Origin of the sequence: Pseudomonas sp. R4-35-07 (assembly GCF_003852235.1) — a bacterium.
GTDB lineage: Bacteria > Pseudomonadota > Gammaproteobacteria > Pseudomonadales > Pseudomonadaceae > Aquipseudomonas.
In genome coordinates, this window is record NZ_CP027732.1 from 5774577 (window position 1) to 5830293 (window position 55717).

At 60.6% G+C, this 55717-nt stretch carries 55 protein-coding genes and 1 pseudogene (2 of these 56 only partly in view); 22 read left to right on the forward strand and 34 right to left on the reverse strand.

Features of this window, described 5'->3' with window-relative positions:
* Nucleotides 1–507, reverse strand: the start of a protein-coding gene (locus C4J89_RS26545; protein WP_124415952.1) for an EAL domain-containing protein. Its footprint begins 2367 nt before the window's first position; 507 of the gene's 2874 nt are visible here — the first part of the coding sequence; the start codon lies at nt 505–507; its stop codon lies beyond the left edge, outside the window.
* Between the two features lie 267 nt (nt 508–774).
* On the opposite strand from C4J89_RS26545, the gene uvrD reads away from it, so the two are divergent.
* The 3 genes from uvrD to C4J89_RS26565 all read left to right on the forward strand — a co-directional run bounded on the left by uvrD (nt 775) and on the right by C4J89_RS26565 (nt 4670).
* On the forward strand, nt 775–2958 hold the full coding sequence (gene uvrD, locus C4J89_RS26550; protein ID WP_124415953.1) for a DNA helicase II: 2184 nt from the start codon (nt 775–777) through the stop codon (nt 2956–2958).
* 299 nt (nt 2959–3257) lie between these two features.
* Nucleotides 3258–4127 carry a Tim44 domain-containing protein gene (locus C4J89_RS26560; RefSeq protein WP_124365039.1) on the forward strand — a complete coding sequence of 290 codons (870 nt, stop codon included), beginning with the start codon at nt 3258–3260 and terminating at the stop codon, nt 4125–4127.
* A 135-nt stretch (nt 4128–4262) separates the two neighbouring features.
* Nucleotides 4263–4670, forward strand: coding sequence for an SMI1/KNR4 family protein (locus C4J89_RS26565; RefSeq protein ID WP_078735291.1), 408 nt, complete (start codon nt 4263–4265; stop codon nt 4668–4670).
* A 13-nt stretch (nt 4671–4683) separates the two neighbouring features.
* Here the strand turns inward: C4J89_RS26565 and C4J89_RS26570 are convergent, their stop codons facing one another.
* Nucleotides 4684–6447, reverse strand: coding sequence for a cation:proton antiporter (locus C4J89_RS26570; RefSeq protein ID WP_124415955.1), 1764 nt, complete (start codon nt 6445–6447; stop codon nt 4684–4686).
* Nucleotides 6448–6725: 278 nt separating this feature from the next.
* On the opposite strand from C4J89_RS26570, the gene C4J89_RS26575 reads away from it, so the two are divergent.
* Complete coding sequence (locus C4J89_RS26575) at nt 6726–7211, forward strand: acyl-CoA thioesterase (RefSeq protein WP_034110411.1); 486 nt, start codon at nt 6726–6728, stop codon at nt 7209–7211.
* A 128-nt stretch (nt 7212–7339) separates the two neighbouring features.
* Here the strand turns inward: C4J89_RS26575 and pdxY are convergent, their stop codons facing one another.
* Nucleotides 7340–8212 (reverse strand): pyridoxal kinase PdxY, encoded by an 873-nt coding sequence (gene pdxY / locus C4J89_RS26580; protein ID WP_124415956.1) that lies wholly within the window; start codon nt 8210–8212, stop codon nt 7340–7342.
* Between the two features lie 117 nt (nt 8213–8329).
* On the opposite strand from pdxY, the gene C4J89_RS26585 reads away from it, so the two are divergent.
* Nucleotides 8330–8725 carry a DUF3301 domain-containing protein gene (locus C4J89_RS26585; protein WP_124415957.1) on the forward strand — a complete coding sequence of 132 codons (396 nt, stop codon included), beginning with the start codon at nt 8330–8332 and terminating at the stop codon, nt 8723–8725.
* Here the strand turns inward: C4J89_RS26585 and C4J89_RS26590 are convergent.
* From C4J89_RS26590 to zigA, 3 genes are read right to left on the reverse strand one after another with little or no spacing between them, the layout of a single operon-like run.
* Nucleotides 8719–9681, reverse strand: a complete 963-nt coding sequence (locus tag C4J89_RS26590; protein ID WP_124415958.1) for a GTP-binding protein — start codon at nt 9679–9681, stop codon at nt 8719–8721. The two genes, C4J89_RS26585 and C4J89_RS26590, sit on opposite strands and share 7 nt — an antisense overlap.
* 45 nt (nt 9682–9726) lie before the next feature.
* Nucleotides 9727–10371: a DUF1826 domain-containing protein gene (locus C4J89_RS26595; RefSeq protein ID WP_124415959.1), complete on the reverse strand. Its 645-nt coding sequence runs from the start codon at nt 10369–10371 to the stop codon at nt 9727–9729.
* The gene (gene zigA / locus C4J89_RS26600; RefSeq protein ID WP_124415960.1) at nt 10371–11579 is read right to left on the reverse strand and encodes a zinc metallochaperone GTPase ZigA; all 1209 of its coding nucleotides are present in this window, start codon (nt 11577–11579) and stop codon (nt 10371–10373) included. The genes C4J89_RS26595 and zigA overlap by 1 nt, the downstream gene beginning before the upstream one ends.
* A 62-nt stretch (nt 11580–11641) precedes the next feature.
* Between zigA and C4J89_RS26605 the strand changes: the two genes are divergently transcribed.
* Nucleotides 11642–12031, forward strand: coding sequence for a glutamine synthetase (locus C4J89_RS26605; RefSeq protein ID WP_372237998.1), 390 nt, complete (start codon nt 11642–11644; stop codon nt 12029–12031).
* On the opposite strand, the gene C4J89_RS26610 is transcribed toward C4J89_RS26605, so the two are convergent.
* On the reverse strand, nt 12028–13239 hold the full coding sequence (locus C4J89_RS26610; RefSeq protein WP_124415961.1) for an N-acetylmuramoyl-L-alanine amidase: 1212 nt from the start codon (nt 13237–13239) through the stop codon (nt 12028–12030). The two genes, C4J89_RS26605 and C4J89_RS26610, sit on opposite strands and share 4 nt — an antisense overlap.
* A 128-nt stretch (nt 13240–13367) precedes the next feature.
* Here C4J89_RS26610 and folE2 point away from each other — a divergent pair, with 128 nt between their 5' ends.
* Genes folE2 through C4J89_RS26630 form a run of 4 tightly spaced genes read left to right on the forward strand, consistent with a single transcriptional unit; the run spans nt 13368 to nt 16679 of the window.
* The gene (gene folE2, locus C4J89_RS26615; protein ID WP_124415962.1) at nt 13368–14258 is read left to right on the forward strand and encodes a GTP cyclohydrolase FolE2; all 891 of its coding nucleotides are present in this window, start codon (nt 13368–13370) and stop codon (nt 14256–14258) included.
* The gene (locus tag C4J89_RS26620; RefSeq protein WP_124415963.1) at nt 14255–14923 is read left to right on the forward strand and encodes a metal ABC transporter ATP-binding protein; all 669 of its coding nucleotides are present in this window, start codon (nt 14255–14257) and stop codon (nt 14921–14923) included. The genes folE2 and C4J89_RS26620 overlap by 4 nt, the downstream gene beginning before the upstream one ends.
* Nucleotides 14923–15789: a metal ABC transporter permease gene (locus C4J89_RS26625; RefSeq protein WP_124365049.1), complete on the forward strand. Its 867-nt coding sequence runs from the start codon at nt 14923–14925 to the stop codon at nt 15787–15789. The genes C4J89_RS26620 and C4J89_RS26625 overlap by 1 nt, the downstream gene beginning before the upstream one ends.
* An 11-nt stretch (nt 15790–15800) precedes the next feature.
* Nucleotides 15801–16679 carry a metal ABC transporter substrate-binding protein gene (locus C4J89_RS26630; protein ID WP_124415964.1) on the forward strand — a complete coding sequence of 293 codons (879 nt, stop codon included), beginning with the start codon at nt 15801–15803 and terminating at the stop codon, nt 16677–16679.
* A 24-nt stretch (nt 16680–16703) separates the two neighbouring features.
* Here the strand turns inward: C4J89_RS26630 and C4J89_RS26635 are convergent, their stop codons facing one another.
* On the reverse strand, nt 16704–17225 hold the full coding sequence (locus tag C4J89_RS26635; protein ID WP_065933659.1) for a DUF3617 domain-containing protein: 522 nt from the start codon (nt 17223–17225) through the stop codon (nt 16704–16706).
* Between the two features lie 130 nt (nt 17226–17355).
* Between C4J89_RS26635 and cls the strand changes: the two genes are divergently transcribed.
* The gene (cls, locus tag C4J89_RS26640; RefSeq protein ID WP_124415965.1) at nt 17356–18795 is read left to right on the forward strand and encodes a cardiolipin synthase; all 1440 of its coding nucleotides are present in this window, start codon (nt 17356–17358) and stop codon (nt 18793–18795) included.
* Between the two features lie 62 nt (nt 18796–18857).
* Here cls and cfaB read toward each other — a convergent pair whose 3' ends face one another.
* The 8 genes from cfaB to hflK (C4J89_RS26680) form a co-directional block, all read right to left on the reverse strand.
* Nucleotides 18858–20042: a C17 cyclopropane fatty acid synthase CfaB gene (gene cfaB, locus C4J89_RS26645; RefSeq protein WP_124365052.1), complete on the reverse strand. Its 1185-nt coding sequence runs from the start codon at nt 20040–20042 to the stop codon at nt 18858–18860.
* Nucleotides 20043–20131: 89 nt separating this feature from the next.
* The gene (locus C4J89_RS26650) at nt 20132–20917 is read right to left on the reverse strand and encodes a DNA-binding domain-containing protein (RefSeq protein ID WP_124415966.1); all 786 of its coding nucleotides are present in this window, start codon (nt 20915–20917) and stop codon (nt 20132–20134) included.
* Nucleotides 20908–21753: a DUF692 domain-containing protein gene (locus tag C4J89_RS26655; protein WP_124415967.1), complete on the reverse strand. Its 846-nt coding sequence runs from the start codon at nt 21751–21753 to the stop codon at nt 20908–20910. The genes C4J89_RS26650 and C4J89_RS26655 overlap by 10 nt, the downstream gene beginning before the upstream one ends.
* Before the next feature lie 63 nt (nt 21754–21816).
* Complete coding sequence (locus C4J89_RS26660) at nt 21817–22068, reverse strand: hypothetical protein (protein ID WP_124365055.1); 252 nt, start codon at nt 22066–22068, stop codon at nt 21817–21819.
* A gap of 116 nt (nt 22069–22184) precedes the next feature.
* The gene (locus C4J89_RS26665; RefSeq protein ID WP_124415968.1) at nt 22185–24071 is read right to left on the reverse strand and encodes a cation-translocating P-type ATPase; all 1887 of its coding nucleotides are present in this window, start codon (nt 24069–24071) and stop codon (nt 22185–22187) included.
* A complete protein-coding gene (gene hflK / locus C4J89_RS26670) occupies nt 24068–25102 on the reverse strand; it encodes a protease modulator HflK (RefSeq protein ID WP_124372345.1) in 1035 nt (344 codons plus the stop codon). Before hflK (C4J89_RS26670) ends, C4J89_RS26665 begins: the two co-directional genes overlap by 4 nt.
* A complete protein-coding gene (gene hflC / locus C4J89_RS26675; protein ID WP_164487628.1) occupies nt 25099–26091 on the reverse strand; it encodes a protease modulator HflC in 993 nt (330 codons plus the stop codon). The genes hflK (C4J89_RS26670) and hflC overlap by 4 nt, the downstream gene beginning before the upstream one ends.
* A gap of 9 nt (nt 26092–26100) precedes the next feature.
* Nucleotides 26101–28005, reverse strand: coding sequence for a protease modulator HflK (hflK, locus tag C4J89_RS26680; protein ID WP_124415970.1), 1905 nt, complete (start codon nt 28003–28005; stop codon nt 26101–26103).
* 311 nt (nt 28006–28316) lie between these two features.
* Here hflK (C4J89_RS26680) and C4J89_RS26685 point away from each other — a divergent pair, with 311 nt between their 5' ends.
* From C4J89_RS26685 to C4J89_RS27295, 7 genes and pseudogenes are all read left to right on the forward strand, one after another.
* Nucleotides 28317–28940: a CDP-alcohol phosphatidyltransferase family protein gene (locus tag C4J89_RS26685; protein WP_124365060.1), complete on the forward strand. Its 624-nt coding sequence runs from the start codon at nt 28317–28319 to the stop codon at nt 28938–28940.
* A gap of 11 nt (nt 28941–28951) precedes the next feature.
* Nucleotides 28952–30700, forward strand: coding sequence for a bifunctional alpha/beta hydrolase/class I SAM-dependent methyltransferase (locus tag C4J89_RS26690; protein WP_124415971.1), 1749 nt, complete (start codon nt 28952–28954; stop codon nt 30698–30700).
* Nucleotides 30701–30702: 2 nt separating this feature from the next.
* Nucleotides 30703–32001, forward strand: a complete 1299-nt coding sequence (locus C4J89_RS26695; RefSeq protein WP_124415972.1) for a phosphatase PAP2/dual specificity phosphatase family protein — start codon at nt 30703–30705, stop codon at nt 31999–32001.
* Nucleotides 31991–32434, forward strand: coding sequence for a hypothetical protein (locus C4J89_RS26700; protein WP_124365063.1), 444 nt, complete (start codon nt 31991–31993; stop codon nt 32432–32434). Before C4J89_RS26695 ends, C4J89_RS26700 begins: the two co-directional genes overlap by 11 nt.
* 9 nt (nt 32435–32443) lie before the next feature.
* Complete coding sequence (locus C4J89_RS26705) at nt 32444–33064, forward strand: 1-acyl-sn-glycerol-3-phosphate acyltransferase (protein ID WP_124365064.1); 621 nt, start codon at nt 32444–32446, stop codon at nt 33062–33064.
* Between the two features lies 1 nt (nt 33065).
* On the forward strand, nt 33066–33998 hold the full coding sequence (locus C4J89_RS26710) for a phosphatidate cytidylyltransferase (RefSeq protein ID WP_124365065.1): 933 nt from the start codon (nt 33066–33068) through the stop codon (nt 33996–33998).
* Nucleotides 33999–34268: 270 nt separating this feature from the next.
* A pseudogene (locus tag C4J89_RS27295) lies at nt 34269–34409 on the forward strand (alpha/beta fold hydrolase); the annotation flags it as partial.
* Between the two features lie 14 nt (nt 34410–34423).
* Here the strand turns inward: C4J89_RS27295 and C4J89_RS26720 are convergent.
* Nucleotides 34424–34996: a TetR/AcrR family transcriptional regulator gene (locus C4J89_RS26720; protein WP_124415973.1), complete on the reverse strand. Its 573-nt coding sequence runs from the start codon at nt 34994–34996 to the stop codon at nt 34424–34426.
* 101 nt (nt 34997–35097) lie between these two features.
* Between C4J89_RS26720 and C4J89_RS26725 the strand changes: the two genes are divergently transcribed.
* Entirely contained in the window at nt 35098–36534 is a 1437-nt protein-coding gene (locus C4J89_RS26725) for an amidase (protein WP_124415974.1), read from the forward strand.
* A 106-nt stretch (nt 36535–36640) separates the two neighbouring features.
* Here the strand turns inward: C4J89_RS26725 and C4J89_RS26730 are convergent, their stop codons facing one another.
* From C4J89_RS26730 to mnmG, 17 genes are all read right to left on the reverse strand, one after another.
* A complete protein-coding gene (locus C4J89_RS26730) occupies nt 36641–37000 on the reverse strand; it encodes a hypothetical protein (RefSeq protein ID WP_124365068.1) in 360 nt (119 codons plus the stop codon).
* A gap of 85 nt (nt 37001–37085) precedes the next feature.
* A complete protein-coding gene (glmS, locus tag C4J89_RS26735; RefSeq protein WP_124415975.1) occupies nt 37086–38918 on the reverse strand; it encodes a glutamine--fructose-6-phosphate transaminase (isomerizing) in 1833 nt (610 codons plus the stop codon).
* A 10-nt stretch (nt 38919–38928) separates the two neighbouring features.
* On the reverse strand, nt 38929–39696 hold the full coding sequence (locus tag C4J89_RS26740; RefSeq protein ID WP_124365070.1) for a DeoR/GlpR family DNA-binding transcription regulator: 768 nt from the start codon (nt 39694–39696) through the stop codon (nt 38929–38931).
* A 227-nt stretch (nt 39697–39923) separates the two neighbouring features.
* The gene (gene glmU, locus C4J89_RS26750) at nt 39924–41291 is read right to left on the reverse strand and encodes a bifunctional UDP-N-acetylglucosamine diphosphorylase/glucosamine-1-phosphate N-acetyltransferase GlmU (protein ID WP_124415976.1); all 1368 of its coding nucleotides are present in this window, start codon (nt 41289–41291) and stop codon (nt 39924–39926) included.
* A gap of 122 nt (nt 41292–41413) precedes the next feature.
* Nucleotides 41414–41830 (reverse strand): F0F1 ATP synthase subunit epsilon, encoded by a 417-nt coding sequence (locus tag C4J89_RS26755; protein ID WP_015886644.1) that lies wholly within the window; start codon nt 41828–41830, stop codon nt 41414–41416.
* Nucleotides 41831–41874: 44 nt separating this feature from the next.
* A complete protein-coding gene (gene atpD / locus C4J89_RS26760; protein WP_017135118.1) occupies nt 41875–43251 on the reverse strand; it encodes a F0F1 ATP synthase subunit beta in 1377 nt (458 codons plus the stop codon).
* A 27-nt stretch (nt 43252–43278) separates the two neighbouring features.
* Nucleotides 43279–44139 carry a F0F1 ATP synthase subunit gamma gene (gene atpG / locus C4J89_RS26765; protein ID WP_034139931.1) on the reverse strand — a complete coding sequence of 287 codons (861 nt, stop codon included), beginning with the start codon at nt 44137–44139 and terminating at the stop codon, nt 43279–43281.
* A 50-nt stretch (nt 44140–44189) separates the two neighbouring features.
* Nucleotides 44190–45734 carry a F0F1 ATP synthase subunit alpha gene (gene atpA, locus C4J89_RS26770; RefSeq protein WP_124415977.1) on the reverse strand — a complete coding sequence of 515 codons (1545 nt, stop codon included), beginning with the start codon at nt 45732–45734 and terminating at the stop codon, nt 44190–44192.
* Nucleotides 45735–45755: 21 nt separating this feature from the next.
* Complete coding sequence (locus C4J89_RS26775; RefSeq protein ID WP_015886646.1) at nt 45756–46292, reverse strand: F0F1 ATP synthase subunit delta; 537 nt, start codon at nt 46290–46292, stop codon at nt 45756–45758.
* Between the two features lie 12 nt (nt 46293–46304).
* On the reverse strand, nt 46305–46775 hold the full coding sequence (locus C4J89_RS26780) for a F0F1 ATP synthase subunit B (protein ID WP_003177066.1): 471 nt from the start codon (nt 46773–46775) through the stop codon (nt 46305–46307).
* A gap of 56 nt (nt 46776–46831) precedes the next feature.
* Nucleotides 46832–47089, reverse strand: a complete 258-nt coding sequence (gene atpE / locus C4J89_RS26785) for a F0F1 ATP synthase subunit C (RefSeq protein WP_002555987.1) — start codon at nt 47087–47089, stop codon at nt 46832–46834.
* A gap of 133 nt (nt 47090–47222) precedes the next feature.
* Nucleotides 47223–48092, reverse strand: a complete 870-nt coding sequence (gene atpB / locus C4J89_RS26790) for a F0F1 ATP synthase subunit A (RefSeq protein WP_057725770.1) — start codon at nt 48090–48092, stop codon at nt 47223–47225.
* Nucleotides 48093–48108: 16 nt separating this feature from the next.
* Nucleotides 48109–48516, reverse strand: coding sequence for a F0F1 ATP synthase subunit I (locus tag C4J89_RS26795; protein WP_043048220.1), 408 nt, complete (start codon nt 48514–48516; stop codon nt 48109–48111).
* 160 nt (nt 48517–48676) lie between these two features.
* Nucleotides 48677–49549 (reverse strand): ParB/RepB/Spo0J family partition protein, encoded by an 873-nt coding sequence (locus tag C4J89_RS26800; protein ID WP_124365074.1) that lies wholly within the window; start codon nt 49547–49549, stop codon nt 48677–48679.
* Between the two features lie 9 nt (nt 49550–49558).
* Nucleotides 49559–50356, reverse strand: a complete 798-nt coding sequence (locus tag C4J89_RS26805) for a ParA family protein (RefSeq protein ID WP_124415978.1) — start codon at nt 50354–50356, stop codon at nt 49559–49561.
* 18 nt (nt 50357–50374) lie between these two features.
* Nucleotides 50375–51019, reverse strand: a complete 645-nt coding sequence (rsmG, locus tag C4J89_RS26810) for a 16S rRNA (guanine(527)-N(7))-methyltransferase RsmG (protein WP_124415979.1) — start codon at nt 51017–51019, stop codon at nt 50375–50377.
* Nucleotides 51016–52908: a tRNA uridine-5-carboxymethylaminomethyl(34) synthesis enzyme MnmG gene (gene mnmG / locus C4J89_RS26815; protein ID WP_124415980.1), complete on the reverse strand. Its 1893-nt coding sequence runs from the start codon at nt 52906–52908 to the stop codon at nt 51016–51018. Before mnmG ends, rsmG begins: the two co-directional genes overlap by 4 nt.
* Before the next feature lie 519 nt (nt 52909–53427).
* Here mnmG and C4J89_RS26820 point away from each other — a divergent pair.
* The 3 genes from C4J89_RS26820 to C4J89_RS26830 all read left to right on the forward strand — a co-directional run.
* Entirely contained in the window at nt 53428–53934 is a 507-nt protein-coding gene (locus C4J89_RS26820) for a sigma-70 family RNA polymerase sigma factor (RefSeq protein ID WP_124415981.1), read from the forward strand.
* A complete protein-coding gene (locus tag C4J89_RS26825; protein ID WP_124415982.1) occupies nt 53934–54878 on the forward strand; it encodes a FecR domain-containing protein in 945 nt (314 codons plus the stop codon). Before C4J89_RS26820 ends, C4J89_RS26825 begins: the two co-directional genes overlap by 1 nt.
* Before the next feature lie 192 nt (nt 54879–55070).
* Nucleotides 55071–55717, forward strand: partial view of a TonB-dependent siderophore receptor gene (locus C4J89_RS26830; protein ID WP_372238992.1) — the 5' end (the start) only. The gene runs 1684 nt beyond the window's last position; 647 of the gene's 2331 nt are visible here — the first part of the coding sequence; its start codon is at nt 55071–55073; the stop codon falls past the right edge of the window.

Sequence of the window (55717 nt, forward strand, 5' to 3'; positions counted from 1 at the left end):
ATAGGCGATGACCGGCAACAGGCAGGGCAAGGCGAAGGACAGAAAGGCCCAAAGGCTGACGGCATAGGCCACGCTGGCCGACAACGTCGCCGCGCCGATCAGGCCGAACACCCAGGCCTGTTGCATGAAGCTGTCGGTCGGTACCAGGGCGATGGCGGCGATCGACAGGGTCAGGCCGCTGACCGCTGAACCGAGCATGAACATGCGGCGCCAGACGGGCTGGGCCTGCCGGCTGGGCATCGCCGAATCAAAGGCCGCCACCTGGATGACGCGCATCGCCACCAGGGCCAGCAACCAGACCAGCCAGACGCTGTCGAGCAGGTATTGCTTGGGGTCCCACAAAAGCCAGGCGCAGACCAAACCGTTGACCAGCATCAACAGGGTCGGCAGCAGCGAGCCCTGATACAGCAGGCGTGTACGCTCGACCGCGATCTCGGTGGCGTAGTGTTTGCGGATAACCTGCGCAGGCGCCGCCGAGGGGCCGAACAGGTCAGTGTCAAAGGTCATAGGCAGTGTTCTTATAATGGTGAGCCCGAAACGTCGTCGGAGCATACACAAGCAAGCGCTCGGACCAAACCGCTCCAGGTCATAAAAACCTCTCGCCGGTTGAGCGCAAAACGTTGTCCCAGACAGCTTGAACGAGACGGCACGCGGGTTGTGGCGCATGACTAACCGGTCATCCGCGTCCGCAGAATGTTTGCGCGCAGGTGGTTTTGTGTCGACCACCCGGCATTGGGATTTGCCCCTCTCCCCCCGGCACCCTAGAATGCGCCGATGCGCGATGATCTCTCCCTTTTGCTGAACTCCCTCAACGATGCCCAACGCCAGGCCGTAGCGGCCCCCGTTGGCCGTCAGTTGGTCCTGGCCGGTGCTGGCTCCGGTAAAACCCGAGTGCTGGTGCACCGTATCGCTTGGTTGATCCAGGTCGAGAACGCTTCTCCCCATTCCATCCTGTCGGTGACGTTCACCAACAAGGCGGCTGCCGAGATGCGCCATCGCATCGAGCAGTTGATGGGCATCAGCCCGGCCGGCATGTGGGTGGGCACCTTCCACGGCCTGGCGCACCGCCTGTTGCGGGCGCATTGGCAGGAAGCGGGGCTGAGCCAGACGTTCCAGATCCTCGACAGCGACGACCAGCAACGCCTGGTCAAGCGGGTGATCCGCGAGCTGGGCCTCGATGAACAGCGTTGGCCGGCCCGCCAGGCCCAGTGGTTTATCAACGGCCAGAAAGACGAAGGCCTGCGCCCACAACATATCCAGGCCAGCGGTGACCTGTTCCTGGCGACCATGCGCAGCATCTATGAAGCCTACGAGGCGGCCTGCGTACGCGCCGGCGTGATCGACTTCTCCGAACTGCTGTTGCGTGCCCTCGACCTGTGGCGCGACAACCCCGGCTTGCTGGCCCATTACCAGAAGCGCTTCCGGCATGTTCTGGTGGACGAGTTCCAAGACACCAACGCCGTGCAATACGCCTGGTTGCGCCTGCTGGCCAAGGGCGGCGACAGCCTGATGGTGGTGGGCGATGACGACCAGTCGATCTACGGCTGGCGCGGCGCGAAAATCGAGAACATCTACCAGTATTCCGAAGACTTCCCGGACGCGGTGACCATCCGCCTCGAGCAGAACTACCGTTCCACCGCCGGGATCCTGAAGGCCGCCAACGCCTTGATCGCCAACAACACCGGGCGCCTGGGCAAAGAGCTGTGGACCGACGGCGGCGAAGGCGAAGCGATCAACCTGTACGCCGCGTTCAATGAGCACGATGAAGCGCGCTATGTGGTGGAAACCATCGAAAGCGCGTTGAAAACCGGCCTGGCGCGCAGCGACATCGCCATTCTCTACCGCTCCAACGCCCAATCGCGGGTGTTGGAAGAAGCCTTGTTGCGCGAGCGCATCCCCTATCGCATCTATGGCGGCCAGCGCTTCTTCGAGCGGGCGGAAATCAAGAACGCCATGGCCTACCTGCGCTTGCTGGAAGGTCGCGGCAACGATGCGGCGCTGGAGCGGGTGATCAATATCCCGGCCCGTGGTATCGGTGAAAAAACCGTCGAGGCCATTCGCGAACACGCCCGCCATGCCGATGTGTCGATGTGGGAGGCCATGCGCCTGCTCATCGCCAATAAAGGCCTGACAGGCCGCGCAGCCGGCGCATTGGGCGTGTTTGTCGAGCTGATCGAGAACCTCGCGGCCAAATGCGCGGAAATGCCCCTGCATTTGATGACCCAGACCGTGATCGAACAGTCCGGGCTGATCGCCTACCACGAGGCGGAGAAAGGCGAGAAAGGCCAGGCCCGGGTAGAAAACCTCGAGGAACTGGTCAGCGCAGCCCGCGCCTTCGAAAACACCGAGGACGATGAAGAGCTGACCCCGCTCGCCGCTTTCCTTGGTCACGCATCGCTGGAAGCTGGCGATACCCAGGCCGACGAGCATGAAGACAGCATTCAACTGATGACCTTGCACAGTGCCAAGGGCCTGGAATTCCCGTATGTGTTCCTGGTGGGCATGGAAGAAGGCCTGTTCCCCCACAAGATGAGCCTGGAAGAGCCCGGCCGCCTTGAGGAAGAACGCCGCCTGGCTTACGTGGGCATTACCAGGGCCATGCAGAACCTGGTGATGACCTATGCCGAGACCCGACGCCTGTACGGTAGCGAGACCTACAACAAGGTGTCGCGCTTCGTACGTGAAGTGCCGAAGGGGCTGATCCAGGAAGTGCGTCTGTCCAACAGCGTCAGTCGCCCGTTCGGCGGCGGCCAGCAGCAGAACTCCAGCACTATGTTTGCCGGCTCCGAGATCCCGGAAACCCCGTTCAGCCTGGGCCAGCAGGTCCGGCATGCGATCTTCGGCGAGGGCGTGATCCTCAATTTCGAAGGCGCTGGCGCCCAGGCGCGGGTGCAGGTCAACTTCGCCGAGGGCAGCAAGTGGCTGATGATGGGCTACGCGAAGCTTGAGGCGGTCTGAAGTCTTACCTCCTGTATTGATCGTTCCCACGCTCTGCGTGGGAATGCCGCCCGGGACGCCCCGCGTCCGCTCTTAAAGCACTGACGCAGAGCGTCACAGGATGCGTTACCACGCGGAGCGTGGGAACGATCTGGGGTACTGCCCTTGTATTTAACGAGGGCGGGCCAATATCTGTAATAAGTCCTACAGACCATTCTGAATCGGTCCTACGTAAAAGCCCGAAACATTATGTCGCTAGCCACTGTCACGACATCTGTGCAACATGGCGCGCGTGCAATCCACAAATGGGAATTCCCTTTATGAAACGTTTTCTTAGCATCGCCATGGCGTTGTGCATCGGCTTGACGATGAGCCTCGACGCCAACGCCAAACGCTTCGGTGGCGGCAAAAGCATGGGCTCGGCACCGACCCACCAGACCAGCCAGATGGCTCCATCCGCCGGTGCCGGCGGTGCTGCGGCTACCGCAGGCGCGGCTGGTGCTGCGGGCGCTGCGGCCAAGGCCGGCGGTGCTTCGCGCTGGTTGGGTCCATTGGCCGGCATCGCCGCCGGTGGCCTGCTCGCTTCCATGTTCATGGGCGGCGGCTTCCAGGGCATGCAGATCTTCGACATCCTGATCCTGGCCGTTATCGCCTTTGTGATCTTCCGCTTTATCGCCGCCCGTCGCCGCAAGCAGCAGGAGCACCTGGCTCCGGCCGGCGCGCCGATGCAGCGTGAAGTGTTCGAGCAAAAACCGGCCATGGGTTCGATCTTCGGTGGTTCGGCAGCGCCTGCCGCCGCCCGTCCGGTGATCAACGCACCGGCCTGGTTCAACGAAGAGCGTTTCGTCGAAGCGGCCCGCAGCCACTTCCAGTCCCTGCAGCAGCACTGGGACGCCAACGAAATGGACAAGATCTCCGAGTTCGTGACCCCGCAACTGCTCGAGTTCCTCAAGCGCGAACGCGCCGACCTGGGTGACGCCTTCCAGTCGACTTATATCGACGACCTGCGCGTACAACTGGAAGGCGTGGATGATCGCGCCGACAAGACCATCGCCACCCTGACCTTCAGCGGTGTGTCGAAGACCTCGCGTTTCGACCAGGGCGAAGTGTTCAGCGAAAGCTGGAACATGGAACGCGCCCAGGGCGACAACCAGCCATGGCTGGTCGCCGGTATCCGCCAGAACGGCTGATACCTGCTCGTTTGAGCACGCGGTAACAAAAACCCCGGACATGTCCGGGGTTTTCTATTTCACGGTTGCACTTATAGCGAGCTACTGTATAAAACGCCCCTATAAACCGCGCCTACTAGCAAGAGGATCCCGGCCGTGGAAGAAATCATCGAACAACTGCGTGAAGCCAACGAACCGGTCCCGGTTCCTTTGGAGCTGCCTGACGAAGACCAACTGGTGGAAATCGAGGAACAACTGTTCATCGACATCCCGTTTGTGTTCCGCGAATTCCTGCTGACCGTCAGCGACGTGGTCTACGGCAGCCTTGAGCCGGTGACCGTCACCGACCCGCAATCCCACACTTATCTGCCGGATGTTGCCGCCAACGCCTGGGATGCCGGGGTTGATCGCAGCATGATCCCGATCTGCCAGGATGGCGACGATTACTACTGCGTCGAGGAAGACGGCACCGTGGTGCTGTGGTCCGCCGAGGAAGAACTGGTCCAGGAAGAGACCTGGGAGTCGGTGTGGCACTGGGCACGGGACGTCTGGCTGGAGAGCTGATTCCCAAACCCCGCTAGTGCTCCGGCGTATCCTTGTGGTTATCCAGCGTCTCCAGCAAGGCCACCTGCATCCGCGTATGCACGCGGATGAACCAGCGCCAGAGCACCGCCGCCACCGCCGCCGTGACTACCGCGATCAGCACCAGCAACTTGTTGGTCGGCAGAATACTGGCCGACAAGGCTGCCAACAGCAGGAAGATCACCAGCAGTGACAGGATGGGGATCAACTCTGCAATCACCCGCCGCACCCGCTGGGTATGCCGGCCCGCCATTTCCGGCTTCACGCTCATCTCGGCCAGCAACATCGACAACGCCTTGAGCTTGCGATACGCCGCAATCAGGAACGGCAGCGACAAGAGCAACGCCCCGCCCCAGATCAATGCCTTCTGCCAGCTTTGATCGCTGATCCAGCCTTCCAGATACCCACCGATGCGCGCCGCAAAAAAGCTTCCTGCGAAGAAGATCGCGATCACCAGCGCCAGGTTCACTCCTACTTGCAGCACGATCTTACGGATCATCGACGCCAGCATGGCGCCTTCGCCTTGAGGCTGAATACTGCGCAGCCATTCGCCATACATCCCGAATACCCGGCTCATGCGCTGGGGCATCACGGCGGCAATTTTCAACGACAGCGGGTCGGCACCGCGGATCAGGTAAGGCGTGAGCAAGGTGGTGATCGCCGAAACCGCCACCGCCACCGGGTAGAGAAAGTCGCTGGTCACTTGCAGGGTCATCCCCAGCGCCGCGATGATGAAAGAGAACTCGCCGATCTGTGACAGCCCCATGCCCACCCGCAGCGAGGTGCGACCATCGTTGCCAGCGATAAACGCGCCCAGCCCGCACGACAGCATCTTGCCCAACACCACCGCCACAGTGATCACCGCAATCGGCCAGGCGTACTGCAGCAAGATCTGCGGGTCGATCATCAACCCAATGGCCACGAAGAAAATCGCACTGAACATGTCGCGCACCGGCTCGATCAGGCGCTCGATTTTAATCAGTTGGCGTGACTCGGCCATAATCGCACCGATCAGGAAGGCCCCCAGCACCATGCTGTATTCGAGCTTGACCACCAGCAGGCAGAAGCCGAAACACAGGCCCAACACGGTGATCAGCAGCATCTCGTTGCTTTCGAACCTGGCGACGTAAGCCAGCAGGCGGGGCACCAGCAGAATGCCAATCACCAGCGCAACAATCATGAACAACGACAGCTTGCCCACGGTGGAAAACACCTCGCCGGAGCTGACCGTGCCACTGACGGCGATGCTCGACAGCAAAGCAATGATGCCGATGCCCAGGATGTCCTCGACGATCAGCACGCCGAATATCAGCTGGGCGAACCGCTGATTCTTCATCTTCAGGTCATTGAGCGCCTTGACGATGATGGTGGTCGAGGAAATCGCCAGGATCGCGCCGAGAAACAACGAGTCCATGGTGTTCCAGTCAAACCATTGGCCGATTTCGTAGCCGATCCAGATCATCAGGATGATTTCCAGGAACGCCGCGATAAACGCCGTGGCGCCTACCTTGAACAGCTTGCGCAGGCTGAACTCCAGGCCCAGGCAGAACATCAGGAAGATCACCCCCAGTTCTGCCAGGGTCTTGATCGTATCCTCATCGTGAATCAGGCCGAACGGCGGCGTGTGCGGGCCAATAATGAAGCCGGCGACGATGTAGCCCAGCACCACCGGCTGCTTGAGGCGATGAAACAGAATGGTGACAACCCCTGCCACCAACATGATCACGGCCAGATCCTGGATAAAACTGATGGCGTGCATGGCGAAGGGCTCCTTGAAATGGCTGGCGCTTTCTCACTTTCCGCGTGTGCTACCGCTGAAAGAAAAGTCTGCCGTGATCGTAAGAAATGCCCGGAGATGGGCTTTTGAAGGTTAACACCGCGACTTCCGCCGGAAAGCCGGTGCAATATATGGAAACAGATCGACCCGCGCGTGACGGCAAGCCGTCCACTGGCGTCCCGTTAGGGATGGCGCTGCAAAGACCCCAGCACCCGCAGAGGTGCCCTACCCAACCAATGCCTACAACCCGTGAGTGTGCTATGGAACCCGGAAACGCCCAGCTGTCGATGACGGTATTGATGACCCCTGACATGGCCAATTTCTCAGGCAATGTCCACGGTGGCACCCTGCTCAAGTACCTCGACGAAGTGGCGTACGCGTGCGCCAGCCGTTATGCCGGCCGCTATGTGGTCACGCTGTCGGTGGACCAGGTGATTTTCCGCGAGCCGATCCATGTCGGCGAGCTGGTGACCTTTCTCGCGTCGGTCAACTACACCGGCAACACCTCGATGGAAGTGGGCATCAAGGTGGTGACCGAGAACATCCGTGAACGCTCAGTGCGTCATACCAACAGTTGCTTTTTCACCATGGTGGCGGTGGACGACCAGCGCAAACCGGCCGCCGTGCCACCCTTGCAGCCGCACAACAGCGAAGACAAACGCCGCTTCGTACAGGCCCAGCAGCGTCGGCAGATTCGCCAGGAATTGGAAAAGCGCTATCAGGAAATCAAGGCCGACGCGCCCTGATTCAGATCTGCGAACCCAGTCAAAATGTGGGAGGGGGCTTGCCCCCGATAGCGGTGTTTCAGCCAAAGAGGTGGCGGCTGTTATATCGCAATCGGGGGCAAGCCCCCTCCCACATTGGTTCTGTGTGCTTACAGGCTGATCGGTGTCGCCTCGAACCGTACGCGGGGATGGGCAATGCGATCCTGCGCCCGCACCAGTTCCAGTTCATAACTGGCGCAGGCCTGGGTCTCCAGCAGCACCTCGTGCACCGCTGCGGCGGTGAATTCGAAGGCCGCCACCAGGCTATCCCCCAGCAGCACCCGCGCCAGGAACAGCCCTGACGTCAGGTCGCCCACACCCACCGGCTGGCGCGGGAATGCCAGCAGCGGCCGACGCAAGTGCCAACTGCCATCAGCCGTCACCAGCAGCATCTCAAAGCCGTCCGGCAGCTTGCCGGGGTACTCCAGATGCTTGACCAGCACCGCCTTCGGCCCGCGCGCCAACAGGGCTTTGGCCATCGCCAGGCAATCGAACAGCGATTGCGGTTTGCGCCCGGCAAAGCTGTCCAGCTCCAGTTGATTGGGGCACAGGAAATCCGCCATGGCCGCCGCCTCGTTCAGCAGGAAATCACTGACTTCCTGCGGCACGATGCAGCCTTTTTCAGGATGGCCCATCACCGGGTCGCACAGGTACATCGCCTTGGGATTGAGCGCCTTGATGCGCGCCACGCCGGTAAGAATCGCACGCCCCTGATCCGCACTGCCGAGGTAGCCGGACAGCACTGCATCGCAGTTACCCAACTCGCCGATGGCTGCGATACCTTCCACCAATGCCGGAATCTGCTGCGGCGCCAGCACTTCACCTGCCCAGTGGCCATACTGTGTGTGGTTGGAGAACTGCACTGTGTTGAGCGGCCATACATTCACCCCGACCCGCTGCATGGGGAACACGGCGGCGCTGTTTCCGGCGTGGCCGAAAACCACATGAGACTGGATCGCAAGCAGATGGGGTGTGCGTTTCATGCAGGAGATGTCCATAAAGCCGTTGAAATTCTGGCCGCGCAGTATGCGACTAAACGCAGCCTGTACGACAGACCGGCGACACAGTTAAGCTGCGCTCACTTTGTTGGAGTTCATGCAATGCTGACCCTGGGAAACATGTTCGTGTTGATGCTGCTGGCGACCGGCGCCACTTGGGTCTGGCACAACCATGGCCTGCGCGAGCGCGCGTTGGAGCGGGTCAAGCAGCACTGCGCCAAGCTCGATATCGAACTGCTCGATGGCGCGGTGGCACTCAAACGCATCGGTTTCGTGAAGGATGCCAAGGGTCGGCGCCGGTTGGCACGGGTCTACAATTTCGAGTTCACCGTGACGGGCGAGGCTCGCCACAGCGGCACCATTACCCAATTTGGCGCCCACAGCGCGCAGATTGAATTGGCGCCCTACCCGTTCGAAGCCAAGGAGCCGCTGCCCAGCGCCAACGTCATCGAGCTGAGCCAGTGGCGCCAAGACCACGCAACCAAGAACCGTCAGTAACGGCAGGCAGCCAGAGCGGCCTGCAATGCCGCCACGTTCTGTGGTGCACTGAAGATCAATTCGATACGTGAATCGCGGCGCCATTCGCTGGGCTGCCAGACGAGTGGACTGTTATCCACAGCGTTGGCGGACACCCACGCGTCACGGCTGTGGATAACAAGTTTGGCGCGACGCCATTGCAGACTCGTCAGCCATTGGCTCACTGGTTCCAGGTCAAATCGCTGGCTCGGATGCCAGCGCCAGCCAATGCTCCAGCCTCCTTCCTCGGCCTGGCTCAAGCAGATCGGCAACGTGGGGTCGCTCCAGATCGCCGGCATTTGCGCCAAGCCTTGGGGCACCGCGAAGTTATCCACAACCCCGCCAGCCTGGGCTTTCAAGCCAGGCAAGTGTTCCAGAGGCAACTGAGCCTGGCGCGTCCAATAGAGCGCGCTGCCAGATAACCGCTGCTCAATAGCCTGGCGTTGCGCAGCGTCCAGCGCCTCATCCTTGTTCAACACCAGCAAGCCGGCACCGGCCAGCGCCTCCTGCTGCGCTTGCGGCAAGGGTTTGCCCGCTGCCAGGGCCTGGGCGTCCAGCACCAGCACCCAGGGCTGAACCGCCAGCACGCCTTGCCATGGCGCTTCGCCTAACTGTTTGAGCAACTGCGCCGGATGGCCCAGGCCCGACGGCTCGATAAACAGCCGATCCGGCTTGGCCTTACGCAATAACCGACCCAGGCCTACCTGGAACGGCGCGCCATTCACACAACACAGGCAGCCACCCGCCACTTCGCCCAAGGCAATGCCATCGTCAGCTTGAGTGAGCAAGGCCGCGTCCAGGCCGATCTGCCCGAACTCGTTGATCAGCACCGCCCAGCGCTCGTTGGCCGGGCGTTGGGCAAGCAGGTGTTTGATCAGGCTCGTCTTGCCGGCGCCCAAGGGCCCGGCAATCACATGGGTGGGAATGTTCTGCAGCATGGGTTGGCATCATTCAGACCGTGTAGAGCGCTTGATCCTACGCGTTTATGCAAGCCAATCCAGTGTGAGGATCAAGCGACGCTCATTGGCTTTCAGTGCAGGTGAGCGGTGAATGAGGCCATGGTCTTCGTTGCCATGCCATTTGGTGCCCTTGAGCAGGGCCACCTCTCCACAGAGAATTTGCTCGATGCGCTCGGTGGGCTCTGCGTCGGGCTGGCTTAATCGTCGGCGGTCCATGACGCCTTCGCGCAGCCATTGGCTGCCGACGCCAGCGTAGGTGGTGATCAGCCGCACAGGCACATGGTCGACGTGAAAACGTGGGCACATGGCCCTGTCCAGCAGGCGCAGACGCACGCCGATGCGCCTGGCGCCCAGCAGGCAGGCGAATGCACTGACCAGCCAGGACACATCGGCGATAAAACCATCATAGCCTTCAAGATCGCGGCAACGGGGCGCCAGCCCCTGCAGGTTCGGCGCGCTGTCTTCGCGGTCCAACTCGATAACTAGTGCTTCGGCCAGCGGCTCATCGAGCGCCACGACCAAGGCGGCGAATTCGGCGATGTGCAACGGTAATTGGCGCTGCCACAGCGCCAGGTTCACGCCGTCTTCCAGGATGTCAGCCAGCGCCAGCGGGGTTTGCCCGCGGGTTTGGCGAACCACCGGGCGCAGGGGAGTAAGCGGGGCCAACATCAGGCGGCTGCCTCTTCATACCAAGGGCCAAAGGGATCGGCCAACTGGCGCCAAGCTTCGATGCCCAGGGCCATTTCTTCATCCGTGAGCAAGCATTGGTCCAGCTCGGCGCGCATCTGCGCAAAGTCGATGTTCTGGCCGATAAACACCAGTTCCTGACGGCAATCACCGGTGCTCGGTTGCCAGTTGTCCATGATCGCCGCGACACTTTCTGCGTCTTGCGGCCACTGGCTTTTCGGCACGAAACGCCACCAGCGCCCGGCAAAGCCATGGCGCATCAAACCACCGGCCTGGGACCAACTGCCGGCGTCCTGGTGTTTGCTGGCCAGCCAGAAGAAGCCTTTGGAACGCAGCAGTTTGCCATTCACCCACGGGCGGTCGATAAAGTCGAAAAACCGCTGTGGGTGAAACGGACGGCGCGCACGGTAAGCGGTGGACGCAATGCCGTACTCGTCGGTTTCCGGCACGTGTTCACCGCGTAACTCCTGCAACCAGCCCGGTGCCTGGGCAGCCCGTTCGAAATCAAAGCGGCCGGTGTTGAGGATTTTGTTCAGCGGCACTTGCCCCATGACCATCGCAATGATCTGCGCCTGGGCGTTGAGGCGTTCAAGAATGGCCATCAATTCTTCGCGCTCGTGACTGCTGATCAGGTCGATCTTGCTGACCAGTATCACGTCGGCGAATTCGATCTGTTCGATCAACAGGTCGGTGATCGAGCGCTCGTCCTCCTCGCCCAAGGTTTCCCCACGTGAGGCCAGGCTTTCTGCGGCTTGGTAGTCGAGCAGGAAATTCACCCCGTCGACCACTGTGACCATGGTGTCCAGGCGTGCGACATCCGCCAGGCTCTGCTGGTTTTCATCGCGAAACGTGAAGGTTTCGGCCACAGGCATGGGTTCGGAGATGCCGGTGGATTCGATCAGCAAGTAATCGAACCGGCCTTCCCTGGCGAGCTTGCCGACTTCTTCGAGCAAGTCCTCGCGCAGGGTGCAGCAGATGCAGCCGTTGCTCATCTCCACCAGCTTTTCTTCAGCGCGATTAAGTGTGACGTCGCGCTGCACCTCACTGCCGTCGATGTTGATTTCGCTCATGTCGTTAACGATTACCGCCACCCGCAGGTTTTCGCGGTTGCGCAGTACATAGTTGAGCAGGGTGCTTTTGCCGGCGCCGAGAAAGCCGGACAACACGGTGACGGGTAGACGGTTGGGCATCGGTTCGCTCTCATCAGGCTGCCCGGTCGAGCCAGGCTTTGTTTTTATGTTATAGTATAACAATGCAAATAAGCCAACCCTCCTTGCTCTTCGCGATTTGCGCCCTGTTATCAGCAGTGGCAGGACCTGCCTGTGCCCAACCCCCAAGCCTGCTAGCCAACTGCACCCGCAGCGCCAACCTGCTGGCCTGTGTCGACCCGCTGGGCAACGCCTATAGCGTGGCGACCGTTGGCAGCACCACGTATCTGCGCGGGTTCGAAGTGATCGGCAAACGCTACTGGGCACAAACTAACAGCCGCTATGGGCAGCTGACGTTTTTTACCGGGTTGGCATCGGACGGTGAGGCATGGGTTGGCTACACGCGGCGCGTGGGCTGGACCACCCTTAACCGGTTCTCCAGTTCGGGTGGCGCCAGCGCCAGGTTCACCTGCAGCCGAATGACCGGCTGTTAGACCTGGTTGTTCTTCTGCTCCTGCACCCAGGCCATGTAGCTGTTCATTGGAGGGTTCTTCTCGAAGTATGTTTTCAGCCCGTTGAACAAGCCGTCCGCCACTGCCTGTTGATGGCGCGCCGTCACCAGCCGCTGGGCGTCCTGGGTGTTGGAGATAAACCCGGTCTCGACCAGGATCGACGGCACGTCGGGCGATTTGAGCACCGCGAAGCCAGCCTGCTCCACACGCTTCTGATGCAAGCTGGTGATGTTTTGCAGGCTGCCCAACACCGCGCTGCCCAGTTGCAGGCTGGAGGCGATGGTGGCGTTCATCGACATGTCGAGAATCACGCCCGCGAGCATCGGGTCCTTGTCCTTCAGGTTGAGTAACGTCGTGGCGCCCAGCAGATCCGCGCCGTTTTCGCGCTGTGCCATGAAACGCGCGGTTGCCGAGGTGGCACCGCCCTCGGACAACGCATACACCGAGGCCCCCGATGCGGTGAGCCTGGGTGCCGCGTCGGCATGCACCGAGATGAACATATCGGCTTTGTGCTGGCGGGCGATGTCCACGCGCTTGCGTAAAGGCACGAAAAAGTCATCGTTGCGCACCAGCTTTACATCGAAACCCTTTTCGCGTTTCAAGCGTTTAGCCAGCAACTGGGCAATCGACAACACCACGTCTTTTTCCCGCTGGCCTTTGGAGCCGATGGCGCCGGGGTCTTTGCCGCCATGGCCAGGGTCGACCACCACGATGATGTCGCGCCTGGGATGAGCTTTATCCACCGGCGCGATCAATGGCGCAGGCTCAGCGGCGATTTGACGAGGCGCCGAGGTGGCGCGAGTCAGGTCGAGTACCAGGCGATGACCCTGACCTTCCTGGGGCGGCAATAAAAAACTGTTGAGCTGCATCGGTGCGGCCAGGTCCAGTACGATGCGGGTGTCGGCCTTGCCAAAATGCCCGGAGCGAATCGAGGTAATTCCGCTGTTCTTCAGCATCAACTGGGAGAAGTCTCCACTGAGCCCGGCGCCGCTCAGGTCAATGATCACGCGATCCGGGGCGGCCAGGGAAAACGTCTTGTATTGCACCGGCCCGCTGAGGTCGAACACCAGCCGCAGCTTATCCTCCGAACGCCACAGGCGCGCATTGCGGATTTGCGTGGCGCAGGCCCCCGGCGGCAAGGCGAACAAGGGGCTGACCAGCAGCAGGTTGAGGAGCTGACGTCTGTGCATGACCAATACCGCAAATAAAGGAGCGTCCCTGCTCAACGTGGCTGAAGAAAGGCTGGAGCAGAAATTTCATCGTCGAGGTAATTGTTATACTATAACATGTCGAATCATTTCCAACGATGGACCTGCTTATGAATGCGCTGACTCTGCCGGATATCGCCACGCAGGCTTCACGCCAAGCCTTGCCACTCGACTGGGTGGGCATGTGCGGCATCGCCTTGCCGGTTCTGCTCGAGGGCCAACGTCTGCCTGCCACCGCCGATGCAGGGGTGAGCCTGGACGATGGCTTGGCCCGTGGTATTCATATGTCACGCCTGTACCTGGCGCTGCAGGTGTTCGACCAGCAACCGCTTACGCCTGCACTTCTGCGTAATGTACTGCAGCGCTTTCTCGACACACATGAAGATTTATCTAACAACGCCTACCTGCGGATCCACACCCATTTACTGTTGAAACGCCCCGCCCTGGTCAGCCCATTGGACGGTTGGAAGCGCTACCCGGTAAGCATCGAGGCACGTCTGGAAAACCAGATGTTCCACGTGGAACTAAAAATTGACGTTGCTTATTCCTCGACCTGCCCGTGTTCCGCTGCCCTTGCCAGGCAATTGATTCAGCAGCAATTTCTCGAAGATTTCGCCAACACGCCATTGCGGCATGCAGACGTGTTGACCTGGCTCGGCAGCACCAATGGCATCGTTGCCACGCCCCACAGTCAGCGCAGCAGCGCACAGTTGCATGTGCAACTGCAAGGCGACCAATTGTCCGTCATCGATTTGATCAACGCTGCCGAAGCCGCGCTCGGCACCGCTGTGCAAACCGCAGTGAAGCGTGCCGACGAACAAGCCTTCGCGCTGGCCAACGGGCAGAACCTGATGTTCTGCGAAGACGCCGCCCGCCGCCTGAACCTCGCCTTGAAACGCTCGGATGCGGTCAAAGCCTTCCACCTCAAAGTGATCCACGCTGAAAGCCTGCACGCGCACGATGCCGTGGCTGAAAGCCGTTGGACGAGACCCTCCCCATGATCATCTGCAACGCTTTGCGCTGGGGCGCCCCGAGCCAACCGCTGACCCCCGCCGTGGATTTCACCCTGGCAAAGGGCAGTCTCACTGGCGTCATCGGCCCCAATGGCTTTGGCAAAAGCAGCCTGCTCAAAGTCATCGCCGGCCTGCAAAAGCCGCTGGCGGGGACCGTCAGCGTCGCTGTTCCACGCCGTGGCGGCTTGGCGTTCCTGCCTCAGCAGCAACACCTGGACCGCCAGTTCCCCATCAGCCTGCAAGAACTGGTTGCCGCCGGATTCTGGGGCACCCGGCTCACACCACCGCAACGCAGCGAGCGCCTGCAAACCGTGCTGGAAGACTGGTGCCTCAGCGGCCTGGAGCAACGCCCATTGATGGCGCTGTCTGGCGGCCAGCTGCAACGCGCCCTGCTCGCCCGCATGAGCCTGACCGACGCACCGGTCCTGCTGCTCGACGAACCTCACGCGGCCCTCGACGAAGAAGGCCAGGCGCTGTGCTGGAAACACATCCACGCCTGGCACGAAGCGGGCCGCACGCTGATGGTGGTCTGCCATGACCTGGCGTCGGTGCGCCACCACACTCCGCATGTGCTGCACATCAAAAGCACCGGCTGCGCATTGGGCCCGAGCAAAGAGCTGATCCGCCCACAACCGCAATTGCAGGTGGCCTGATGCACTTTGCTGCTCACTTGTGGATGCCCTTTGTCGACTTCGTCTTCATGCGCCGCGCGCTGATCGGCGGCCTGGTACTCGCCTGCAGCACGGCGCCGCTGGGCGTGTTTCTGATCCTGCGGCGCATGAGCCTGATCGGTGACGCCGTGGCCCACGGCATTCTGCCCGGTGCCGCCCTGGGCTTCTGGTTCGCCGGGTTGAGCCTGCCGGCACTGACTATCGGCGGCCTCGGTGCGGGCCTGAGCATGGCCGGGCTATCCGCCTGGATCACCCGCCGCACCGGCCTGCGTGAAGACGCCAGCCTTGCCGCCATCTACCCTATCTCCCTCGCTGCCGGCGTGCTGATCCTGGGCATCGCCGGCAAGCGCCTGGACCTTTTGCACCTGCTGTTCGGCTCGGCCCTGGCCGTGGATGAGACCACCCTCACCGGCATGCTCTGGGTCTGCGGCTTGAGCCTGATCGCCATGGCGCTGATCTACAAACCGCTGCTGCTCGATACGCTCGACCCGCTGTTTCTGCAAACCGTCAGCCGCCTCGGCCCGCTCGCCCACGGGCTGTTCCTGACCCTGGTGGTGCTGAACCTGGTCATCGGTTTCCAGGCCATCGGCGCCTTGATGGTGGTGGGTTTGATGATGTTGCCGGCCATCGCTTCGCGCTTCTGGAGCCGGCGCCTGCCGGTGCTGATCGCAGTATCGGCCGTGCTGGGATGCCTGTCGGTGTGGCTGGGATTATTGCTGTCGTTCTACTACTCACTGCCCAGCGGCCCGGCCATCGTGCTGGTGGCGGGCGCCGGGTATGCGTTGTCCGTGGTTTTCGGTCCGGTGCACGGCTTGCTGCGCCGCCCGCCCTTGCTTACATCCCAATGAGGTGTTTTCCGATGCGCGCTCTACTTGTGCTGTTCAGTCTGCTGTTGCCCCTCTCGATGGCCCAGGCCGCCGATAAACTCCAAGTGGTCACCAGCTTCAGTATTCTCGATGACATCACCCACCAGATCGGTGGCGATCATATCCAGATCAGCAACATGGTCGGCCCGGACGCCGACGCCCACACCTACGAACCCACGCCGGACGACGCCAAGGCGTTGCTCAAGGCCAGACTCATCATCAAGAACGGCCTAGGCTTCGAGCCTTGGCTGGACCGCCTGGTGAGCAGCACCGAGACCAAGGCCACGGTGGTCACCGCCAGCAAAGGCGTGATCTCCCACACCATGGACGAGGACGGCGAGACCATCCCGGACCCACACGCCTGGCACAATCTGGCCAACGCCGAGATTTACGTCAACAACATCACCAAGGCCCTGGTGATCGCCGACCCGGCCAACCAGGCGGACTACCTGCGCAACAGCCAGGCCTACCTGAAAGAAATCCACCGCGTGTTGGCCGAAGCCAAGGCCAAGTTCGGCGCACTGCCGGCGGGTAACCGCCGTATCGTGACCTCCCATGACGCCTTCGGTTACCTGGGCCAGGCCTATGGCATCCAGTTCCTCGCGCCACAAGGTTTGTCCACCGAGCGCGAACCATCAGCCGCCGAAGTGGCCGCGCTGATCACCCAGATTCGCCAGGACAAGGTCAAGGCCGTGTTCATGGAGAACATCAAGGACTCACGCCTGCTCAAGCAAATTGCCGACGAAAGCGGCGCGCAGATCGGCGGCACGCTGTACTCCGACGCCCTCGCCACCGAAGGCCCGGCCAGCACGTTTATCGGGCTGTTCGAATACAACCTCAATACCTTGTGCGCGGCTCTGGGCACACCATGATTCGCAATGCCTGATGGTTCTGCGTCAAGCGCGAGGTTTGACGGTACCGCAATCGTTGCCCAGCCATTGCGCGTGAGTGTCCAGGCTGCCCTTTTGCTGGATGCCGGTGGCATTGAAGGTGCCGTTGACGGTGGTGGTGAATTCTTTCTGGCTCTGGAAAGTCGCCACGCCTACGCCTTGGGCTTTCGGGCAACTGAAGCGGAATTTCCATTGGTTGCCGGTCTTGTCGGTCACTTGCTGTTTGCAACCCGATTGCGGGTCCGTCAGGGGGATGGAGTCGGACGCGACCTGAGCCGGCGTCAGGCACACCTGCACGCCTTTACCGGCCATGGTGATGCCCTGTTTTTCCAGCATGGCGCGCTGTTCGGGGGTCATCTGTTGCTTGAGTTGACCGAGAATCAGGGACAGGTCCGGCAGGTCCTGGTTGTCGACTTTCATATTGCTGGTCGTCAATTCCCACAAGCCCGGCGCCAACATCTGTGCCTGTGCTGCCACCGGCAGCGACAAACCAACAACCATGGATAAACAGAGCAGACGAGCATTCATCGGGTAACTCCTGGGCAATTGTGGGCGTTAGACGCCGCAAAGGTGCCAGTGTTGCACGGCAAATAAAATAGCGACATTCACTGTGGAACATGGTCTGTTACGCATTGGACTGCCCGGAGTAATGTCGTTCATGGATTTTTTTGGCCCGCACCTGCTCGCCTACTTCATTGCCACGCTGCATTTTTTCGGGAGCCTCGCCGCGATCCATGCGGTACTGACCGTCAGGACCGCCCAAGGCTCGATTGCCTGGGCGTTGTCGCTGATGTTCATGCCTTACCTCACACTGATTCCCTACCTGATTTTCGGCCGCAGCACCTTCGACGCCTACATCCAGGCGCGTCGCCAGGCCAACCAGGAAATGCACACGGCCATCGCCGAATTGAACTGGCGCCCCTGGGTCGAGGAGGCGCTGGCCGCGCGCAATTCCAATGCCTACGCCTCTTTGCGCGCCATGCCCAAATTGGGCCGCATGCCCTGTCTGGCCAATAACCAGGTGCAGTTGCTGATTAACGGCGACGCCACCTTCAGCGCAATCTTCGAGGCCATCGGCAGCGCAAAAACCGCTGTGCTGTTCCAGTTCTTCATCATTCATGACGATGAACTCGGTCGCCAACTGCACAGGTTGCTCACGGCAAAAGCGGCCGAAGGCGTGGATATTTACGTGCTCTACGACCGCATCGGCAGCCACGCCCTGCCCCATCGTTATGTGCAGTCGCTGCGCGACGCGGGTGTCAACGTCAAAGCCTTCGCCACCCGCAGCGGCTGGCTGAATCGCTTTCAGGTCAACTTTCGCAACCACCGCAAGATCGTGGTGGTGGACGGCATCACCGGGTTTGTCGGCGGGCACAATGTGGGCGATGAATACCTCGGTAAAAAGCCGCCCCTGTCGCCATGGCGCGATACCCATGTGCAGGTCACCGGCCCGGTGGTGGCGTGCTTGCAAGAGTCGTTTGCCGAAGACTGGTTCTGGGCCGCACGCGAACTGCCACCCCTGATTCTGCCGGACGCTTACCCCGAGAATGGCGTGCTCTGCCAATTGCTCGCCAGCGGCCCGGCCGACGCGTATGAAACTTGCTCGCTGTTTTTCGTCGAGGCCATTCACGCCGCGACCGAACGCGTGTGGATCACAAGCCCGTATTTCATTCCCGACGAAGCCGTATTCGCCGCCCTGCGCCTGGCGGTCTTGCGCGGGGTCGACGTACGCCTGTTACTGCCATCGCGCCCTGATCACCGTATCGTCTACGCCGCCTCCAGCCTTTACGCGATCGAAGCGGTACGCGCCGGCGTGCGAGTGTTCCGCTATACGCCGGGCTTTCTGCATCAGAAGGTGGTGCTGGTGGACAGCGAAATCAGCGCCATTGGCAGTGCGAACATGGACAACCGTTCGTTCCGGCTCAATTTCGAAGTGATGTTGCTGACGGTCGATGAAGCCTTCGCCAAACAGGTGGAACGGATGCTGCTGGACGACTTCGCCCTGGCCCATGAAGTCAGCCAGGAGGAAAGCCGCGAAACCCGGCGCCTGCAACAGCTGGGCATGCGCGTGGCGCGCTTGATCTCGCCGATTCTGTAACAAATGTGGGAGGGGGCAAGCCCCCTCCCACATTTGGTCCTTCAGTGTTCTGAAGAAACGGGTCAGCGGTAGATATCCTCCCGCGTCCACGGCAGTTCATGGCTGCCATCGGCATGGGGTTTTACCGCCAGGATCTGATGCAGGTTGATCCAACCCCGCGCAAAGGCATAGGCGCAACCCGCCAGGTACAGGCGCCAGATACGCAAGGCGTGCTCCGGCACCATCTTCGCCGCTGCTTCGAGGTTGTCCTCCAGGCGCTCGCTCCAATGGTCCAGCGTACGGGCGTAGTGCAGGCGCAGGCTTTCGACGTCCACCACTTCCAGCCCGACTTCGCTGATTTCGGCCGTCATCATCGCCAGGTGCGGCAGCTCGCCGTTGGGGAACACGTAGCGCTCGATAAAGTCCCCGGCGCCACGGCCCACGGGACGGCCGTCGGTGTGTTTGGCAGTAATGCCATGGTTCATCACCAGACCGCCCTCACGCACGGCGCCGTGCAGAATCTGACAGTATTGCGCCAGGTTGGCGTGGCCGACATGTTCGAACATGCCCACGCTCACCACTTTGTCGAAACGGCCGTCCTGAGGCAGGTCGCGGTAGTCGAGCAGCTGCAGGTCGACCTGGTCCTCCAGGCCTTCGGCCTTCACCCGCTCCTGGGCCAGGGCCAGTTGTTCCTTGCTCAAGGTAATCCCAAACACCTTGACCCCGAATTCCCGCGCCGCAAACCGCGCCAGCCCGCCCCATCCACATCCCACATCGAGCAGATACTCACCCGGCTGCAGCCGCAATTTGCGGCACAGATGGCGGAATTTGTCTTGTTGGGCCTGGTCGATGGACTCGCTGCCGGTTTCGAAATAACCGCAGGAATACACCATGTCCTGGTCCAGCCATAGCTGGTAGAACTCGTTGGACAGGTCGTAATGGTAGGAAATGGCCGCCGCGTCGGTCGCCTTGTCGTGGATCGAGCGCACCGGCCGAGGGCCATCGTCGTCTTCGATCAAGGCGTGACTCAACTCGTCACATACCCTGATCACCTCGGCGATGGAGCCTTCCAGCTCCAGTTTGCCCTCGACGAAGGCTTCGCCCAGGGCGTCGAGCGTGGGATGGGTCAGTTGTGAGACGACCGTAGGGTCCTTGACCACGATGGTCACACTGGGCTCGGGGCCCAGGTTGAATTCATGGCCGTCCCAGAGTCGAAGACGCAGCGGTAGCTGAAGATTCTGTAAGGCCGGTGGAAGTTGCGCGAGCATGAGTAGTCCCCCCTTGTTTCAGACGTCTGCTGTGAGGGTAGACCATCCAAAATAAAGTAGGAAGCTATCGATTAAATAACTGCCTGCCATTAAGCCCGACGCTCGAGCAACCCGTCCTGGATCCACTGTTTCAACCATGTGGCCGCTTGCAGTGGCGCACCCTCTTCATAAGTGACTGCCAACTCGACGCACAGTTCTGAAAAGTTCCAGCTGCTGGCGGTCATGCCTATCAGGGCGTGGGCTTCGGCGGGCTCGAGACTGCGATAACGACACAGGTTCTGATGGCGCCACACCAGGCAGACCTGCGCCAGGTCCAGCGCCTGGCTGCCGGGAAAGTCCGATTCATCCTTATTGGCCCGCCAGATGCCCAGCGTGTTGAAACGGCACGTTAGCTGCTGCACTGAAGGCACCAGCGATACGCGCAATGCCGGCCAGTCTTCAGGCGCCAGTTGCGCCATATGGTCGAGGGTCAGCGGCTCGCCCGCAGGCGCGTCGAATGCCAGGGTGAATGCCCACTCCAGCCGCGCCAGTTCCGCCAGCGGGACACTTTGTTCGGCCATCAGGTGCTCAAGAATAAACCCTGCAAAACGCTCACCCAGCCACCGCAGGCTGTAATGGGCCGAGGGATAACGACGAATATACGCTTGGCTCAGCGCGGCAAACTCATCATCGCCCAGCCAATACCGGATGGCGGCAAAGTCGTGACGTAATACGTCCTGCAATCGGGACAGGTAGGCGTTGTGATAAATCGCCAGGCCCGTGTCCACATCCAGCGTCGGCCCGCCAAGCAAGGTGGCGGCAAAGCCACTGTCGGCGGTGCAGGTTTCAGACAGCAGATGTGCCTCGAACGCCCGTTGCCAATCGATCAAGCGCATAGCGACCGCCTGGCCAACGCAGTGGCACCCAGTTCCCGGGCCTTGTTCAATTCAGCCAGCAGCACTTCGAACGGCGGGAAATGATCGTCGCGCTCCAACAGCGTCGAGACCGGCCCCAGATGTTCCAGCGTGCGCTGATAGAGCGCCCACACCGGATCGCACACCGGCTGATCGTGGGTATCGACCACGTAGTCGCCGTAGTCCCTATGCCCCGCCAGATGCAGCTGGCGAATGCTTTCAGGCGGCAGGTTGCGAATGAACGTCCAGGCATCGAATCCGTGATTACGCGAGCTGACGTACACATTGTTCACGTCCAGCAGCAATTGGCATCCGGTCAGATGCGCCAGGGCATTGAGAAATTGCCACTCAGTGAATTCATCGGCCTTGGAGCGCACATAGCTGGAGACGTTTTCCAGCACCAGCGGGCGTTGCAACACGTCCTGCACCTGAAGCACGCGACCGGCCACGTGGTACAGGCTTTCTTCGGTGTACGGCAGGGGCAGCAGGTCATGCAACTGGTGTGCGCTGCCACGGCTCCAGCACAGGTGATCGGAAATCCAGGCTGGCTGGATGCGCTCGGCCAGGGCCTTTATCTGCTTGAGATAAGCGGTGTCGATGGCATGGGGCCCGCCGATCGATAACGACACGCCGTGCATCACCAAGGGGTAGCGTTCGGCTATGGCGTCCAGGTAATACAAGGCCTTGCCGCCCTGCACCAGATAATTCTCGGAGATCACTTCGAACCAATCCACTGCAGGGGATTGGGCAAGGATCTGTTCATAGTATTCGTGACGCAAACCCAGGCCGTAACCCAGGGAGGGAAGAGAACGGGTCATCATGCGCTCCTGGAAAGTGTCCGCAGCGGCGCGAGGTCCGCTGCGGTTGCACTCGCGTGTCGGTTACTCGCCGACTTTGCCACCGGCCTTGTCGCACTCAGCCTTGGTCATGGCCTTGAAGCCGTGGCCCTTGCACTCCGCCTGGCCTTTGCAGGCGTTTTCAGCGGTTTTGCAATCGTTCATGCCTTTGCAGGACGTGACACCGTAGCAATGAACCGGAGCGTCGGCGGCCTGTACCTGGGTGGCGACGCCGGCAAACATGGAGGCCGCAGCGATAGCCAGGGCAGCACCGGAAACGGCGTGTTTGATATTCATTGTGTAGTCCTCATCGGTCAGTGGTGATGCCGGTCTGAGCGGATTGCCCAGTCTCGACACACCACTAGAGTGAGGCGCCCTTTTAGCGTTACAGCCCGGTACGAAGTTTTCTGAAATTATTCGTCAAGCTTCAACAGCGGCTCCTGAAAACGCAGCAATCGCCCGGCGTTACCCAGTACCAGCAAGGTGCTGAGGTTATGCAACACCGCTGCGATCATGGCTCCGGCGGCGCCCAGCCAGCCGAAGGCGGCGAACACCACGATGGCCAGCGTCCAGCCCAGGCCGATGATCACATTCACCTGCAAGGTGTGCCGGCACTGGCGGCTCAAGCGCACGCAGGTGCCCAGGCGGCGCAGGTCGCTGCCGATCAACACCACGTCTGCCGAGGCCAGCGCGATATCGGCACCGCCCGCGCCCATCGCCACGCCGACCACACCGGCTTTGAGGGCAAGGGAGTCGTTGATGCCATCCCCCACCACCATCGGCCGGAAACCGCTGCCGATCTCCCCCAGCACACGGTTGAGTTTGTCTTCCGGCAGCGCTTGGGCCTGGACCTCAGCGATGCCCACATTCACGGCCAGGCTGTCGGCCACGCTCTGGCGGTCGCCGGTGAGCAGCAACTGGCGACCCAGCCCCAGCTCGCGCAGTTCCTGCAGGGCCTGGCGCGCCTCGGGTTTGACGCTATCGGCCAGCAGCAGCCAGGCCAGGAACTGTCCGTTCAGCGCCAGCCCGGCAATCGGGCCGTCATGGTTGGGCACGGCGGTCGTGGCGATAGCCAGCTGCTCGAACAGTTCGGGACGGCCCAGCGCCGCTTCGCCCTGTTCAGTGTGCGCAACGACACCGAGTCCCTGGCGCTCGCGAATATCGGTCAGCACCACGCGCTGTTGCTGTGTCGCCAACCCCGCCAATGCACGGCTGACCGGATGGCTGCTGGCCGCACCGAGGCTGGCCGCCAGGTTGAGCAAGGCCTGGCGATCGGTAGACACGGTTTCGATGGACTGCAGGCGCAAGGTGCCGAAGGTCAAGGTACCGGTCTTGTCGATAACCAGTGAAGTGAGGTCCGCCAGCTCTTCCAGAAACGCCGAGCTGCGAATCAGAATGCCGTGCCGTGCAGCGACCGCGATCCCGGCGATTGCGGTAGCCGGCGCCGACAACACCAACGCACACGGGCACGCCGCCACCAGCACGGCCAGCATCGCCTGGGCGTCGTTGGTGACGAACCAGGTGACCGCCGCCAACAACAGCACCAACACCATGTAGCTACCGGCATAACGCTCCAGCAACCGGGTGATCGGTGGCTTGGAACGTTCGGCGTTCTGCATCAGCGCAATCACTTTGCCCAGGGTCGACTCATTGCCCGTGCGCGTCACTTCAAGGCGCAGCAGGCCGTCCAGGTTGATCGCCCCGCCAAACACCTGCACGCCCACGCTGGCTTCCAACGGTACCGATTCACCGGTGATCGGCGCGGTGTCCAGGCTGGCCTGGCCCGACAGCACCACGCCGTCGGCCGGCACGCGGTCGCCGGCGCGCACTTCGACCACATCGCCGGTGTTCAGCGTGCCGTTATCCACTTCCACAATGCTGCCGTCAGCCTGCACCCGGCGCGCATGGCTGCGCGTGAGTTTACCCAGCGCGTGGATCGCTTCCTGGGAACCGATCACGCTGCGCTCTTCAAGCACATGCCCGAAAATCATGATGATCGGCAGCAGCGCTGCGGTCAGCAGATCGCCAGTGGCCCAGGCGCCGATCATCGCCAGCGCGATCAATTGGTCAGTGATGCCATGCAGGCTGGGATAGCGCAGGCTGTACCAGGCCGAACGCATCACCGGCACGGCCACCAGCAGCGAGGCCACACCGAGCAGCAGTTGGCTGACCCCGCTCTGGTCCGCCGCCAGCCAGCGCCATACCAGGCCTAATACGAGTAAACCCAAGGCCAGCATGGCCAGGGTCAATTGCCGGGCGGCGCTGCGCTGCTCGGCGGAGGTCAGCATGGGTGCGCTCATTGTTCGGCTCCCTGAATGATCAAACGGGAGTCGTCTTTAGGATCGACCGTGGTGACGGAGCCGGCCTGGCCCAGAATCTTCGGCAGGCGCTCGCGGTACAGGCGCAGCAACAGGCCCGGGTCTCGGACTTGCGCCAGGCTGGTGACGGCAGCGGTCTGCGCCTGGGCATTGGCCAGGCGTTCACTGGCTTGGGCATGGGCGACTTGCACCTGGCGGTCAGCCTCCTGGTTGGCGGTCTGGGTGAGTTTTTCCGCATCGGTACGCGCGTTGGCCACCGCCTTGTCGGCTTGCTGGCTGGCGGTGAGTACCGCATTGAACGCGTTCACCGCCGGGCCCGGCAGGCTCGATTGCACATCGACCCGTGTCACTTCGATGCCCAGGCCCAACCCGCTGGCAGTCAACTGCGCCAAGCGCTTATTGATGCCTTGCACCAAGTCGCCGCGCAGTTTTTCGCGGCGCTCGGCGGCGCCGTTGTCGGCGCCGATCAGCTCGGGGCGCGCGACCAGGATGGTGTCCAGGTCGCGCGCCGCCGTCAGGGCCACCGCGCTGCGGGTCACCAGGCGGTCCAACGCCGGCAGCACATGCTCGCCCTGCAACACAAAGGCGTAGGGCTCGGTGACCTTGTAGAACACCCGCACATCCAGCTGCACGATCCCGGCATCGCCGGTCAGCAAATAGCCGGAACCGGCCAGCGTATCGCTCAGGGGTGTGGCGAAACTGGCCACGCGGTCAGCCTGCACGGCCGCCTCAGAACGCAACAGGTTCTCCACCCGACGCTCGATCACCCGGTCTGCCGCCGGCAACAACACCACCTGCTCGAACGGTTGCGGCCAGGCCAGCAGCAGCCCGGCGTTCTGAATCCGGTCGAGGGCGCCGAAGTGCAGCACCATGGCGCGGTTCTGCGGGTCGATCTGGCGCACATTGGAAAACGCCCAGGCCAGCGCCGCCAACACGGTGACCGCGTACAGCGCCAGGAACGTCAGGCGCCCGGCCTGGATCCAGGGGCTGTCCGGGCTGTCACGCTCACTCATGGCTGCACATCCTTGGGCCCATCCACCAGCGCGCGGAACGGCGCGGCATCGGTGCGCAGGATGATTTTGGTGCCCGGCGTCACCACGGTGCCCAAGGTATCCAGCGAGCGCAGCAGGTTGTACAGCTGCGGATTACCCGCGTAGGCGCGTCCATAAATCTGCGCTGCTTCAACCCGCGATTGCGCTTCGATATCAGCGGCTTTCACCGTGGCATCGGCTTGCATGATCCGTGCATCACGTTCGGCCGCCGAGCGGATCTGCGCCGCCTCACGCTTGCCCACGGCGGTGCGCTCGGTGGCGATGGTTTCACGTTCGGCGCGCATGCGGTCGACCGTGGCGGTGAGGGTCACCGACGGCAAGGTCAGCCGTTCGACACCGACCTGGGCGACGCGTACGCCATAGGTGGCCAGCAATTGCTGATCGATCTGCTGGCGCAGTTGGGCTTCGAAATCGGCGATGCGCACCTGGTTGGCGTCGGTATTGATCAGGCTGGACAGGTCAAAACTGGCCGCCGTGGTTTCCAGCGCCGAACCGACGAAGGTACGGATCTGCCGCGCCGCTTCATCCGGCTGGTTCTGCACCGCGCGCATGAAGCGTTGCACATTGTCGGTATCGCCCTGCACCTGCCACGCTACGTAGGCCTGCACGATGATCCGCAGGCCATCGCGGGTGCCGACATCCTGCAGCCCGCTGGAAGTGGTGCGCAGGCGCAGGTCAACCGGAATCGCCGCTTCAAACGGCGCCGGCCAGCGCCAGCCCAGGCCCGGTTTCAGCAGCACCCGCACCGGGTTGCCGAAACGGGTAATCACCGTGGCCTCGCCGGAGCGCACCTGCACCAGGCTCGCCGCCGCGATGGCAAACAGCACCAGCACTGCCGCCCAGGCCATACGCCGCCAGGGGAAAGGGCTGTCTGCCTGTTCATCGCCATGATGGTGATGGTGGCCGTGATGATGGTGATGACCGTGATCGTGAGAATGAGCGCTCAACAGACAGACTCCTTATTGAACGGCTTTACGCGGCACCGAGGGATCGGCCGGTAAGGTAAAAGATCGCAGATCGATCGTCGGCGCACTGTCGGCGCCCAGGCGATGATCCAGAATAAGCAGTTTGGCGTGGGCCAGGCCCTGGCTGAGCTGGCCCAGGTACTGTTCCAACACGAAAGCCCGGCCCGCTGCGGCGTAGGCTTTTTGTTCGGCAACGAAGCGCAGGTTGGCCGCCTGGGCACTGGCATTCACTTCGCGCGCGGTGGCCTGGGCCTGGTTGCGGGCGGTGCTGGCCTGCAGCAACGCCTGGTTGGTCTGCTCGCTGGCCGCGCCACGCTCGCGAGCGATCAATGCCTGGGCGCCGATCTGCGCGGCTTGCACGCCGTGATAGGCGTTGGCGGCGCCGGCCGGTGGGTGGATCGCTTCGACGACCGTGGCGAGAATTTCCACACCGCTGTCGAGCTTTTGCAGGTCTGCTTGTACGCTGCGGCCGATTTCGTCGGCAAGGCGGGTGCGTTGTTCGCCGAGCAATTCATCAAGGGTGCGTGAGGCAAAGTCGTGCACCAGGATGCGGCTGGCGGTGCTGCGGATCAGGGTCGGGACATCGGCGCTGTTGTAGGTGGCAGCCAGTGCGGCCTGGTCCGTCAGGCCGATGCGGTAGACGAACCGCACGTCCATGTTGACGATCTGGAAGCTCTGTTTGTCGCCACTGCTGCTGGCGATGACTTGGGACTTGTCATTCACATGGCTGGCGTCCCACAAGCGATTGGCGATCAGCGGCGCCGGGCCTTCGGCGGCGGCCAGCTCGGGCGCGGCGCTTTCGCTGACGCTGGTCGCCAGCTCGTGCACCACGCCGTTCTCCACGTTCAACACGCGGCCCAGGGGCCAGGGCAACCCAACGTGCAAGCCCGGGCCGAACACTTCGACCGGTTTACCGAAACGCTCATAAATCCCACGGCCCTGCAGAGGGACTTCATGCACGCCGGTCAGCGCCCAGCCTACCGCCAGCACCACCAGCAGCACCGGCAGGAACGCGCGACGCATGTAGGTAAATGCCCAAATCTGGCGCAGGTCGATGCCGAAACGATTGTGCAGTTCATGCTGCAAAGCTTGCAGCGGCTGCGGCGGCCAGCGCAGCAGGCCTGCGACCACACTCTGCGCCATCAGGCGCGGTTCCAGACGCGGCTGGCGTGGGCTGAACAGTGACAGCACGCCGCGCAGCACAAATTCCAGCGCCACCAGCGCAGGCAACAGGCCGATCAGCGTCGCCAGCCGCAGCGGCCACACCGATTGCGCACCAGCAAACAACAGGCACAGCGCACTGATCACCAGGCAGGTGATCGCCACCCGGCTCAATTGCGCCAGTTGCGCAGCTTCCGGCCATTGCACGGCGGTTTCCTGGGCCATGCGCCGCTCGAACACCAGCAAACCGAACGCCAGCGCCAAGCCCAGCGCCGCGCCGATACTGGCGGATTGACCGACGGCGGCAGCGGGCAGCGCCAGGTTCCAGAATTCGATAACGCTGACCAGCGCCAGCAACGACCAACCGCACAGCCACAACACCGGCGCGCCGATCTGCTTGCCCAGGCGCTGCGCAAGGCGCTCGTAGCGGCCCGTCTCTACACCCGGCAATTCAACTGCCGGCTCTTCCAGCGCCTGGGCACGCCAATCGGCTACCCACCACGCCGACTGCAAGCCGGCTACCAGGACGAGCAAGGCCGACGAGCAATTGATCAACACCACCGGCCAGATCGAGACCGGTGCAAACAGCGCCACAAATAACGCCAGCACCCAACCGGTAACGGCCAAGGCTGTCAGGCTGATACCGGCTTGGCGCAATCGACGGGCATGGAACAGCCCCTGCTGAAAACGCGGCAGGCCCTCAACCGAAGCTCCGTCAGCTTCTAGATCCACTTGCATCCACTCAACGCCCGCTTGTACATAATTCGTTACGATATAACACGCGGCGTGAAATTTTTGTTCGCTTTTGGCTACAACGCAGATCCCCTGTGGCAGGGGGCTTGCTCCCGATAACGGTGGGTCAGCAGTACATGTATCAACTGACCCAAAGCCATCGGGAGCAAGCCCCCTCCCACATTTGATCTTTGTTGTTCCAAAGATCGTGACTAAACCCCCATAAACAGGCGGCATCACTGGTACGCGCCCAAATTAATCGGCACACTCCAGAACAGTTTTTTCGCGGCTCCACGGACAGGGAAGCGCCCTCCTTCATGATCTCCATTTATCAGCTCAAACCGCGGTTCCAAAACCTGCTGCGGCCCCTCGTGCAGCGCCTTTATGACAACGGCACCACCGCCAACCAGATCACCGTGCTGGCCGGCGTGATTTCCGTGTTGGTGGGCCTGCTGATTGCCAGCTTCGCCCAGCACTTGTGGCTGTTCGCGCTGATCCCGCTGTGGATGATTGTGCGCATGGCCCTTAACGCCGTCGACGGCATGCTCGCGCGCGAGTTCGGCCAGCAATCGCGCCTGGGCGCCTACCTCAATGAACTGTGCGATGTGATCGCCGACAGCGCGCTGATCCTGCCGTTTGCGCTGATCCCCGACGTCAGCCTGGCGCCCGTGCTGTTGGTGACGCTGCTCGCAGTGTTCAGCGAATACGCCGGTGTGCTGGGGCCGATGGTGGGCGCATCGCGCCGCTATGACGGGCCGATGGGCAAAAGTGACCGGGCGTTCGTACTCGGGGTGCTGGCCACCGGCGTGGCGTTGGGCTGGTTCGGCGCCGGCTGGGTCGACACGGTGATGTGGCTGGTCGCCGCGCTGCTGGCCTACACCCTGGTCAACCGGGTGCGTCAGGGCCTCAAGGAACACTCAGACACCTCACCGATTGCATAAGGATGCTTGCGATGCGCGAACAGCAACCACACAGCTTCAGCACCCATGACGGCGTCGAGCTGTTTTACCGGCACTGGCCGGCCACGGCAGGCGCCGGGCCGCGCAAGGCGATTATGTTGTTCCATCGCGGTCATGAGCACTCCGGGCGTATCGCGCACTTGGTGGACGAACTGGGCCTGCCTGACTTTGACTTCTTCGCCTGGGACGCCCGTGGTCACGGCCAATCCCCCGGCGAGCGCGGTGACAGCCCCAGCTTTGCCACCAGCGCCCGCGACGTGCAGACTTTCTGCGACCACATCGGCGCCACCTACGGCATCGAAGAGGAAAACGTCGCGGTCATCGCCCAAAGCGTCGGCGCGGTGATCGCGGCCACCTGGGTGCATGACTACGCACCGAAGATCCGCGCCCTGGTACTCGCCTCCCCTGCCTTCAAGGTCAAGCTGTACGTGCCCTTCGCACGCCCGGGCCTGGCCCTGATGCGCAAGTTTCGCGGCAACTTTTTCGTCAACAGTTACGTCAAGGCCAAGTTCCTCAGCCATGACCCGGAGCGCGTGGCGTCCTACGATAGCGATCCGCTGATCACCAAGGCCATCTCGGTGAATGTGCTGCTGGGCCTGTACGAAGCGGCCGACCGGGTGGTCGCCGATGCCCAGGCCATCCAGGTGCCGACCCAGTTGCTGGTCTCCGGCTCCGACTTCGTGGTGCACCGTAAGCCCCAGCAGCAGTTTTTCGACCGTCTCGGCAGCCTGAAAAAAGAGCTGCATATCCTCCCGGGTTTCTTTCACGACACCCTTGGCGAACGTGACCGCGCCCTGGCCATCAACAGCGCCAGGCGCTTTATCCTGCAAAACTTTGCGCAGCCGCTGGACCGCGCCTCGCTGCTGGACGCCGACAAACTGGGCGCTACCTGCGCCGAATCCGAAGCCCTCGCCGCACCACTGCCGCGCAATTCCCTGCGCGATCTGTACTGGCGCATGACCCGCGCCAGCATGGGCCTGGGCAAGAACCTGTCGGAGGGGGTGAAACTGGGCTTCGACACCGGCTTCGATTCCGGCAGCACCCTGGATTACGTGTACCGCAACACGCCCACCGGCAAAGGCGCGCTGGGGCGGATGATCGACACCAACTACCTCAACTCCATCGGCTGGCGCGGCATTCGCCAGCGCAAGCTGAACGTCGAAGAACTGCTACGCCTGGCCATGGCCAGGTTGCGTGCCGATGAGCGCGAAGTGCGCATCGTCGATATCGCTGCTGGCCATGGTCGTTACATTCTGGAAGCTTTGCAGGGTGTGTCGCCGCTACCGGAATCGATCCTGCTGCGCGACTACAGCGACATCAACGTGCGCGACGGTGGCGCCTTGATCCGTGAAAAGGGCCTGGACGATATCGCCCAGTTCATCAAAGCCGATGCATTCGATCGGGCGAATCTGGCCGCGCTGGAGCCGAAACCGACGCTGGCGGTGGTGTCCGGGCTGTATGAATTGTTTGCCGATAACGCCATGGTCGGCGGTTCGTTGGCGGGCCTCGCCGAAGCGGTGGAGCCCGGCGGTTGTCTGGTCTACACCGGCCAACCGTGGCACCCACAGCTGGAACTGATCGCCCGCGCCTTGACCAGCCACCGCCAGGGCCAGGCCTGGGTGATGCGTCGACGCAGCCAGGCGGAAATGGACCAACTGGTGGAGGCTGCGGGCTTTCGCAAGATCACCCAGCGTGTGGATGAGTGGGGTATTTTCACCGTGTCCCTGGCACAGAAGATCTGAGCATGCGCGAACCCGGCTTGTTTAAACCGGCGCTGCTGTGGCTGCTGGTGTTGGCGCCGCTGTTTTTCAGCACCTACGGCTTCGCTACTTGGGTCACCAACCAGCGCAGCGATGTGGGCACGCTGGTGTTCGGCTGGGAAACCCATATGCCGTTCTGGGCCTGGACCATCGTGCCCTATTGGTCCATCGACTTGCTCTACGGGTTCTCGCTGTTGCTGCCGAGCACCCGCCACGAACTCAAGCAGCATGCCCTGCGCCTGCTGACGGCCCAGGTGATAGCCGTCAGTTGCTTCCTGATCTGGCCGCTGCGCTTCACCTTCGAACGGCCGGAACTGGATGGCGTGTTCGGCTGGTTGTTTGCCGTGCTGGCCGGCTTCGACAAGCCCTTCAACCAGGCGCCCTCACTACATATCGCGCTGCTGGTGATCCTGTGGGTCATGTACCAGCGGCATACCCAAGGTTTTTGGCGCTGGGTGGTGCACGGCTGGTTTGCGCTGATCGGTATTTCCGTACTGACCACTTATCAACATCACTTTGTCGACTTACCCACAGGCGCCCTCGCGGGGTGGTTGTGCGTGTGGTTATGGCCGCTGGAACACGCCAGCCCGCTGCTCAATGCCCGACTTACGCGCGACTCTAAACGCCGTTGGCTGGGTGCGCGCTACGCCCTTGGCGCGCTGGCGCTGATGCTGCTCGCGCTGGCTTTGGGCGGTTGGGGGTTATGGTTGCTGTGGCCGGCGGTGTCCCTCGCGCTGGTCGCAGCCAATTACTGGCTGCTGGGTGCCGAGGGCTTTCAGAAACGCAACAATGGCCAGCTGACGCCTGCTGCGCGTTGGCTGTATGCGCCTTATCTGGTCGCCGCCTGGATCAATTCGCGGCTGTGGACACGCCGGCATCCACAGCCTGAGCTGATTGTGGATAACGTCTGGCTGGGGCGAATTCCTACATCGAGCGAGCAGCAGTCTTTCAAGGCCATCGTCGATCTCTGCGCCGAATTGCCGATTAATCCACAGGGTCGTAGCTATCACTGCATTCCTGTTGTGGACTTGATCGCGCCCACCTCCGCCGAATGCCTGCAAGCCGCCAAGGCCATCGAACGCCTGCGCTTGGACGGCCCGTTGCTGGTGTGCTGCGCCCTGGGCTACTCGCGCAGCGCCACGGCCATTGCCGCCTGGCTGTTGCACAGCGGACGCGCGACGACGGTGGATCAAGCGCTGGCTATTATTCGTACAGCGCGGGCCCGTGTGGTCCTGCATCCCGCACATCGTCTCGCCTTGGAGGGTTTGCCCCATGCCTGCTGATATGGAACTGCAAGTCGTCGCCAGCCTGCTGCGCCGTGGCCGTTCGCTGGATCAGTTATCCACAGGCCTTACAGTGGCCGGCGTGTTGTTCGGTGTGGCCCAACTGTTGATGGCGAGTGTTTCAACGGTCTGCCTGCTGCTGGCCTTGTGGATGATCATCCTGGGCCTTGTGCAAAAATACTGGGCCCTGCGCGTTGCGTTCGATGCCGATCTGTTTGCCCTGCTCGCTCGCGACGTCGAGCGCACCGCAGACCTTGACCAAGCCCTGCAGACCCTTGGCCTGCAATCGGCCAAGCGCGCCGGCCGGCCTTGGGCCGAACGCCGTCGTGGCGCCCTCAAATTGCTGCGCAAACAGGCCTGGCTGCTCGGCGCGCAAGCGCTGCTGACCCTGGCCGTGCTGCTTGCCAGCCCTTGGCTACCTTTCGCCGAATAAGGAATTCCCATGTTCGAACCCGTGGTCGCCACACTGATTACTTCCATGGCCCGCACCGTCACCGGCGCCCGCAGCCTGTGGTTGGGCTGCGCGCCCGTGCCGGTGCAGCGCATCTACTTCGCCAACCACAGCAGCCACGGCGACTTCGTGCTGGTGTGGGCGTCGCTACCGCAAAACCTGCGCAAATTCACCCGCCCTGTGGCCGGCAGCGATTACTGGAATAAAAGCGCGCTGCGCCGCTACATCATCAACCGCGTGTTCAACGGCGTACTGATTGATCGCGAGCGCAAAGAGCCTGTGGATAACCCTTTGCAGCCAATGCTTGCTGCGTTGGAAGGCGGCGACTCGCTGATCATCTTTCCTGAAGGCACGCGCAATCTGGAGGACGGCCTGCTGCCGTTCAAAAGCGGGTTGTATCACTTGGCAAACAGTTACCCACAGGCCGAGTTGATTCCGGTGTGGATAGCCAATTTGAACCGCGTGATGCCCAAGGGCCGTGTCCTGCCATTACCGCTGTTATGCACAACCAGCTTCGGCGCGCCCCTGCAATTGGAAGAAGGCGAAGACAAAGCCGCGTTCCTTGCCCGCACCCGCGACGCCCTGCTCGCCCTCGCCCCGGAGCATTCCTGAGATGGATAGCCAGACCTTGATGTTATTCGGCGGGATCGGCGCGATTCTGGTCACCGCCTCGCTGATCGGCCTGATCCTGAAGTTGCGCACCCGTGGCAATCCCAACGCGGTGATCGACAACCTCAACGCCCGCATCAACGCCTGGTGGGTGATGGTGGTGGTGATCGGTGTCGCCTTCTGGCTCGGCACCGGCGCAGTGATCCTGCTGTTCTATGCGGTGTCCTTCTATGCCTTGCGCGAATTTCTCACCCTCACTCCGACCCGGCGCAGCGACTACCCGGCCCTGGTAGCGGCGTTCTACCTCGCCCTCCCGCTGCAGTACGTGCTGATCTACGCCGACTGGTACGGACTATTCTCGATCTTCATCCCGGTCTACGTGTTCCTGCTGCTGCCGATACTCGCCTCCCTGGGCGGCGACAGCACTCACTTCCTGGAGCGCGCATCCAAGGTGCAATGGGGCCTGATGATCGCGGTGTTCTGCGTGTCGTTCGTGCCGGCGTTGCTGACCCTGGACATCCCCGGCTATGAAGGCCGCAACCTGCTGCTGATCGCCTACCTGGTGATCGTGGTGCAACTGTCGGACGTGTTGCAGTACGTGTGCGGCAAGCTGTTCGGCAAACACAAGATCGCGCCCAACCTCTCGCCGTCCAAAACCGTGGAAGGTTTTGTCGGCGGCATCCTGCTGTCCTCTCTGATCGGTGCCGCGCTGTGGTGGACCACGCCGTTCAATCCCTGGCAGTCGTTTTTGATCGCGCTGTTGATCAACCTGCTGGGCTTTGCCGGCGGGATCGTGATGTCGGCGATCAAGCGCGATCGCGGCGTGAAGGATTGGGGGCACATGATCGAAGGGCACGGCGGCATGCTGGATCGGCTGGATTCGGTGTGCTTTGCGGCGCCGATCTTCTTCCACCTGGTGCGGTACTGGTGGACCTGACCTACCCCTTTCTCAAAACCAATGAAGATCAAACTGTGGGAGAGGGCTTGCCCCCGATGGCGGTGTGACAGTCACCGAATAGGTTGGCTGATACACCGCAATCGAGGGCAAGCCCCCTCCCACATTGGTTTTGTGGTGCTTTCCGGGTTTAGGCAAAGTCGGATCCTGGTCACTTGAAACACAGTTCATAAACCGTGCTTCCATGCTGGCCTATTGCGGCTGGGTTCGGTTGATCCCAGGATTCAGCCAGCACCCTTATGGAGTCGAATCATGTTTGCTGGTTTCCAGAAACAACAGCCCCAGGTCAATGGCCTGAACATCAGCTTTCGCATCGGTGGATCCGGCCCCGCGCTGTTGCTGTTGCATGGTCACCCTCAGACCCACGTTATCTGGCACAAGGTCGCCGAACGTACCTATCGCCTCCGTCACGATCCCAGGCGCCGGTTGACCATTTCGGTCAAGCGCTCGCCGACTCGCTCAATCCCTTTGTTTTGCGCCACCACCTGGGCACCCTCCATGAGCAAGGTCAGTTCCTCGGCCACCTGCTCCGGCTCGCTCAATGCCATGGCGGTGCAGAGGGCAAGCAGCCGCGCGAATTGCCGTTGCTTGTGCGCCTGGATCAGCAACCGGGCGGGGTGCTCAGCCTCGGGCAACTCGGCCAGGGTGTTGGTGAACGGGCAGCCCCGGTAATCCGAGCATTGCAGGTCAGTCACGATGAACTCAACAAAGCCCAGCAGTTGCTTGGGCGGTGAATCCGGGTGCTCCGATGCCAGTCGGTCGAAGACATCGCCATAGCTTTCAGTAAGCTGCTCAAGCCATTCCAGCACCAGCGCATCCTTGTTCTCGAAATGCCGGTAGACGGTCATTTTCGTCGAGGCCGCCCGCTCGGCGATGGCGTCCATGCTGACCCGCGTAATCCCTTGCTCCCTGAACAACACCGTCGCAGCATCGATGATGCGTTCCCGGGGCGGCAGTTGGGGTGTCCGTTGTGGGCGCATGAATAATCTCCGCTTGACATCGATACCGGTAAGTATCGCATGATACTGATAGGTATCGTCAGATACCATCCAGTATCGATCATACTCAATGGGAGACTGCCATGCACCTGTCCGACTACGCTGTTCACGATGCCACGGGCCTGAGTCAACTGATCCAGGCCAAACAGGTCAGCCCAAGCGAGGTGCGTGCGGCGGCCTTCCACGCTATCGAGGCCCTCAATCCGCAAATTAATGCACTGGTTGAAACCTGGAACGATGAGCCTGCCCCCCACGCCGGTGTGTTTTCAGGCGTGCCGGTGCTGATCAAGGACCTGGGCATTACTGCCAAGGGGCGTCGCAACGAACTGGGCAGCGCGTTGGCACTCGGCTGCACCGCCGAAGGCGATTCACAGCTCATGAGCCGCTTGCGTTTCGCCGGACTTGTGCCGCTTGGCCGAACCACCACACCGGAGTTCGCTGCAAGCACCACCACCGAAAGCCGACTTTATGGACCCACCCGTAATCCCTGGAATGTAGAACGAAGCGCCGGAGGCTCAAGTGGCGGTTCGGCAGCCGCCGTCGCGGCCGGCATGGTACCCATCGCTCACGCAACCGATGGCGGCGGCTCCATCCGGGTACCTGCCTCGCTGTGTGGCCTGTTCGGCTTGAAACCCAGCCGCGGGCGAGTGCCCATGGGGCCGGACGTGGATGAAGTCTGGAGCGGCCTTGCGGTGCACGGCGTACTGACACGCTCGGTGCGTGACAGTGCGGCCCTGCTGGACGCTGTGCATGGCAGCGCAGTCGGTGACCCGTTCCACATTGCGTCGCCGCCGACCAGCTTTCTGGAACAATCCCGGCTTGAGCCCCACGCATTGCGTATCGGTGTGCACACTCGCCCGCTCAATGGCCAAGCGCTGCACCCAGCGGTGCAAATCGCATTGGAGCAGACGATGCGACATCTCGAGGCGCTTGGGCACCAGGTCGAGGAAGTCGAGCCGGATATTGGCGTGAGCTGGGAGGCTTTTGTCGAGCTGAATGGGCGCTTCTGGTCGTCCAATACCGCCGCCTGGATCGACGCCATTGCAGCCGCAACCGGACGTAGTATCGATGCTGAACACCTTGAGCCCGCTACCTTGGCGCTGTACCGATACGGCAAGACGCTAAGTGCCACCGAACTGTTGGGTGCGTTGCACGAACGCAATATTGTCGCCCGAACGCTCGGCGGCTTTTTCGAGGATTACGATCTGCTGCTGTCACCGACCTTGCCAGGCTTGGCACCGATGATCGGTCAATACAATGCACAGCAAGCGCATCTGGACGGACGAGGCTGGATGAACCATGTGTTCAACCAGTCACCGTTCACCGCGCTGGCGAATGTCACCGGCGCGCCGGCTATGTCGGTTCCGCTGTCACAAGACCCTCAAACCGGTTTGCCTATTGGCATGCAGTTCATGGGCAAGTTCGGCGCTGAGGGCGTGTTGCTGGGGTTGGCTGGGCAGCTTGAACGTGAGTGTGCGTGGGCCGGTCGGCGGCCGGGCGTGTGGGCGGGTAAGCTCTGATAGAGGCTCGAACGGGCGCGGTAATAGGTGGCGTTCTCAGGTTTTTCGCGAGCAAGCTCGCTCCTACAGTAAATGCGGTGCAGCCTAGCCGTGTACTACGGGCTCTTTAAGCAGTGATCTCGACATAGCTAGACTCTCCGCCTCCTGTCGCACCCGATAGCCAGCCCCAAACAAAACTCAGCGTCGTGCGCCCGGCGTGATCCACGCCTACCGTGCCACGAGACCACCCAGCAAGCAGTTCCCCTTCCAGGGTCAGGCACTGATACAGCAGCTCGATGGTATCTGGACCGGTCACCCGTCCGACTTGAGTACCCAGGCGAATCCGGCCCCCCTGGTAAGTGCTCGAAATCGCGTCATCTTCGACTTGGTAGTGAAATACGGTGCCGGTGCCGGACAGTCCCTGAGCGTTGTCGGCGACTACAAACCGGCGATTGTGCAGACGTGCGTAGACAGTAGGATTTTGCATCAGTCGACATCCTTGAATTGAGCGAATTCAAAACGTAAAAAAGGGGCTGTTGAAAACAGCCCCTTTTTGGGTACGTCAGTGAGGCTTACTCCACCGTCACCGACTTCGCCAGGTTGCGCGGCTGGTCAACGTCGGTGCCTTTAAGCACAGCAACGTAGTACGACAGCAACTGCAGCGGGATGGTGTAGAGGATCGGCGACAGGGTGTCGTGGATGTGCGGCATGTTGATCACGTGAGTGCCTTCACCGTTGGTCATGCCTGCCTTTTCGTCGGCAAACACGATCAGTTGGCCGCCGCGGGCGCGGACTTCCTGCAGATTGGACTTGAGCTTTTCCAGCAGTTCGTTGTTCGGCGCCACGGTGACCACCGGCATGTCGTCATCCACCAGGGCCAACGGGCCGTGTTTCAGCTCGCCAGCTGGATAGGCTTCGGCGTGGATGTACGAGATTTCCTTGAGTTTGAGCGAACCTTCCATCGCTACCGGGTACTGCGCGCCACGGCCGAGGAACAGGGTGTGGTTTTTGTCGGCAAACAGCTCGGCGACTTTTTCCACGGTGCTGTCCATGGCCAGGGCTTCACCCAGGCGGGTCGGCAGGCGGCGCAGTTCTTCCACCAGGGTGGCTTCAATGCCTTCGGCCAGGGTGCCGCGCACTTGGCCGAGGGACAAGGTCAGCAGCAACAGGCCAACCAGCTGGGTGGTGAAGGCTTTGGTCGACGCTACGCCGATTTCGCGACCGGCCTGGGTCAGCAGGGTCAGGTCGGATTCACGCACAAGGGAGCTGATGCTGACGTTGCAGATTGCCAGGCTGGCGAGGAAGCCTAGCTCTTTGGCATTGCGCAGGGCAGCCAGAGTGTCGGCGGTTTCGCCGGACTGGGAGATGGTCACGAACAGGGTGTCTGGCTGCACCACCACCTTGCGGTAGCGGAATTCGCTGGCGACTTCGACCTGGCACGGGATGCCGGCCAGTTCTTCCAGCCAGTAACGCGCAACCATGCCGGCGTGGTAGCTGGTGCCGCAGGCGACGATCTGCACGTTGCGCACTTTGGCGAACAGCTCGGCGGCTTGTGGGCCGAAGGCGTTGACCAATACTTGGTTCTGGCTCAGGCGACCTTCCAGGGTGCGCTGCACCACAGACGGCTGCTCGTGGATTTCCTTGAGCATGAAGTGGCGGAACTCGCCCTTGTCGGCGGCTTCGGCACCGTCGCGGTATTGCACAGCTTCGCGCTCGACGGACTGACCGTTCACGTCCCAGATCTGCACGCTTTCACGGCGGATGTCGGCGATGTCGCCTTCTTCCAGGTACATGAAGCGGTCGGTGACCTGGCGCAGGGCGAGTTGGTCGGAGGCCAGGAAGTTTTCCCCCAGGCCCAGGCCGATCACCAATGGGCTGCCGCTGCGTGCGGCAACCAGGCGGTCAGGCTGGCTGGCGCTGATCACGGCCAGGCCGTAGGCGCCGTGCAGTTCCTTGACCGTGGCCTTGAGGGCGGTGGTCAGGTCGCTGTGGTCCTTGAGCTTGTGGTTGAGCAGATGGGCGATAACTTCAGTGTCGGTGTCCGACGTGAACACATAGCCCAGGCCCTTGAGTTGTTCGCGCAGCACTTCGTGGTTTTCGATGATGCCGTTGTGCACCACCGCCAGGTCACCCGAGAAGTGTGGGTGAGCGTTACGCTCGCACGGCGCACCGTGGGTGGCCCAACGGGTGTGGGCGATGCCCAGGCGCCCAACCAGCGGCTCGCCGGCCAGGGCCTGGTCCAACTCGCTGACTTTGCCCGGACGGCGCATGCGCTCAAGCTTGCCAGCATTGGTGAAGACGGCCACACCGGCGCTGTCATAGCCGCGGTACTCCAGGCGCTTGAGGCCTTCGAGCAGGATGGGAGTTACGTTACGTTCGGCGACTGCGCCAACAATTCCACACATGGTATTTCTCCTAGATGACTGCCGCGCATATCAGCGTAATGCCGCGGGCTTGGATCTGGTCGCGGGCCTCAAGCGGCAGGCGATCATCGGTGATAAGGGTATGGACGCTGCTCCAGGGCAGTTCCAGGTTGGGAATCTTGCGGCCGATCTTGTCGGATTCGACCATCACCACCACTTCGCGGGCGACCTCGGCCATGACGCGGCTCAGGCCCAATAACTCGTTGAACGTGGTGGTACCGCGCTGCAGATCGATGCCGTCGGCGCCGATGAACAGTTGGTCGAAATCGTAGGAGCGCAGCACCTGCTCGGCGACCTGGCCCTGGAACGAATCCGAATGCGGGTCCCAGGTGCCGCCGGTCATCAGCAGCACCGGTTCATGCTCCAGCTCGCTCAAGGCGCGGGCCACGTTCAGGGAATTGGTCATGACCACCAGGCCGGGTTGATGGCCCAGTTCAGGGATCATCGCGGCGGTGGTGCTGCCGCTGTCGATGATGATGCGCGCGTGCTCACGCAACCGCGCCACGGCCGCACGGGCGATGGCGCGCTTGTAGGCAGAGACCGGTTGAGCCGCGTCGCCCACCAGCTCATGAGGCATGGTGATCGCGCCACCGTAGCGGCGCAGAAGCAGGCCATTGCTTTCGAGGGCGGCCAGGTCCTTGCGGATGGTCACCTCCGAAGTTTCGAAACGCTTGGCCAGTTCGTCCACGCTGACTTCGCCCTGTTCATTGAGCAAGGTCAGGATATTGTGGCGACGTTGGGGGGTATTTCGTTTCGACATGGCGATGGTAAGTTTCGGTTCGAAAGATAACGAAGGCAATCAAAACCTATTCGGAACTCATCGTCAAGCGTTTGGAAGAGATTCTTCAGACGACACGAGCAAATGTGGGAGGGGGCTTGCTCCCGATTGCGGCAGATCAGTCAACTTTTACATCGACTGGACCACCGCTATCGGGGGCAAGCCCCCTCCCACATTTGGATATCACTGCTGAGGGAGCAGTGGATAACTCAGGTCTTGTTGATTTTGACCGGGCGCTTCCAGCCGTCGATGTTGCGTTGGCGGGCGCGGGCGACTGCCAGTTGGGACTTATCCACATCCTGATTGATGGTTGAGCCCGCAGCGGTGTTGGAACCATCACGGATAGTGACGGGTGCGACCAGCGAGTTGTTGGAGCCGATAAATACGTCTTCACCAATGGTGGTCTGGTGCTTATTGGCGCCGTCGTAGTTACAGGTAATCGTGCCCGCGCCAACGTTGGTGCGTGCACCGATCACTGCATCGCCCAAGTAGGTAAGGTGCCCGGCCTTGGCGCCTTCGCCCAGGTGAGCATTTTTCAGCTCCACGAAGTTACCCACATGGGCCTTGGCTTCCAGCACGCTGCCAGGACGCAGCCGCGCAAACGGACCCGCATCGCTGCCCTCGCCCATTACCGCGCCGTCGATATGGCTGTTGGCCTTGACCACGACACCTTTGCGCAGCGTGCTGTCCTTGATCACGCAGTTCGGGCCGATCACTACGTCGTCTTCGATGATCACACGGCCTTCGAGGATCACATTGATGTCGATCAGTACGTCGCGGCCCACCGTCACTTCACCGCGTACGTCGAAACGCGCCGGGTCACGCAGGGTCACGCCCTGGGCCATCAGGCGGCGCCCTTCACGCAGCTGATAGTGGCGCTCCAACTCGGCCAATTGCTTACGGTCATTGGCGCCCTGCACTTCCATCGGGTCGTGGGGCTGCTCGGTGGCGACCACCAGGCCGTCACTGACCGCCATCTCGATGACGTCAGTAAGGTAGTACTCGCCTTGGGCATTGTTGTTGGACAGGCGGCTCATCCAGTCGGCGAGGCGATTGGCTGGCACCGCGAGAATCCCGGTGTTGCCTTCGGTGATGGCGCGCTGGGCTTCACTGGCGTCCTTGTGCTCGACGATGGCCGCGACCTTGCCCTCGGCGTCACGCACGATGCGCCCGTAGCCGGTGGGGTCGTCCAGCTCGACGGTGAGCAGGCCCATCTGGCCAGGCACCACATGCTTGAGCAGGCGTTGCAGGGTTTCCACTTCGATCAGCGGCACATCACCGTACAGGATCAGCACGGTGTCAGCGGTGATGAACGGCACCGCTTGCGCGGTGGCATGGCCAGTGCCCAATTGCTTGTCCTGCAAGACGAAATTCAAGTCGTCTGCGGCCAGACGCTCACGTACCACATCGGCACCGTGCCCGATGACTACGTGAATGCGCTGCGGGTCCAACTGCCGGGCACTGTGGATAACATGGCCAAGCATGGAATTGCCTGCGACCGGGTGCAGTACCTTGGGCAAGGCCGAACGCATGCGGGTGCCCTGGCCAGCGGCGAGAATTACGATTTCAAGAGACATGAATGGCTACCAATCCTGGGCGGTCCGGCTTCAGACCAAAGAAGTGTTTTGCAAAAAAGAAAAAGGGTAGCCGAGGCTACCCTTTTTAATCAATCACGCGTGAAGCGTAACGGCAACGCCGCTTACTTCTTGCGGATCTGCTGGAGCGTCCGCAGCTGGGCTGCGGCCTCGGCCAGACGGACTGCAGCAGCGCTGTAGTCGAAGTCTGCGCCTTTTTCGTTCAGCGCCTTCTCGGCAGCCTTTACGGCTTCCTGAGCGGAGGCTTCATCCAGGTCGCCAGCACGTTGCACGGTATCGGCAAGTACCTTGACCATGTTCGGCTGAACCTCGAGGAAACCGCCAGAGATGTAGAACACCTCCTTTTCCCCGCCTTGCTTGGTCAGAGTGATCGGACCTGGCTTCAAGCTGGTGATCAACGGCGCGTGGCCCATGGCAATACCCAGGTCACCCAGGTCGCCGTGTGCAATCACCATTTCTACCAGACCGGAGAAGATTTCCCCTTCCGCGCTGACGATATCGCAATGGACTGTCATAGCCATCTGATTGCCTCAACCTGATGAGCGCCCGTTTCCGGGCGCCAGGATTACAGTTTCTTGGCTTTCTCGATCGCTTCTTCGATGCCGCCGACCATGTAGAACGCTTGTTCTGGCAGGTGGTCGTAGTCACCGTTGAGGATGCCTTTGAAGCCAGCAATGGTGTCTTTCAGGGAAACGTATTTACCCGAGGCACCGGTGAAGACTTCAGCCACGAAGAACGGCTGCGACAAGAAACGCTGGATCTTACGAGCACGGTTTACCAACTGCTTGTCGGCTTCCGACAGCTCGTCCATACCCAGGATCGCAATGATGTCCTTCAGTTCTTTGTAGCGCTGCAGCACGTACTGAACGCCGCGAGCGGTGTCGTAGTGCTCCTGGCCGATCACGTTCGGGTCCAGCTGGCGCGAAGTCGAGTCGAGTGGATCGACCGCTGGGTAGATACCCAGGGAAGCGATGTCACGGGACAGAACGACGGTGGCGTCCAAGTGGGCGAAGGTGGTGGCTGGCGACGGGTCGGTCAAGTCATCCGCAGGTACGTATACCGCTTGGATCGAAGTGATCGAACCTTCCTTGGTCGAAGTGATACGTTCTTGCAGAACGCCCATCTCTTCAGCCAGGGTCGGCTGGTAACCTACTGCCGACGGCATACGGCCGAGCAGTGCGGATACTTCAGTACCGGCCAGGGTGTAACGATAGATGTTGTCGACGAACAGCAGAACGTCGTTACCTTCGTCACGGAACTTCTCGGCCATGGTCAGGCCGGTCAGGGCTACGCGCAGACGGTTACCCGGCGGCTCGTTCATTTGACCGTAAACCAGTGCCACTTTGTCCAGAACGTTGGAGTCCTTCATCTCGTGGTAGAAGTCGTTACCCTCACGGGTACGCTCACCCACACCGGCGAACACAGAGTAACCGCTGTGCTCGATGGCGATGTTACGGATCAGTTCCATCATGTTTACGGTCTTGCCTACACCGGCACCACCGAACAGACCGACTTTACCGCCCTTGGCGAACGGGCAAACCAGGTCGATAACCTTGATGCCGGTTTCCAGCAGGTCGTTGCCGCCTGCTTGCTCGGCGAACGAAGGTGCTGGACGGTGAATGCCCCAGCGCTCTTCGGTGTCGATCGGGCCAGCTTCGTCGATCGGGTTGCCCAGTACGTCCATGATCCGGCCCAGGGTCGCTTTACCGACCGGTACGGAGATGGCTGCGCCAGTGTCGACAACGTCCAGACCGCGCTTCAAGCCTTCGGTGGAACCCATTGCAATGGTACGAACTACGCCGTCGCCCAGCTGCTGCTGAACTTCCAGAGTAGTTTCCGCGCCTTGTACTTTCAGCGCGTTGTAGATGCTCGGTACGCTGTCGCGTGGGAATTCCACGTCGATAACGGCGCCGATGATTTGAACGATACGTCCGCTACTCATAGCTGGATCCTCTGAATATTTGAACCGTTAAACCGCGGCAGCGCCGCCGACGATTTCCGAGATCTCTTGGGTGATCGCAGCCTGACGCGCCTTGTTGTAGATCAGCTGCAAATCGCTGATCAGATCACCGGCGTTATCGGTAGCGTTTTTCATCGCGATCATCCGCGCCGCTTGTTCAGCTGCGTTGTTCTCGACCACCGCCTGGTACACCTGCGACTCCACGTAGCGCACCATCAAGCCGTCAAGCAGCTCTTTGGCGTCTGGTTCGTAGAGGTAGTCCCAGTGGTGCTTGAGTTCCTGATCCGGAGTCGCCACCAGTGGAATCAATTGCTCCACGGTTGGCTGCTGGGTCATGGTGTTGATGAACTTGTTGGATACCACGGACAGGCGGTCAATCCGGCCTTCCAGGTACGCATCCAGCATCACCTTCACACTGCCGATCAAATCATTGATCGACGGCTCTTCACCCAGGTGGCTGATAGCTGCAACGACGTTACCGCCGAAGTTACGGAAAAAGGCCGCACCCTTGCTACCCACAACACACAGATCGATCTCGACGCCTTTTTCGCGGTTTACCGCCATGTCCTTGACCAGGGCCTTGAACAGGTTGGTATTCAGGCCACCACACAGACCACGGTCACTGCTCACTACCACATAACCCACGCGCTTGACTTCGCGCTCGATCATGAACGGGTGGCGGTATTCCGGGTTGGCGTTGGCCAGATGCCCAATTACCTGGCGGATACGTTCCGCATAAGGACGGCTGGCTGCCATGCGCATTTGTGCCTTGCGCATTTTGCTGACCGCCACTTTTTCCATGGCGCTGGTAATCTTTTGCGTGCTTTTGATGCTCGCAATCTTACTGCGAATCTCTTTTGCGCCTGCCATGTAACACCTATCAGGTTAGCAAGCGGGAGCCTTGCGGCTCCCGCTGCGGCTTACCAGGTTTGGGTGGCCTTGAACTTCTCGATACCGGCTTTCATGCCAGCGTCGATATCGTCATTGAAGTCACCCTTCACGTTGATCTTCGCCATCAATTCGGCGTGATCGCGGTTGAAGTAAGCAATCAGCGCTTGTTCAAAGCTGCCGATCTTGGCGATTTCAACGTCGGTCAGGAACCCACGCTCAGCGGCATACAGCGACAACGCCATGTCAGCGATCGACATCGGGGCGTATTGCTTCTGCTTCATCAGCTCGGTAACGCGCTGACCATGCTCAAGTTGCTTACGGGTCGCTTCGTCCAGGTCAGACGCGAACTGGGCGAATGCCGCCAGTTCACGGTACTGAGCCAGAGCGGTACGGATACCACCGGAGAGCTTCTTGATGATCTTGGTCTGAGCGGCACCACCCACACGGGATACCGAAACACCGGCGTTCACTGCAGGACGGATGCCTGAGTTGAACATGGCCGATTCCAGGAAGATCTGACCGTCAGTGATGGAAATCACGTTGGTCGGAACAAACGCGGAAACGTCGCCAGCCTGGGTTTCGATGATCGGCAGTGCGGTCAGGGAACCGGTTTTGCCGGTCACTGCGCCGTTGGTGAACTTCTCTACGTACTCTTCGGAAACGCGGGATGCGCGCTCCAGCAGACGGGAGTGGAGATAGAACACGTCGCCTGGGTAGGCTTCACGGCCTGGTGGACGGCGCAGCAGCAGGGAAATCTGGCGGTAAGCCACTGCTTGCTTGGACAGATCGTCATAAACGATCAGCGCGTCTTCACCGCGGTCGCGGAAGAACTCACCCATGGTGCAACCGGAGTACGGTGCCAGGAATTGCAGCGCAGGAGATTCCGAAGCACTGGCAGCCACGATGATCGTGTTGGCCAGGGCGCCGTTTTCTTCCAGCTTGCGAACCACGTTGGCGATGGTCGATTGCTTCTGACCGATCGCTACGTAGACGCAGAAAATGCCGCTGTTCTTCTGGTTGATGATCGCGTCGATCGCCAGAGCGGTTTTACCGATCTGACGGTCACCGATGATCAGCTCACGCTGGCCACGGCCGACCGGAATCATGGCATCGACAGCCTTGTAGCCAGTCTGTACAGGCTGGTCTACCGACTTACGCCAGATCACGCCTGGAGCAACTTTCTCGACCGCGTCGGTCTCGGTGTTGCCCAGTGGACCTTTACCGTCAACAGGGTTACCCAGTGCGTCGACGACGCGGCCCAGCAGTTCCTTACCTACCGGAACTTCCAGGATGCGGCCTGTGCACTTGGCGCTCATGCCTTCAGCCAGACTGGTATACGCGCCCAATACAACGGCACCTACGGAGTCTTGCTCCAGGTTGAGGGCCATACCGTAGACGCCGCCCGGAAACTCGATCATCTCGCCGTACATAACGTCGGCCAGACCGTGAATCCGCACGATGCCGTCAGATACGCTGACGACAGTGCCTTCGTTACGGGCTTGGGAGGTCACATCGAGCTTGTCGATGCGGCCCTTGATAATTTCACTTATTTCGGAAGGATTGAGTTGCTGCATTGCTCTGCTGCCCCTTCAAACTCAAGATTTCAATGCTTCGGCAAGTTTCGCGATTTTGCCGCGAATCGAGCCATCGATAACCAGGTCGCCGGCACGGATAACGACACCACCAATCAGGGATGCGTCCTCCGAAGCTTGCAGGCGCACTTCCCGATTGAGTCGTGCACTGAGAACCTTGGCGAGTTTGTCTTGCTGTTCTTGGTTCAATGCAAAAGCACTGGTCACTTCAACGTCTACCGACTTCTCTGCTTCGGCCTTGTACAGGTCGAACAGAGCGGCGATCTCCGGCAATAGCGGGAGACGGTCGTTTTCGGCAACGACGTGGATGAAGTTCTGCACCTTCACATCAAACTTGTCGCCGCACACTTCAATAAAAGTGGCGGCCTTGTCTGCGCTCGTCAGGCGCGGGGCCTTGAGCACGCGCTGCATGGTGTCGTCTTGCGACACTGCTGCAGCCAGGCCGAGCATGGCTGACCAAGAGGCCAGCTGCTGGTGGGCCTGGGCGTGCTCGAAGGCTGCCTTAGCGTAAGGTCGGGCCAACGTGGTCAGTTCTGCCATGATCGCCCTCGCTTAAATTTCAGCAGCCAGTTTATTAACCAGCTCCGCGTGCGCGTTTTGATCGATTGTGGCACCAAGGATCTTCTCGGCACCGCCGACCGCCAGAGCACCCAGTTGGGCACGCAGCGCGTCTTTGACGCCATTCAGTTCCTGTTCGATCTCGGCATGAGCCGAAGCCTTGACACGGTCAGCTTCGACGCGGGCTTTTTCAACAGCCTCTTCGACGATCTGGTTACCGCGCTTCTTGGCTTGCTCAATGATCTCAGCTGCCTGTGCTTTAGCTTCGCGCAGTTGATGACCCACTTTCTCTTGGGCCAACTCCAGGTCGCGAGCTGCACGGCTGGCAGCGTCCAAACCATCCGCGATCTTCTTCTGACGTTCGTGCAAAGCCGCGATGACCGGAGGCCACACGAACTTCATGCAAAACACTACAAAAATGAAGAACGCAACGGATTGGCCAATCAGGGTTGCATTAATGTTCACGCCAACACCTCGCTCATTCGTTGTCCATCACCCTAATCACTCGAAACGTCGAGTGATTAGCCAGCGAGTTGACCAACGAAGGGGTTCGCGAAGGTGAAGAACAGGGCAATACCAACGCCGATCATGGTTACGGCGTCGAGCAGGCCGGCAACGATGAACATTTTAACTTGCAGCATTGGAACCATTTCTGGCTGACGCGCTGCGCCTTCCAGGAATTTGCCGCCCAGCAGGCCGAAACCAATGGCAGTACCCAGGGCGCCCAGGCCGATCAACAGTGCAACAGCGATAGCGGTTAGACCAACTACAGTTTCCATCTTTCCTCCCGACTTTTACGTCGTATGGTTTAGGTTTTTTAGATTTTAAAGCGGTAAAACAAATCGTTTCATAGCCCTGGAGGGCCACCTTCCCGTTTCACCGGGAAGGACATCAGACTAGTCGAGACTGGCCTTAATGGTTCTCTTCGTGCGCCATCGACAGGTAGACGATGGTCAGCATCATGAAGATGAAGGCCTGCAGGGTGATGATCAGGATGTGGAACACAGCCCACGCCCACTGCAGAACGATGCCCAGGCCGCTAAGCCAGAGCAGACCGCTGCCGAACATCACAGCGATCAGAATGAACACCAGCTCGCCGGCATACATGTTGCCGAACAGTCGCAAGGCCAGGGAAATCGGCTTGGCGACCAGGGTCACGAATTCCAGCAGGAAGTTCACCGGGATCAGCAGGGCTTGAACGAAGATGTTCTTGCTGCCGAACGGGTGCAGGGTCAGCTCGCCGATGAAACCGCCGATGCCCTTGACCTTGATGCTGTAGAAAATGATCAACGCGAATACCGACAGGGCCATGCCCAGGGTAGCGTTCGGGTCTGTGGTCGATACGGCACGGAATGGAATGTGCGCGTCGCCGGAGATCAGGATGGCCAGCTGAGGAATCCAGTCCACCGGGATCAGGTCGACAGCGTTCATCAGGAACACCCAGACGAAGATGGTCAGTGCCAACGGTGCAATCACCGGGCTACGGCCATGGAAGCTGTCTTTCACGCTGCCATCGACGAATTCGACCAATACTTCAACGAAGTTCTGCAAAGCACCTGGCTGACCGGAAGTCGCCTTTTTTGCCGCCATGCGGAAAATCAGGACGAAGATCAGGCCCAATGCGACCGACCAGCCCAGAGTATCCAGGTGGAAAGCCCAGAAGCCCATTTCCTTGGCCTCTGCTGCGGTGTGGGCAAAGCCCCAGCCGCCGTTGGGAAGCTGACCGAAGGTCAGGTTCTGCAAGTGGTGCTGGATATAGCCCGAAGCGGTTGTTTCTGCCATGGTTGCCTCAAACGCCCTAAGGTTTCGAAAGTCTTGTTTTCATTAGCAGGGGAGCGAACCAGCTGACCAATTGGGTCAACACGAAGACGCCAAATACAGCCAGCGGCGCCAATGGCTTCACACCTGCAAAGGTCAGTGCAAACAGCACTGCCGTCAAAATCAGTTTCCCCGCCTCGCCGGCATAAAAAGACCGGACGATAGCCTGGGCTGCTCGGGCGCCGGAAAACCGAAAGGCCCTGTGAGCAAAATACATATTGGGCAGCAAGGCTATCAGGCCTCCGCAGAGTCCTGAATATCCGGCTACGACTCCATGCCAGTACCAAAGCGCCAATGCGGCGATCAGCAAAATGACAAGTTGAGCCAATAGAACCGGAAAAACGGCCAAGCGATGGAACGGCAACGTGTTTGGCGTGCGGGTTTCCATCACTCTTGCTCCTCAATGGTCGGCTGCCGGAAATCAATAACTTGGCATACTTTGTGCCGACAAAATGCGCGCAGAGTATAGGGGCGGTTCTGCCCCTATTCAACTGCCGGGTAGTGATTTCCGATCACGCGCTACATGAGCAATTGTTTCAGCGAATGTTTCAACGGATATGGGCAAGCACACCTTGAAGCTCGTCGAGGGAGTTATATCCGATAACCAATTGCCCTTTACCTTTCTTGCCGTGGCGAATTTGCACCGCAGAGCCTAGCCGTTCGGCCAGGCGCTGCTCGAGGCGCGCGATATCCGGATCAGGTTTGGCGGTTTCGACCGGTGCAGGTTTGCCGCTCAACCATTGGCGAACCAACGCTTCGGTCTGACGAACGGTAAGCCCGCGTGCGACAACGTGACGCGCCCCTTCAACCTGTTGATTTTCCGGCAAACCGAGCAAAGCACGGGCGTGACCCATTTCCAGGTCGCCGTGGGACAACATGGTCTTGATGACTTCCGGCAGCGCGATCAAACGCAGCAGGTTGGACACAGTCACGCGGGATTTACCCACCGCATCGGCCACTTGTTGCTGGGTCAGCTGGAATTCGTGCTGCAACCGCTGCAGCGCGATGGCTTCCTCGATCGGGTTGAGGTCTTCACGCTGGATGTTTTCGATCAATGCCATGGCGATGGCCGTTTCATCCGGTACGTCGCGCACCATCGCCGGGATGGTTTCCTTGCCTGCCTGCTGGCTGGCGCGCCAGCGACGTTCGCCGGCGATGATTTCAAAGCGGCCGCTGCCAATGGGGCGCACCACGATCGGCTGCATCACGCCCTGGGCCTTGATCGAGTTGGCCAGCTCTTCCAGCGCCTGCGGGTCCATGTCCCGGCGCGGCTGGTATTTGCCGCGCTGGATCAGGTCCAGGGGCAAGTGCTGCAGCTCACGTTCGTCGGCCTGCACCGCTTGCTCTTCCAGCGAAGTGACGGTCGGACCACTCAGGAGTGCATCCAGTCCACGTCCGAGACCTCGTTTTTTGACGGCCATGGGGATTCCTTAAGTTGGCTGGGCTGCAGCGGTGCGTGAATTGCGACGTTGGCGACGCACCATCTCGCCGGCCAGCGCCAGGTAGGCAATGGCGCCACGGGAGGATTTGTCGTAGGCCAGCGCCGGCATGCCGTAGCTTGGCGCTTCGGCCAGGCGAATGTTGCGTGGAATCACCGTGTCGTAGAGCTGGTCGCCGAAATGTTCCTTGAGCTGCGCCGACACATCGTTCATCAGGCTCAGGCGCGGGTCATACATGGTCCGCAGCAGGCCTTCGACTTTCAGGTTCGGGTTGAGCAATTCGGCGATACGCTTGATGTTATCCACAAGGTCGCTCAGGCCTTCGAGCGCAAAGTACTCGCACTGCATGGGGATGATCACCCCATCGGCGGCAACCAGAGCGTTGAGCGTGAGCATCGACAGCGACGGCGGGCAGTCGATCAGGATGTAGTCGTAATTCTCGCGGATCGGCGCCAAGGCGCTGCGCAGACGGCTTTCCTTCATCTGCATTTCCAGCAGCACCACTTCCGCCGCAGTCAGGTCGCGGTTGGCCGGCAGCAGTTGATAACCGCCATGCTCGGAATAGTGCATGGCCTGGCCCAGGTCGCACTCGCCGATCAGCAAGTCGTAGACCGAGTTTTCCAGGCCGTGTTTATCCACACCGCTACCCATGGTGGCGTTGCCCTGTGGATCGAGATCGATCAACAGCACCCGGCGCTTGGTCGCGACCAGGGATGCTGCGAGGTTGATGCAGGTGGTGGTTTTGCCCACGCCACCTTTCTGGTTCGCTACCGCGAATACCTTAGCCATTCTTGCTTGTGTTCCCAATCATGCCGTGCGGCGCAGTATCAGCAGATGGCGTTGGCCTTGGCAACCGGGTACGGCCAAGGCGTGTTCGCTATCGAGGTGGAAGTCTGCCGGCAATGCTAACAGCTCGTCGCTTGGATGGACGCCCTTCATTGCCAGCCAGCGGGTATCGCGGTCGCCAAGGTGGCGAGTCCAGTTGCTGAAGTTCTCCATGCTGCTGAACGCCCGGGAAACAATTCCGTTGAAGGGCTGCTCAGGCGTAAAGGCTTCGACGCGACTGTGGATAACCTGCAGATTGTCCAGCTTGAGTTCGAGTTTGACCTGGGTCAGGAAGCGGGTTTTCTTGCCGTTGCTGTCCAGGCAGGTGACCTGTGACTCTGGAAACAGGATGGCCAGCGGTATGCCTGGCATGCCGCCGCCGCTGCCGACGTCCAACCAGCGACCGTTTTCGATAAACGGCATCCCGCTCAAGCTGTCGAGCAAATGGCGCGAGACCATTTCGTCCGGATTGCGCACCGCAGTCAGGTTGTAAGCCTTGTTCCATTTGATCAACAGGGCCAGGTAGCCCATCAGCAACGCGTGCTGGGTTTCGGTCAGGTCTATGCCCAACTGGCGCGCACCTGTGGATAACTCTTCGGCGTGTTGCGAGGTGACCAACGAACTCAAGCGCTTTGCTCCAACTGACGGCCCGCGCCGCGTTTTTTCAAATGAATCATCAACAGTGAAATCGCTGCCGGCGTCACGCCAGGTATACGCGAAGCCTGGCCGAGCGTTTCCGGCCGAGTTATCCCCAGCTTGCTTTGAATTTCCTTCGACAGCCCGGAAATCCCGGTGTAGTCGATATCCACAGGCAGCTTGGTGCTTTCACTGGCGCGCAGGCGAGCGATCTCGTCCTGCTGGCGATCAATGTAACCGGCGTATTTGGTCTTGATTTCCACCTGTTCGGCGACCTGTGGATCTTCTGCGCCGCCGCCGGTCACTTCGACCAGGCCAGCGTAATCGATTTCCGGACGCGACAGCAGGTTCAGCAAGTTGTATTCGTGAGTCAGGGGCGTGCCAAATTTTTCGGCTATCGCATCGCCCTGTTCAGTGCCGGGGCGGACCCAGGTGCTTTTCAGGCGCTGCTCTTCGAGAGTGATGCTCTCGCGTTTTTTGCAAAAGGCCGCCCAGCGCGCGTCATCGACCAAACCCAGCTCGCGACCTTTTTCGGTCAGGCGCAGATCGGCATTGTCTTCGCGCAGGATCAGGCGATATTCCGCCCTGGACGTGAACATCCGGTACGGTTCCTGGGTTCCCAGGGTGATCAGGTCGTCAACCAATACGCCGATGTACGCTTCATCGCGACGCGGGCACCAGCTGTCTTTGCCCTGGGCACGCAATGCAGCGTTGGTGCCGGCGAGCAAACCCTGGGCGCCGGCTTCTTCGTAACCGGTGGTGCCGTTGATTTGCCCGGCGAAGAACAAACCGCCGATCACTTTGGTTTCCAGGCTGTACTTCAGGTCACGCGGATCGAAGTAGTCGTACTCGATGGCGTAGCCAGGGCGAACGATGTGGGCGTTTTCCATGCCGCGAATCGATTGCACGATCTGGATTTGCACGTCGAACGGCAGGGACGTGGAAATCCCGTTCGGGTACAGCTCGTGGGTGGTCAGGCCTTCGGGCTCGATGAAGACCTGGTGACTTTCCTTGTCGGCAAAGCGGTGGATCTTGTCTTCGATCGACGGGCAATAACGCGGGCCGATCCCTTCGATCACCCCGGAATACATCGGCGAACGGTCGAGGTTCGCGGCAATGATTTCGTGGGTACGGGCATTGGTGTGGGTAATCCAGCAACTGACTTGTTTCGGGTGCTGCTCCTTGGAACCCATGAACGACATGACCGGGATCGGTGTATCGCCGGCTTGTTCGGTCATCACCGAAAAATCCACAGAACGCCCGTCGATTCGCGGCGGGGTCCCGGTTTTCAAGCGGCCCACACGCAGCGGCAATTCACGCAAGCGTTTTGCCAGGGCAATCGACGGCGGATCGCCAGCGCGCCCGCCGGAATAGTTCTGCATGCCAATGTGGATAAGCCCGCCGAGGAAGGTACCGGTGGTCAACACCACGGATTCTGCGAAGAAACGCAGGCCCATTTGGGTGACAACGCCGCGTACCTGGTCCTGCTCGACGATCAGGTCGTCAGCTGCCTGTTGAAATATCCACAGGTTCGGCTGGTTTTCCAGAGTTTCACGTACCGCTGCCTTGTACAGAATGCGGTCGGCTTGTGCGCGGGTAGCACGCACGGCCGGGCCTTTGCGGCTGTTCAGCACGCGAAATTGAATACCACCTTTGTCGGTAGCCGTTGCCATCACGCCGCCAAGGGCATCGATTTCCTTGACCAGATGGCTTTTGCCGATGCCTCCGATGGCAGGGTTGCAACTCATGGCGCCGAGGGTTTCCACGTTATGCGTCAGCAACAGGGTTTTTACGCCCATGCGCGCTGACGCCAGTGCTGCCTCGGTACCGGCATGACCGCCGCCGATGACGATCACTTCAAAACGGGAAGGGAAATCCACCACGCACCTCGTGCCTGCTTATGTAGGTAATCAGGAATTGTTTGTTGAAAGAGTTTTAGAGCTTTGGCGGCAAGTATAGGGACTTAGGCCTGCCTAAAGAACCCTTTGCACAAAATTTAACCAGCTGTGGATGAATCACAGACAATAGAAATTAAAAGAGAGAAATATATTAAATCTTTGTTTTTATGTTTATTTCTACTGAGCACCTTTTCTGTGGATAGATCTCTACAGGCTTTGATTTACGTTGTGTACAGCGATTCAAAAGGTTGTGGTCATGTGCCAATGAGGGGGTTGGATAAGTGGCTTAAACCTGTGGATTAAAGTGATGGTTATCCACAGAGCGGTTTTTGCTCAGGTTTCAGGCGTGGTTATCAACTGGGCCCAAGGGCGGTTATTCACAGGGCTTAAATCACGGAAACCACCGGCTCCAACCGCAGATTTGGCCTCAAGACATCTATTGTGGGAAAACACGAGGACGGTTAATAATAGCGATTATCATTAACCTACCTTGTCGCGCCTATGTCCCCTCCTTCACACACGACAGCTGTGCAGCACATCTATGAGCAACACCATTCGTGGTTGCATGGGTGGCTCAAAGGCAAGCTGCATAACGCCTGCGATGCGGCCGATGTGGCCCACGATACGTTCGTGCGTATTCTGGGTGGGCGCGACGCTGTGCAGATCCTCGAACCACGGGATTACCTGGCGACCATCGCGAGAGGCCTGGTGATTGATCGCTATCGCCGGCACGCCATCGAGCAGGCCTATAAACAAACCCTGGCTGAGCGCCCTGAAGCCACCGCCATCAGTGAAGAAGACAAGGCAATCATCATTGAAACCCTGGTGTCTGTGGACAAGGCGCTGGCCGGTGTGGGGGAACGTGCACGGCGGATCTTCATGCTGTCGCAGATTGAAGGGCTGACTTATCAACAGATCGCCGATGATCTGCAGGTGTCATTGACCACGGTGAAGAAACACATGATTCGTGCGCTGACCGAGTGTTCGCTGATCATGGCCAGTCTGTAATGCCCGCGCCTGATCGCAAGACATTCGAGGCTGCAGCCGGCTGGTATGTGCAGTTTCAAGCGCAATCGCCGACGCCCGCCGAACGGCAAGCCTGGCAGCAATGGCTCAACGGGGATCCTTCCCATCAAGCGGCGTGGAGCCAACTGGAGCAGTTGCAGCGCAGCCTCGGCGCCCTGCCCCAGGACTTCACGCGGCGCGCCTTGACCACCACGCAACAACGCCGCCAGGTACTCAAGTGGATGCTGGTACTCGGCGGTACCGGGTATCTGGGCTGGAATGTTCAACGCCATACATCCCTGGGTAACGTATGGGCCGACTACCGAACGCCTGTGGGTAAACATCGGCGAATCGAACTGGCCGATGGCACTCAAGTTGATCTCAACACCAACACGGCCATCGATGTGATGTTCGACACGCGCCAGCGCTTGATCCGGCTGCGCGAGGGTGAGGTACTTATCCACAGCGGGAAGCGGGCCGGGTACCCGCCGTTATACGTGGAGACGCATCACGGCCGCGTGCAGGCGTTGGGCACTCGATTTACCGTGCGTCAGTTCCCAGATTCCACACGGGTAGGCGTTCTGGAAGATCGGGTCAACCTGTCCCCCGGCGACCAGCCCGACCGCAGCCGAACGCTGGGTGCGGGTGAATGCGCGGAATTTGACCGACACGCCATAAGGCCCACCCAGCACTATGGCCGCACACAAGCAGCTTGGACCGACGGTCAATTGATCGTGCTCGACGCCAGACTTGGCGATGTTATTGCTGAACTGGCGCGCTATCGGCCGGGCCTGATGCAGTGTGACCAGGCCTGCGCTGGCCTGCGTGTTTCCGGAGCGTTCCGCCTGGACTCGACAGACGCGGTACTGGCCAACCTACAGGCTACCCTGCCGATTCAGGTGAAGTACTTCACGCGCTATTGGGTGTCAGTCAACCGAATCGTTTGATAAAAAAAATAATCCACAGGGGGTTATCTTTTTTTTATCTGGCGCGGCCCTTCAGGTAATCACGACGCTACCTTCAGGGCTTACCCATTTATGTACCTTCCTACCCCGCTACGCCAGCGACTTTCCTGCCGCGCCCTTACCTACGGCCTGCTGCTCGCCACCTCCTGCGGTACGTTGTTATCCACAGGGGTCATGGCCGCCAGTACGACGCAACATTACGTCATCGCTGCCGGCCCACTGGACAGTGCACTGAGCCAGTTTGCCGCCAGGGCCAATGTGATTCTGTCGTTCTCGCCCCAACAGACTTCGCGTCTGACCACTTCCGGTCTGGATGGCGATTATTCGGTAGATCAAGGTTTCGCGCTGCTGCTGCAAAACTCGGGGTTGCAGGCCGTCGCCCAGGCGCCCGGCAGCTATGGCTTGCAAGCAATACCTATCGGCCAGCTCACTCTCGCACCGACGACCGTAAGCGCGTATCAATCGGATGGATTCGGTCAGGAACTGGCGCCGGATGTTGGCTACAAGGCGCAAAACAGCCGTATCGGCACCAAGACTAGTACGCCTCTGTCACAGACGCCTCGTTCGGTATCGGTGGTGACCGGGCAACGTATCAAGGATCAAAAATCGCAAACACTGACCGAAGTGCTCGGTTACGTACCCGGTATTTTCGCGCCGCCTTTTGCCGCAGGCGACGGGCTGGCGGGCGATCTGTTTTTCATTCGAGGCTTCAACGCTACGGACTATGGCTACGGCCTGCTCAGGGATGGACTACGCGTGCAAGGCAATCGGTACGACACCACCAGTGAGCCTTATGGCCTGGAGCGGGTCGAGGTTTTCCG

What these genes read in the sequence shown, in the direction of transcription:
- C4J89_RS26610 (WP_124415961.1), bottom strand. Translation starts at nt 13,239, where the DNA reads ATGCACAGACGTCAGCTCCTCAACCTGCTGCTGGTCAGCCCCTTGTTC.
- C4J89_RS26825 (WP_124415982.1), top strand. Translation starts at nt 53,934, where the DNA reads ATGCCCGCGCCTGATCGCAAGACATTCGAGGCTGCAGCCGGCTGGTAT.
- C4J89_RS26595 (WP_124415959.1), bottom strand. Translation starts at nt 10,371, where the DNA reads ATGTTGGCCCCGCTTACTCCCCTGCGCCCGGTGGTTCGCCAAACCCGC.
- C4J89_RS26590 (WP_124415958.1), bottom strand. Translation starts at nt 9,681, where the DNA reads ATGCTGCAGAACATTCCCACCCATGTGATTGCCGGGCCCTTGGGCGCC.
- glmU (WP_124415976.1), bottom strand. Translation starts at nt 41,291, where the DNA reads ATGTCTCTTGAAATCGTAATTCTCGCCGCTGGCCAGGGCACCCGCATG.
- C4J89_RS26570 (WP_124415955.1), bottom strand. Translation starts at nt 6,447, where the DNA reads ATGCACGCCATCAGTTTTATCCAGGATCTGGCCGTGATCATGTTGGTG.
- C4J89_RS26630 (WP_124415964.1), top strand. Translation starts at nt 15,801, where the DNA reads ATGCGCGCTCTACTTGTGCTGTTCAGTCTGCTGTTGCCCCTCTCGATG.
- C4J89_RS26655 (WP_124415967.1), bottom strand. Translation starts at nt 21,753, where the DNA reads ATGACCCGTTCTCTTCCCTCCCTGGGTTACGGCCTGGGTTTGCGTCAC.
- hflK (WP_124372345.1), bottom strand. Translation starts at nt 25,102, where the DNA reads ATGAGTGAGCGTGACAGCCCGGACAGCCCCTGGATCCAGGCCGGGCGC.
- C4J89_RS26725 (WP_124415974.1), top strand. Translation starts at nt 35,098, where the DNA reads ATGCACCTGTCCGACTACGCTGTTCACGATGCCACGGGCCTGAGTCAA.
- C4J89_RS26740 (WP_124365070.1), bottom strand. Translation starts at nt 39,696, where the DNA reads ATGTCGAAACGAAATACCCCCCAACGTCGCCACAATATCCTGACCTTG.
- C4J89_RS26560 (WP_124365039.1), top strand. Translation starts at nt 3,258, where the DNA reads ATGAAACGTTTTCTTAGCATCGCCATGGCGTTGTGCATCGGCTTGACG.
- atpB (WP_057725770.1), bottom strand. Translation starts at nt 48,092, where the DNA reads ATGGCAGAAACAACCGCTTCGGGCTATATCCAGCACCACTTGCAGAAC.
- C4J89_RS26820 (WP_124415981.1), top strand. Translation starts at nt 53,428, where the DNA reads ATGTCCCCTCCTTCACACACGACAGCTGTGCAGCACATCTATGAGCAA.
- zigA (WP_124415960.1), bottom strand. Translation starts at nt 11,579, where the DNA reads ATGCCCAACCGTCTACCCGTCACCGTGTTGTCCGGCTTTCTCGGCGCC.
- C4J89_RS26710 (WP_124365065.1), top strand. Translation starts at nt 33,066, where the DNA reads ATGGATAGCCAGACCTTGATGTTATTCGGCGGGATCGGCGCGATTCTG.
- C4J89_RS26755 (WP_015886644.1), bottom strand. Translation starts at nt 41,830, where the DNA reads ATGGCTATGACAGTCCATTGCGATATCGTCAGCGCGGAAGGGGAAATC.
- hflK (WP_124415970.1), bottom strand. Translation starts at nt 28,005, where the DNA reads ATGCAAGTGGATCTAGAAGCTGACGGAGCTTCGGTTGAGGGCCTGCCG.
- atpD (WP_017135118.1), bottom strand. Translation starts at nt 43,251, where the DNA reads ATGAGTAGCGGACGTATCGTTCAAATCATCGGCGCCGTTATCGACGTG.
- C4J89_RS26575 (WP_034110411.1), top strand. Translation starts at nt 6,726, where the DNA reads ATGGAACCCGGAAACGCCCAGCTGTCGATGACGGTATTGATGACCCCT.
- C4J89_RS26605 (WP_372237998.1), top strand. Translation starts at nt 11,642, where the DNA reads ATGCAAATAAGCCAACCCTCCTTGCTCTTCGCGATTTGCGCCCTGTTA.
- C4J89_RS26695 (WP_124415972.1), top strand. Translation starts at nt 30,703, where the DNA reads ATGCGCGAACCCGGCTTGTTTAAACCGGCGCTGCTGTGGCTGCTGGTG.
- pdxY (WP_124415956.1), bottom strand. Translation starts at nt 8,212, where the DNA reads ATGAAACGCACACCCCATCTGCTTGCGATCCAGTCTCATGTGGTTTTC.
- C4J89_RS26620 (WP_124415963.1), top strand. Translation starts at nt 14,255, where the DNA reads ATGATCATCTGCAACGCTTTGCGCTGGGGCGCCCCGAGCCAACCGCTG.
- C4J89_RS26625 (WP_124365049.1), top strand. Translation starts at nt 14,923, where the DNA reads ATGCACTTTGCTGCTCACTTGTGGATGCCCTTTGTCGACTTCGTCTTC.
- C4J89_RS26775 (WP_015886646.1), bottom strand. Translation starts at nt 46,292, where the DNA reads ATGGCAGAACTGACCACGTTGGCCCGACCTTACGCTAAGGCAGCCTTC.
- C4J89_RS26805 (WP_124415978.1), bottom strand. Translation starts at nt 50,356, where the DNA reads ATGGCTAAGGTATTCGCGGTAGCGAACCAGAAAGGTGGCGTGGGCAAA.
- folE2 (WP_124415962.1), top strand. Translation starts at nt 13,368, where the DNA reads ATGAATGCGCTGACTCTGCCGGATATCGCCACGCAGGCTTCACGCCAA.
- cfaB (WP_124365052.1), bottom strand. Translation starts at nt 20,042, where the DNA reads ATGCTCGCGCAACTTCCACCGGCCTTACAGAATCTTCAGCTACCGCTG.
- C4J89_RS26730 (WP_124365068.1), bottom strand. Translation starts at nt 37,000, where the DNA reads ATGCAAAATCCTACTGTCTACGCACGTCTGCACAATCGCCGGTTTGTA.
- C4J89_RS26800 (WP_124365074.1), bottom strand. Translation starts at nt 49,549, where the DNA reads ATGGCCGTCAAAAAACGAGGTCTCGGACGTGGACTGGATGCACTCCTG.
- C4J89_RS26720 (WP_124415973.1), bottom strand. Translation starts at nt 34,996, where the DNA reads ATGCGCCCACAACGGACACCCCAACTGCCGCCCCGGGAACGCATCATC.
- C4J89_RS26650 (WP_124415966.1), bottom strand. Translation starts at nt 20,917, where the DNA reads ATGCGCTTGATCGATTGGCAACGGGCGTTCGAGGCACATCTGCTGTCT.
- atpG (WP_034139931.1), bottom strand. Translation starts at nt 44,139, where the DNA reads ATGGCAGGCGCAAAAGAGATTCGCAGTAAGATTGCGAGCATCAAAAGC.
- C4J89_RS26690 (WP_124415971.1), top strand. Translation starts at nt 28,952, where the DNA reads ATGCGCGAACAGCAACCACACAGCTTCAGCACCCATGACGGCGTCGAG.
- C4J89_RS26705 (WP_124365064.1), top strand. Translation starts at nt 32,444, where the DNA reads ATGTTCGAACCCGTGGTCGCCACACTGATTACTTCCATGGCCCGCACC.
- C4J89_RS26700 (WP_124365063.1), top strand. Translation starts at nt 31,991, where the DNA reads ATGCCTGCTGATATGGAACTGCAAGTCGTCGCCAGCCTGCTGCGCCGT.
- uvrD (WP_124415953.1), top strand. Translation starts at nt 775, where the DNA reads ATGCGCGATGATCTCTCCCTTTTGCTGAACTCCCTCAACGATGCCCAA.
- atpE (WP_002555987.1), bottom strand. Translation starts at nt 47,089, where the DNA reads ATGGAAACTGTAGTTGGTCTAACCGCTATCGCTGTTGCACTGTTGATC.
- C4J89_RS26685 (WP_124365060.1), top strand. Translation starts at nt 28,317, where the DNA reads ATGATCTCCATTTATCAGCTCAAACCGCGGTTCCAAAACCTGCTGCGG.
- C4J89_RS26585 (WP_124415957.1), top strand. Translation starts at nt 8,330, where the DNA reads ATGCTGACCCTGGGAAACATGTTCGTGTTGATGCTGCTGGCGACCGGC.
- C4J89_RS26665 (WP_124415968.1), bottom strand. Translation starts at nt 24,071, where the DNA reads ATGAGCGCACCCATGCTGACCTCCGCCGAGCAGCGCAGCGCCGCCCGG.
- C4J89_RS26635 (WP_065933659.1), bottom strand. Translation starts at nt 17,225, where the DNA reads ATGAATGCTCGTCTGCTCTGTTTATCCATGGTTGTTGGTTTGTCGCTG.
- C4J89_RS26795 (WP_043048220.1), bottom strand. Translation starts at nt 48,516, where the DNA reads ATGGAAACCCGCACGCCAAACACGTTGCCGTTCCATCGCTTGGCCGTT.
- cls (WP_124415965.1), top strand. Translation starts at nt 17,356, where the DNA reads ATGGATTTTTTTGGCCCGCACCTGCTCGCCTACTTCATTGCCACGCTG.
- glmS (WP_124415975.1), bottom strand. Translation starts at nt 38,918, where the DNA reads ATGTGTGGAATTGTTGGCGCAGTCGCCGAACGTAACGTAACTCCCATC.
- atpA (WP_124415977.1), bottom strand. Translation starts at nt 45,734, where the DNA reads ATGCAGCAACTCAATCCTTCCGAAATAAGTGAAATTATCAAGGGCCGC.
- C4J89_RS26660 (WP_124365055.1), bottom strand. Translation starts at nt 22,068, where the DNA reads ATGAATATCAAACACGCCGTTTCCGGTGCTGCCCTGGCTATCGCTGCG.